General features: G+C 61.4%; 49 protein-coding genes (1 of these 49 cut by a window edge). 32 read left to right on the top strand and 17 right to left on the bottom strand.

What is annotated here, in order from left to right:
* Nucleotides 1-61 precede the first annotated feature (61 nt).
* The 15 genes from JFT58_RS12785 to nuoN all read left to right on the top strand — a co-directional run bounded on the left by JFT58_RS12785 (nucleotide 62) and on the right by nuoN (nucleotide 18215).
* Complete coding sequence (locus JFT58_RS12785; RefSeq protein ID WP_014718909.1) at nucleotides 62-799, top strand: secretin N-terminal domain-containing protein; 738 nt, start codon at nucleotides 62-64, stop codon at nucleotides 797-799.
* A gap of 493 nt (nucleotides 800-1292) precedes the next feature.
* Nucleotides 1293-2618, top strand: coding sequence for an isocitrate lyase (gene aceA, locus JFT58_RS12780; RefSeq protein WP_003174717.1), 1326 nt, complete (start codon nucleotides 1293-1295; stop codon nucleotides 2616-2618).
* 642 nt (nucleotides 2619-3260) lie between these two features.
* A complete protein-coding gene (locus JFT58_RS12775) occupies nucleotides 3261-3674 on the top strand; it encodes an NADH-quinone oxidoreductase subunit A (RefSeq protein WP_003192109.1) in 414 nt (137 codons plus the stop codon).
* Between the two features lie 10 nt (nucleotides 3675-3684).
* The gene (locus JFT58_RS12770; protein ID WP_003174719.1) at nucleotides 3685-4359 is read left to right on the top strand and encodes a NuoB/complex I 20 kDa subunit family protein; all 675 of its coding nucleotides are present in this window, start codon (nucleotides 3685-3687) and stop codon (nucleotides 4357-4359) included.
* Nucleotides 4360-4431: 72 nt separating this feature from the next.
* Nucleotides 4432-6216 carry an NADH-quinone oxidoreductase subunit C/D gene (gene nuoC, locus JFT58_RS12765; RefSeq protein ID WP_003192111.1) on the top strand — a complete coding sequence of 595 codons (1785 nt, stop codon included), beginning with the start codon at nucleotides 4432-4434 and terminating at the stop codon, nucleotides 6214-6216.
* 2 nt (nucleotides 6217-6218) lie between these two features.
* Entirely contained in the window at nucleotides 6219-6716 is a 498-nt protein-coding gene (nuoE, locus tag JFT58_RS12760; RefSeq protein WP_003232080.1) for an NADH-quinone oxidoreductase subunit NuoE, read from the top strand.
* Complete coding sequence (nuoF, locus tag JFT58_RS12755; RefSeq protein WP_032896666.1) at nucleotides 6713-8068, top strand: NADH-quinone oxidoreductase subunit NuoF; 1356 nt, start codon at nucleotides 6713-6715, stop codon at nucleotides 8066-8068. Before nuoE ends, nuoF begins: the two co-directional genes overlap by 4 nt.
* A gap of 135 nt (nucleotides 8069-8203) precedes the next feature.
* Nucleotides 8204-10918, top strand: coding sequence for an NADH-quinone oxidoreductase subunit NuoG (gene nuoG / locus JFT58_RS12750; RefSeq protein WP_103299425.1), 2715 nt, complete (start codon nucleotides 8204-8206; stop codon nucleotides 10916-10918).
* Nucleotides 10915-11922, top strand: a complete 1008-nt coding sequence (nuoH, locus tag JFT58_RS12745) for an NADH-quinone oxidoreductase subunit NuoH (protein ID WP_003174724.1) — start codon at nucleotides 10915-10917, stop codon at nucleotides 11920-11922. Before nuoG ends, nuoH begins: the two co-directional genes overlap by 4 nt.
* Before the next feature lie 11 nt (nucleotides 11923-11933).
* Entirely contained in the window at nucleotides 11934-12482 is a 549-nt protein-coding gene (gene nuoI / locus JFT58_RS12740) for an NADH-quinone oxidoreductase subunit NuoI (RefSeq protein ID WP_003174725.1), read from the top strand.
* A gap of 9 nt (nucleotides 12483-12491) precedes the next feature.
* Nucleotides 12492-12995: an NADH-quinone oxidoreductase subunit J gene (gene nuoJ / locus JFT58_RS12735; RefSeq protein ID WP_003174726.1), complete on the top strand. Its 504-nt coding sequence runs from the start codon at nucleotides 12492-12494 to the stop codon at nucleotides 12993-12995.
* A 2-nt stretch (nucleotides 12996-12997) separates the two neighbouring features.
* The gene (gene nuoK, locus JFT58_RS12730; RefSeq protein WP_003174727.1) at nucleotides 12998-13306 is read left to right on the top strand and encodes an NADH-quinone oxidoreductase subunit NuoK; all 309 of its coding nucleotides are present in this window, start codon (nucleotides 12998-13000) and stop codon (nucleotides 13304-13306) included.
* Nucleotides 13303-15156, top strand: a complete 1854-nt coding sequence (gene nuoL / locus JFT58_RS12725; RefSeq protein WP_014718912.1) for an NADH-quinone oxidoreductase subunit L — start codon at nucleotides 13303-13305, stop codon at nucleotides 15154-15156. Before nuoK ends, nuoL begins: the two co-directional genes overlap by 4 nt.
* Nucleotides 15157-15211: 55 nt before the next feature.
* Complete coding sequence (gene nuoM / locus JFT58_RS12720; RefSeq protein ID WP_014718913.1) at nucleotides 15212-16744, top strand: NADH-quinone oxidoreductase subunit M; 1533 nt, start codon at nucleotides 15212-15214, stop codon at nucleotides 16742-16744.
* 7 nt (nucleotides 16745-16751) lie between these two features.
* Complete coding sequence (nuoN, locus tag JFT58_RS12715) at nucleotides 16752-18215, top strand: NADH-quinone oxidoreductase subunit NuoN (protein WP_054898721.1); 1464 nt, start codon at nucleotides 16752-16754, stop codon at nucleotides 18213-18215.
* A gap of 349 nt (nucleotides 18216-18564) precedes the next feature.
* Here nuoN and JFT58_RS12710 read toward each other — a convergent pair whose 3' ends face one another.
* Nucleotides 18565-19317: an outer membrane beta-barrel protein gene (locus JFT58_RS12710; RefSeq protein ID WP_054898720.1), complete on the bottom strand. Its 753-nt coding sequence runs from the start codon at nucleotides 19315-19317 to the stop codon at nucleotides 18565-18567.
* Between the two features lie 125 nt (nucleotides 19318-19442).
* Complete coding sequence (locus JFT58_RS12705) at nucleotides 19443-20276, bottom strand: arylamine N-acetyltransferase family protein (protein ID WP_054898719.1); 834 nt, start codon at nucleotides 20274-20276, stop codon at nucleotides 19443-19445.
* A 120-nt stretch (nucleotides 20277-20396) separates the two neighbouring features.
* Here JFT58_RS12705 and JFT58_RS12700 point away from each other — a divergent pair, with 120 nt between their 5' ends.
* Complete coding sequence (locus tag JFT58_RS12700) at nucleotides 20397-20633, top strand: DUF6555 family protein (RefSeq protein ID WP_003192128.1); 237 nt, start codon at nucleotides 20397-20399, stop codon at nucleotides 20631-20633.
* A 30-nt stretch (nucleotides 20634-20663) separates the two neighbouring features.
* Here the strand turns inward: JFT58_RS12700 and JFT58_RS12695 are convergent, their stop codons facing one another.
* Nucleotides 20664-20864 (bottom strand): DUF6021 family protein, encoded by a 201-nt coding sequence (locus JFT58_RS12695; RefSeq protein WP_032902837.1) that lies wholly within the window; start codon nucleotides 20862-20864, stop codon nucleotides 20664-20666.
* Between the two features lie 12 nt (nucleotides 20865-20876).
* Entirely contained in the window at nucleotides 20877-21056 is a 180-nt protein-coding gene (locus tag JFT58_RS12690) for a hypothetical protein (protein WP_032902836.1), read from the bottom strand.
* A 114-nt stretch (nucleotides 21057-21170) separates the two neighbouring features.
* On the opposite strand from JFT58_RS12690, the gene JFT58_RS12685 reads away from it, so the two are divergent.
* Entirely contained in the window at nucleotides 21171-21692 is a 522-nt protein-coding gene (locus JFT58_RS12685) for a DUF3087 family protein (protein ID WP_034127891.1), read from the top strand.
* 31 nt (nucleotides 21693-21723) lie between these two features.
* On the opposite strand, the gene JFT58_RS12680 is transcribed toward JFT58_RS12685, so the two are convergent.
* Nucleotides 21724-22584: a Dyp-type peroxidase gene (locus tag JFT58_RS12680; RefSeq protein WP_054898718.1), complete on the bottom strand. Its 861-nt coding sequence runs from the start codon at nucleotides 22582-22584 to the stop codon at nucleotides 21724-21726.
* 138 nt (nucleotides 22585-22722) lie between these two features.
* On the opposite strand from JFT58_RS12680, the gene JFT58_RS12675 reads away from it, so the two are divergent.
* Entirely contained in the window at nucleotides 22723-24339 is a 1617-nt protein-coding gene (locus JFT58_RS12675; RefSeq protein ID WP_034127893.1) for an NADP-dependent glyceraldehyde-3-phosphate dehydrogenase, read from the top strand.
* 163 nt (nucleotides 24340-24502) lie between these two features.
* Nucleotides 24503-25564: an FUSC family protein gene (locus JFT58_RS12670; protein WP_034127894.1), complete on the top strand. Its 1062-nt coding sequence runs from the start codon at nucleotides 24503-24505 to the stop codon at nucleotides 25562-25564.
* 282 nt (nucleotides 25565-25846) lie between these two features.
* Here JFT58_RS12670 and JFT58_RS12665 read toward each other — a convergent pair whose 3' ends face one another.
* Complete coding sequence (locus JFT58_RS12665) at nucleotides 25847-26578, bottom strand: TetR/AcrR family transcriptional regulator (RefSeq protein WP_034127895.1); 732 nt, start codon at nucleotides 26576-26578, stop codon at nucleotides 25847-25849.
* A gap of 358 nt (nucleotides 26579-26936) precedes the next feature.
* Here JFT58_RS12665 and JFT58_RS12660 point away from each other — a divergent pair, with 358 nt between their 5' ends.
* Genes JFT58_RS12660 through JFT58_RS12645 form a run of 4 tightly spaced genes read left to right on the top strand, consistent with a single transcriptional unit; the run spans nucleotide 26937 to nucleotide 31560 of the window.
* Nucleotides 26937-27641, top strand: coding sequence for an ABC transporter ATP-binding protein (locus JFT58_RS12660; RefSeq protein WP_054898717.1), 705 nt, complete (start codon nucleotides 26937-26939; stop codon nucleotides 27639-27641).
* A complete protein-coding gene (locus JFT58_RS12655) occupies nucleotides 27638-28837 on the top strand; it encodes an ABC transporter permease (RefSeq protein ID WP_054898716.1) in 1200 nt (399 codons plus the stop codon). The genes JFT58_RS12660 and JFT58_RS12655 overlap by 4 nt, the downstream gene beginning before the upstream one ends.
* Nucleotides 28830-30308 (top strand): TolC family protein, encoded by a 1479-nt coding sequence (locus JFT58_RS12650; protein ID WP_054898715.1) that lies wholly within the window; start codon nucleotides 28830-28832, stop codon nucleotides 30306-30308. The genes JFT58_RS12655 and JFT58_RS12650 overlap by 8 nt, the downstream gene beginning before the upstream one ends.
* On the top strand, nucleotides 30298-31560 hold the full coding sequence (locus tag JFT58_RS12645) for an efflux RND transporter periplasmic adaptor subunit (RefSeq protein ID WP_054898714.1): 1263 nt from the start codon (nucleotides 30298-30300) through the stop codon (nucleotides 31558-31560). The genes JFT58_RS12650 and JFT58_RS12645 overlap by 11 nt, the downstream gene beginning before the upstream one ends.
* Nucleotides 31561-31730: 170 nt before the next feature.
* Here the strand turns inward: JFT58_RS12645 and JFT58_RS12640 are convergent, their stop codons facing one another.
* Both JFT58_RS12640 and JFT58_RS12635 read right to left on the bottom strand, forming a co-directional pair.
* Nucleotides 31731-33125 (bottom strand): FAD/NAD(P)-binding protein, encoded by a 1395-nt coding sequence (locus JFT58_RS12640; RefSeq protein ID WP_054897288.1) that lies wholly within the window; start codon nucleotides 33123-33125, stop codon nucleotides 31731-31733.
* 22 nt (nucleotides 33126-33147) lie between these two features.
* Complete coding sequence (locus tag JFT58_RS12635) at nucleotides 33148-33711, bottom strand: helix-turn-helix domain-containing protein (RefSeq protein ID WP_054897287.1); 564 nt, start codon at nucleotides 33709-33711, stop codon at nucleotides 33148-33150.
* Nucleotides 33712-33803: 92 nt separating this feature from the next.
* On the opposite strand from JFT58_RS12635, the gene JFT58_RS12630 reads away from it, so the two are divergent.
* The 7 genes from JFT58_RS12630 to JFT58_RS12600 all read left to right on the top strand — a co-directional run bounded on the left by JFT58_RS12630 (nucleotide 33804) and on the right by JFT58_RS12600 (nucleotide 41470).
* Nucleotides 33804-34733, top strand: coding sequence for a DMT family transporter (locus JFT58_RS12630; protein WP_054897286.1), 930 nt, complete (start codon nucleotides 33804-33806; stop codon nucleotides 34731-34733).
* 697 nt (nucleotides 34734-35430) lie between these two features.
* On the top strand, nucleotides 35431-38352 hold the full coding sequence (locus JFT58_RS12625) for a monovalent cation/H+ antiporter subunit A (protein WP_014718932.1): 2922 nt from the start codon (nucleotides 35431-35433) through the stop codon (nucleotides 38350-38352).
* Nucleotides 38352-38696, top strand: a complete 345-nt coding sequence (locus JFT58_RS12620) for a Na+/H+ antiporter subunit C (RefSeq protein WP_003192163.1) — start codon at nucleotides 38352-38354, stop codon at nucleotides 38694-38696. The genes JFT58_RS12625 and JFT58_RS12620 overlap by 1 nt, the downstream gene beginning before the upstream one ends.
* A complete protein-coding gene (locus JFT58_RS12615; RefSeq protein WP_034127904.1) occupies nucleotides 38693-40375 on the top strand; it encodes a monovalent cation/H+ antiporter subunit D in 1683 nt (560 codons plus the stop codon). The genes JFT58_RS12620 and JFT58_RS12615 overlap by 4 nt, the downstream gene beginning before the upstream one ends.
* Nucleotides 40372-40860, top strand: coding sequence for a Na+/H+ antiporter subunit E (locus tag JFT58_RS12610; protein WP_054897285.1), 489 nt, complete (start codon nucleotides 40372-40374; stop codon nucleotides 40858-40860). The genes JFT58_RS12615 and JFT58_RS12610 overlap by 4 nt, the downstream gene beginning before the upstream one ends.
* Nucleotides 40857-41135 (top strand): K+/H+ antiporter subunit F, encoded by a 279-nt coding sequence (locus JFT58_RS12605; RefSeq protein ID WP_003192168.1) that lies wholly within the window; start codon nucleotides 40857-40859, stop codon nucleotides 41133-41135. Before JFT58_RS12610 ends, JFT58_RS12605 begins: the two co-directional genes overlap by 4 nt.
* Complete coding sequence (locus JFT58_RS12600; RefSeq protein ID WP_034127905.1) at nucleotides 41132-41470, top strand: Na+/H+ antiporter subunit G; 339 nt, start codon at nucleotides 41132-41134, stop codon at nucleotides 41468-41470. Before JFT58_RS12605 ends, JFT58_RS12600 begins: the two co-directional genes overlap by 4 nt.
* 200 nt (nucleotides 41471-41670) lie before the next feature.
* Here JFT58_RS12600 and cysS read toward each other — a convergent pair whose 3' ends face one another.
* Entirely contained in the window at nucleotides 41671-43053 is a 1383-nt protein-coding gene (gene cysS / locus JFT58_RS12595; protein ID WP_034127906.1) for a cysteine--tRNA ligase, read from the bottom strand.
* 15 nt (nucleotides 43054-43068) lie between these two features.
* Nucleotides 43069-44769 carry a glutamine--tRNA ligase/YqeY domain fusion protein gene (locus JFT58_RS12590; RefSeq protein ID WP_003192174.1) on the bottom strand — a complete coding sequence of 567 codons (1701 nt, stop codon included), beginning with the start codon at nucleotides 44767-44769 and terminating at the stop codon, nucleotides 43069-43071.
* A gap of 237 nt (nucleotides 44770-45006) precedes the next feature.
* Here JFT58_RS12590 and JFT58_RS12585 point away from each other — a divergent pair, with 237 nt between their 5' ends.
* Complete coding sequence (locus JFT58_RS12585) at nucleotides 45007-45510, top strand: peptidylprolyl isomerase (RefSeq protein ID WP_003174772.1); 504 nt, start codon at nucleotides 45007-45009, stop codon at nucleotides 45508-45510.
* Nucleotides 45507-46256: a UDP-2,3-diacylglucosamine diphosphatase gene (gene lpxH / locus JFT58_RS12580; protein ID WP_014718941.1), complete on the top strand. Its 750-nt coding sequence runs from the start codon at nucleotides 45507-45509 to the stop codon at nucleotides 46254-46256. Before JFT58_RS12585 ends, lpxH begins: the two co-directional genes overlap by 4 nt.
* 149 nt (nucleotides 46257-46405) lie before the next feature.
* Here lpxH and JFT58_RS12575 read toward each other — a convergent pair whose 3' ends face one another.
* The 7 genes from JFT58_RS12575 to JFT58_RS12545 form a co-directional block, all read right to left on the bottom strand.
* Nucleotides 46406-47935, bottom strand: a complete 1530-nt coding sequence (locus JFT58_RS12575; protein WP_003192178.1) for a DHA2 family efflux MFS transporter permease subunit — start codon at nucleotides 47933-47935, stop codon at nucleotides 46406-46408.
* Complete coding sequence (locus JFT58_RS12570) at nucleotides 47935-49134, bottom strand: HlyD family secretion protein (protein WP_034127907.1); 1200 nt, start codon at nucleotides 49132-49134, stop codon at nucleotides 47935-47937. The genes JFT58_RS12575 and JFT58_RS12570 overlap by 1 nt, the downstream gene beginning before the upstream one ends.
* A 15-nt stretch (nucleotides 49135-49149) precedes the next feature.
* Nucleotides 49150-50601: an efflux transporter outer membrane subunit gene (locus tag JFT58_RS12565; protein WP_054897284.1), complete on the bottom strand. Its 1452-nt coding sequence runs from the start codon at nucleotides 50599-50601 to the stop codon at nucleotides 49150-49152.
* The gene (locus tag JFT58_RS12560) at nucleotides 50598-51071 is read right to left on the bottom strand and encodes a MarR family winged helix-turn-helix transcriptional regulator (RefSeq protein WP_014718945.1); all 474 of its coding nucleotides are present in this window, start codon (nucleotides 51069-51071) and stop codon (nucleotides 50598-50600) included. Before JFT58_RS12560 ends, JFT58_RS12565 begins: the two co-directional genes overlap by 4 nt.
* A gap of 276 nt (nucleotides 51072-51347) precedes the next feature.
* Nucleotides 51348-55034, bottom strand: coding sequence for a translocation/assembly module TamB domain-containing protein (locus JFT58_RS12555; RefSeq protein WP_082423401.1), 3687 nt, complete (start codon nucleotides 55032-55034; stop codon nucleotides 51348-51350).
* Nucleotides 55034-56761 carry an autotransporter assembly complex protein TamA gene (locus tag JFT58_RS12550; protein ID WP_054897282.1) on the bottom strand — a complete coding sequence of 576 codons (1728 nt, stop codon included), beginning with the start codon at nucleotides 56759-56761 and terminating at the stop codon, nucleotides 55034-55036. Before JFT58_RS12550 ends, JFT58_RS12555 begins: the two co-directional genes overlap by 1 nt.
* 64 nt (nucleotides 56762-56825) lie before the next feature.
* Nucleotides 56826-56939: the 3' portion of a GNAT family N-acetyltransferase gene (locus tag JFT58_RS12545; protein ID WP_034127911.1), read on the bottom strand. 537 nt of this gene lie beyond the right edge of the window; 114 of the gene's 651 nt are visible here — the last part of the coding sequence; its start codon lies off the right edge, out of view — the gene reads right to left on this strand; it ends in the stop codon at nucleotides 56826-56828.

The raw sequence follows: 56939 nt of genomic DNA, 5'->3' as shown, positions 1-56939 counted from the left end.
TGCGACCCACCAGGCCGACAAACTGGCACTATCAAGCAAATGACTCGCAGAGATAACGGACATGTCCCTACGCACCCTGCTCACCGCCCTCGTGATGACCGTCAGCGCTTGCGCCATGGCCGCCACTGAAGTCGTCAACCTGAACAACCGCACCAGCGCCGACCTGCTGCCCGTGGCGCAGAACTTCATTGGCAAGGACGGCACCGTCAGCGCCTACGGCAACCAGCTTATCGTTAACGCTGAGCCCGCCAGGATCGAGGGCTTGCGCGCACTGCTCGGCCAATTGGATACACCGGCCAAACGCCTGCTGATCACCGTCGATACCAACGAGAACAACCAACAGAACAGCGGTGACAGCCAGACCCGCATCATCAGCTACGGCACTGCCAGCCGCGACGGTGGCGTGCAGCAGATCCAGGCCAGCGAAGGCGTGCCCGCGCTGATCCAGGTCGGCCAGAGTGTACCGCTGACCACCACGCAACAGGATAGCTATGGCCGCCTGCAAAACCAGACCCAGTATCGCAACGTCACCCAGGGTTTTTACGTGACCGCCAGCGTCACCGGCGAGACCGTCCACTTGGCCATCAGTACCAACCGTGACCGCATGAGCCAGGAACGTCCCGATGTAGTGAACGTGCAAAGCACCGACACAACCGTCAGCGGCCGCCTGGGCGAATGGATCCCCCTGGCCGGCATCAATCGTGAAACCCAGGCGGACAAATCCTCTACAACCCGCAGCTATTCTACTCAGGGCCGCGATGACCTGACTTTGCGGGTCAAGGTCGACACCCTGAACTGAGGCACCAAAAACTGACTGGTAAGTCGCATTAGACTAAAGATGTAGTGCCTGAAAAAAAGCACTACAAAACATTTGACGAGCCAAAAAAGCATGGGCATGATGGCCTCGCTCCCGCTAATCAGGGGCCCTGGCAAGGGCCTTCGGATCGCCGCTCTAAGCTACCCACCTGAGCCGATTCGTGTCTGTACCGCCCACAAGGTGTGTTTGACGTTGGTTGCGACTGGAACGAAGTTGTCCCGAGGGACGGAAGCCAACCAGGTAACCCGGCTACACACTGATGGATCGTACAAAGGCCCACGACGCCCGAAGACCGTTCGCAGTTTGCCCTTACCTGCTCAACTCCCCCTTGAGCCCCATCGTTCATACCGTCGCCTACCTCCGTCAGATTTGACTTGAACCCCTGAGCTTCTGGTCAGCGAGCAATCCTACCCAGGCAACGAATGCCGGGCTGGCAAACGGATACTTCAAACAAGACGCGACGAGGTTTTTCCCCATGGCACTGACACGCGAACAGCAAATTGCAGCCCTTGAAAAAGACTGGGCTGAAAACCCACGCTGGAAAGGCGTGACCCGCGCTTATTCCGCTGCTGACGTCGTCCGCCTGCGTGGCTCGGTCCAACCTGAGCACACCTTTGCAAAACTCGGCGCCGAGAAGCTGTGGAACCTGGTCACTCAGGGTGCCAAGCCTTCTTTCCGTCCCGACAAAGATTTCGTCAACTGCATGGGCGCCCTCACTGGCGGCCAGGCAGTCCAGCAGGTAAAAGCCGGTATCCAGGCGATCTACCTGTCCGGTTGGCAAGTGGCAGCGGACAACAACTCCGCTGAATCCATGTACCCCGACCAATCGCTGTATCCGGTGGACTCGGTGCCAACCGTGGTCAAGCGCATCAACAACTCGTTCCGTCGTGCCGACCAGATCCAGTGGAAAGCCGGCAAGAACCCAGGCGATGAAGGCTACATCGACTACTTCGCGCCAATCGTGGCAGACGCCGAAGCCGGTTTCGGTGGCGTACTCAACGCCTACGAGCTGATGAAGAGCATGATCGAGGCAGGCGCTGCCGGCGTGCACTTCGAAGACCAGCTTGCGTCAGTGAAGAAATGCGGGCACATGGGTGGCAAGGTACTGGTACCGACCCAGGAAGCTGTACAGAAGCTGACCGCCGCTCGCCTGGCCGCTGACGTTGCCGGTACACCGACCATCATCCTGGCCCGTACCGACGCCAACGCGGCAGACTTGCTGACCTCGGACTGCGACCCGTACGACCAGCCGTTCGTGACTGGCGAACGCACCCAGGAAGGCTTCTATAAAGTGCGCGCCGGTCTGGACCAGGCGATCGCCCGTGGCCTGGCCTACGCGCCGTACGCCGATCTGATCTGGTGCGAAACCGCCAAGCCAGACCTGGACGAAGCACGCCGCTTTGCCGAAGCGATCAAGAAGGAATACCCGGACCAACTGCTGTCCTACAACTGCTCGCCTTCCTTCAACTGGAAGAAGAACCTGGACGACGCGACCATCGCCAAGTTCCAGCGCGAACTGTCGGCAATGGGCTACAAGCACCAGTTCATCACCCTGGCCGGCATTCACAACATGTGGCACAGCATGTTCAACCTGGCGCACGACTACGCCCGCAACGACATGACAGCCTACGTGAAGCTGCAGGAGCAGGAATTCGCTGACGCCGCCAAAGGCTACACCTTCGTGGCGCACCAGCAGGAAGTGGGCACCGGTTACTTCGACGACATGACCACCGTGATCCAGGGCGGCACCTCGTCCGTGACCGCGCTGACCGGTTCGACCGAAGAAGAGCAGTTCCACTAAGTACCGCGTACACGGCCACTGCGGCCCCACGGAAGACCTAACCGCAGTGCCGCGCAACAATCACGCCCCGACTGGTTCGGGGCGTTTTTTTGCCTGGGAATCACCGAAAATCAATGGTGGGAGCTGGCTTGCCTGCGATGGCGGTGGGTCAGAGGCAGGTGTTTCAGCTGATCCGCCGCCATCGCAGGCAAGCCAGCTCCCACATTGACCGCGCCCTATCCATAGTTTTTTGCTAAAAACATTGATCCAGAGCGGTATCCGCGCACATCCGATCGGTTAAAAGAACCGTTGCGACAACTAAGCGACACTCAAGCAAGTAACGGTAACTTCCCGCGCCACATGAGAAACACTCGCTTACACCCCTCGCAAACAATATTCATTATCATTTGGCATCCGAAAACTTCGTTACCGCTTAAACAAAACATAATTGATGAAAAGCCCGCTAATGCCCACACCACAAGGGCTACAGCCCCAAGAAGGTGCACTATGTGCTTATTCCACCGAATAATTTCGCCCTGGGAATTTTACTTGCCCGGTGTTTAGCCATAAAATCACCGCGATTGATTGCAGTGCGACATATCGTCACTGCATCGTTACTTTTTCGAGCTCAGAGACCTTTGCTCTCTGTTAAGGATTTCCAGCATGACCGACGCGACAGGACTCATGGCCCACAACTGGGGCTTTGCCATTTTCCTTCTCGGTGTTGTAGGCCTCTGCGCCTTCATGCTCGGCGTGTCCAGCCTCCTCGGGTCAAAAGCCTGGGGCCGCAGCAAAAACGAACCGTTCGAATCCGGCATGCTGCCTACAGGTGGCGCCCGCTTGCGGCTCTCAGCCAAATTCTATCTGGTCGCGATGTTGTTCGTGATCTTCGATATCGAAGCCCTCTTTCTCTTTGCATGGTCTGTGTCCGTCCGCGAAAGCGGCTGGACCGGATTCGTCGAAGCTCTCGTTTTCATAGCAATTCTGTTGGCAGGTCTTGTCTACCTGTTCCGAGTGGGCGCCCTTGACTGGGCTCCGGAAGCTCGTCGCAAGCGGCAAGCGAAGCTGAAACAATGAGGCTTTGGCAATGCAATACAATCTCACCAGGATCGACCCGGATGCTCCTAACGAGCAGTACCCCATCGGCGAACGAGAAACCGTTTCCGACCCGTTAGAAGACCAAGTCCACAAAAACATCTACATGGGCAAGCTGGAAGACGTGCTGAGTGGCGCGGTCAACTGGGGGCGTAAAAACTCCCTGTGGCCGTACAACTTCGGCCTTTCGTGCTGCTACGTGGAAATGACCACCGCCTTCACGGCGCCCCACGACATCGCGCGCTTTGGCGCCGAAGTTATCCGGGCCTCGCCGCGCCAGGCGGATTTCATGGTTATCGCCGGTACCTGCTTTATCAAGATGGCGCCGATCATCCAGCGTCTCTATGAGCAAATGCTCGAGCCGAAATGGGTTATCTCCATGGGTTCGTGCGCCAACTCCGGTGGCATGTACGACATCTACTCGGTCGTTCAAGGGGTGGACAAGTTCCTGCCCGTGGACGTCTACGTGCCTGGCTGCCCGCCCCGTCCCGAAGCGTTCCTGCAAGGCTTGATGTTGTTGCAGGAATCGATTGGCAAGGAGCGTCGCCCACTGTCCTGGGTGGTCGGTGATCAAGGCGTTTATCGCGCCGAGATGCCGTCTCAAAAGGAACAGCGCCGCGAACAGCGAATCGCAGTCACCAACCTGCGCAGCCCCGACGAAGTCTGATCCAGCACCGCTTCTTTTATAGAACGAAAACCTGGCTTCATTCTTTACGTTGACCGAAAGCGATAAAAAACCATGACTACAGGCAGTGCTCTGTACATCCCGCCTTACAAGGCAGACGACCAGGATGTGGTTGTCGAACTCAATAACCGTTTTGGCCCTGACGCCTTCACCGCCCAGGCCACACGCACCGGTATGCCGGTGCTGTGGGTGGCGCGTGCCAGGCTCGTCGAAGTCCTGACCTTCCTGCGCAACCTGCCCAAGCCGTACGTCATGCTCTATGACCTGCATGGCGTGGACGAGCGTCTGCGCACCAAGCGCCAGGGCCTGCCGAGCGGCGCCGATTTCACCGTGTTCTACCACCTGATGTCGCTGGAACGTAACAGCGACGTGATGATCAAGGTCGCGCTGAGCGAGAGCGACCTGAGCATCCCGACCGTCACCGGTATCTGGCCGAACGCCAGCTGGTACGAGCGTGAAGTCTGGGACATGTTCGGTATCGACTTCCCGGGCCACCCGCACCTGACGCGCATCATGATGCCGCCGACCTGGGAAGGTCACCCGCTGCGCAAGGACTTCCCTGCCCGCGCCACCGAATTCGACCCGTTCAGCCTCAACCTGGCCAAGCAGCAGCTAGAAGAAGAGGCGGCGCGCTTCCGCCCCGAAGACTGGGGCATGAAGCGTTCCGGCACCAACGAGGACTACATGTTCCTCAACCTGGGCCCGAACCACCCTTCGGCTCACGGTGCCTTCCGTATCATCCTGCAACTGGACGGCGAAGAGATCGTCGACTGCGTCCCGGACATCGGTTACCACCACCGTGGCGCCGAGAAGATGGCCGAGCGCCAGTCCTGGCACAGCTTCATCCCGTACACCGACCGTATCGACTACCTCGGCGGCGTGATGAACAACCTGCCGTACGTGCTCTCGGTCGAGAAGCTGGCCGGCATCAAGGTGCCGGACCGCGTCGACACCATCCGCATCATGATGGCCGAGTTCTTCCGCATCACCAGCCACCTGCTGTTCCTGGGTACCTATATCCAGGACGTCGGCGCCATGACCCCGGTGTTCTTCACCTTCACCGACCGTCAGCGCGCCTACAAGGTCATCGAAGCCATCACCGGTTTCCGCCTGCACCCGGCCTGGTACCGCATCGGCGGCGTGGCCCACGACCTGCCGAACGGCTGGGAACGCCTGGTCAAGGAATTCATCGACTGGATGCCCAAGCGCCTGGACGAGTACCAGAAAGCCGCCCTGGACAACAGCATCCTCAAAGGCCGCACCATCGGCGTCGCGCAGTACAACACCAAAGAGGCCCTGGAATGGGGCGTCACCGGTGCTGGCCTGCGTTCCACCGGTTGCGACTTCGACCTGCGTAAAGCGCGCCCGTACTCCGGCTACGAGAACTTCGAGTTCGAAGTACCGCTGGCGGCCAATGGCGATGCCTACGACCGTTGCATCGTGCGCGTCGAAGAAATGCGCCAGAGCCTGAAGATCATCGAGCAGTGCATGCGCAACATGCCGGCCGGCCCGTACAAGGCGGATCACCCGCTGACCACGCCGCCGCCCAAAGAGCGCACGCTGCAACACATCGAAACCCTCATCACGCACTTCCTGCAGGTTTCGTGGGGCCCGGTGATGCCGGCCAACGAATCCTTCCAGATGATCGAAGCGACCAAGGGTATCAACAGTTATTACCTGACGAGCGATGGCGGCACCATGAGCTACCGCACCCGGATTCGTACCCCAAGTTTTGCCCACTTGCAGCAGATCCCTTCGGTGATCAAAGGCGAGATGGTCGCGGACTTGATTGCGTACCTGGGTAGTATCGATTTCGTTATGGCCGACGTGGACCGCTAAGCATGAACAGCACGCTTATCCAGACAGACCGTTTCACCTTGAGTGAAACCGAGCGCTCGGCCATCGAGCACGAGCTGCATCACTACGAAGACCCGCGCGCGGCGTCTATCGAAGCCCTGAAGATCGTCCAGAAGGAACGTGGCTGGGTGCCCGACGGCGCCCTCTACGCCATCGGCGAGATCCTCGGCATCCCCGCCAGCGACGTTGAAGGCGTGGCGACGTTCTACAGCCAGATCTTCCGCCAACCGGTGGGCCGCCACATCATTCGCGTGTGCGACAGCATGGTCTGCTACATCGGTGGCCATGAGTCCGTGGTCAGCGAAATCCAGGCCAAGCTGGGCATCGGCCTCGGCCAGACCACCGCCGATGGCCGCTTCACCCTGCTGCCGGTGTGCTGCCTGGGCAACTGCGACAAGGCGCCGGCGTTGATGATCGACGACGACACATTCGGTGACGTGCAGCCTGCTGGCGTGACCCAATTGCTCGAGGGCTACCCATGACCCTGACTTCCTTCGGCCCGGCCAACCTGATCAAGCGTTCGGCCGAGACTCACCCGCTGACTTGGCGCCTGCGTGACGACGGCGAGCCGGTATGGCTTGACGAATACCAGGCCAAGAACGGTTACGCCGCAGCGCGCAAAGCCTTCGCCGACATGGCCCAGGACGATATCGTCCAGACCGTGAAGGACGCCGGCCTCAAAGGTCGCGGCGGTGCGGGTTTCCCCACCGGCGTGAAATGGGGCCTGATGCCCAAAGACGAATCCATCAACATCCGCTACCTGCTGTGCAACGCGGATGAGATGGAGCCCAACACCTGGAAAGACCGCATGTTGATGGAGCAACTGCCCCATCTGCTGATCGAAGGCATGTTGATCAGCGCCCGTGCGCTCAAGACCTACCGGGGCTATATCTTCCTGCGTGGCGAGTACACCACCGCCGCCAAGCACCTCAACCGTGCCGTGGAAGAAGCCAAGGCAGCCGGCCTGCTGGGCAAGAACATCCTCGGCTCCGGTTTCGACTTCGAACTGTTCGTGCACACCGGCGCCGGGCGTTATATCTGCGGTGAAGAAACCGCACTGATCAACTCCCTCGAAGGCCGCCGCGCCAACCCGCGTTCCAAGCCGCCCTTCCCTGCCGCCGTGGGCGTGTGGGGCAAGCCGACTTGCGTGAACAACGTCGAGACCCTGTGCAACGTGCCGGCCATCATCGCCGACGGCGTGGACTGGTACAAATCCCTGGCCCGCGAGGGCAGCGAAGACATGGGCACCAAGCTCATGGGTTTCTCCGGCAAGGTCAAGAACCCTGGCCTGTGGGAGCTGCCGTTCGGCGTGACCGCTCGCGAGCTGTTCGAGGACTACGCCGGCGGCATGCGCGACGGCTACACCTTGAAAGCCTGGCAGCCAGGTGGCGCCGGCACCGGTTTCCTGCTGCCCGAGCACCTCGACGCACAGATGTATGCCGGCGGCATCGGCAAGGTGGGCACCCGGATGGGTACTGGCCTGGCGATGGCGGTGGACAACACGGTGAACATGGTCTCGTTGCTGCGCAACATGGAGCAGTTCTTTGCCCGCGAGTCCTGCGGTTTCTGCACCCCATGCCGCGACGGTTTGCCGTGGAGCGTCAAGCTGCTGATGGCCCTGGAAAATGGCGAAGGCCGCGAGGGTGATATCGAAACCCTGCTGGGCCTGGTCGGTTTCCTCGGCCCAGGCAAGACTTTCTGTGCTCACGCACCGGGCGCCGTGGAGCCATTGGGCAGCGCAATCAAATACTTCCGCTCGGAGTTCGAAGCCGGCATCGCGCCCACCAGCGCCGCCGTCCCGCCTCTGGCAAAGCCGATCGTAGTCGGCGCGTAACGCTTAAACAGGCGAAGGGTCCGTGCCCTTCGCCTGCTCATGTGCTGACGCCTTCAAGGCTGTGTAGATGCACATGAATAACAAGATTCCATTAGCCACGCCCGCTGACAACGGGCCAACGAAGAACTTTGAACCATGGCCACTATCCACGTAGACGGCAAAGCGCTCGAAGTCGATGGGGCGGACAACCTGTTACAGGCATGTCTGTCACTCGGCCTCGACATCCCGTATTTCTGCTGGCACCCCGCTCTCGGTAGCGTCGGTGCCTGTCGCCAGTGTGCGGTCAAGCAATACACCGACGAAAACGACACCCGTGGTCGTATCGTCATGTCCTGCATGACCCCAGCCACCGACAACACCTGGATCTCCATCGACGATGAAGAGTCCAAGGCGTTCCGCGCCAGCGTTGTCGAATGGCTGATGACCAACCACCCCCACGACTGCCCGGTCTGTGAGGAAGGCGGTCACTGCCACCTGCAAGACATGACGGTGATGACCGGCCACAACGAGCGCCGCTATCGCTTCACCAAGCGTACCCACCAGAACCAGGACCTCGGCCCGTTCATTTCCCACGAAATGAACCGCTGCATCGCCTGCTACCGCTGCGTGCGCTTCTACAAGGACTACGCCGGCGGCACCGACCTCGGCGTATTCGGCGCCCACGACAACGTGTACTTCGGTCGCGTTGAAGACGGCGTGCTCGAAAGCGAATTCTCCGGCAACCTCACCGAGGTCTGCCCCACCGGTGTGTTCACCGACAAGACCCACTCCGAGCGCTACAACCGCAAGTGGGACATGCAGTTCGCACCGAGCATCTGCCATGGCTGCTCCAGCGGTTGCAACATCTCGCCGGGCGAGCGCTACGGTGAATTGCGCCGTATCGAAAACCGCTTCAACGGTTCGGTCAACCAGTACTTCCTGTGCGACCGTGGCCGCTTCGGCTATGGCTACGTAAACCGCGAAGACCGTCCGCGCCAGCCGCTGCTGGCCGATGGCGCCAAGCTGAGCCTGGACGCCGCGCTGGATAAGGCTGCCGACCTGCTGCGTGGCCGCACTATCGTCGGTATTGGTTCGCCACGCGCCAGCCTCGAAAGCAACTTCGCGTTGCGCGAGCTGGTAGGTGCCGAGCACTTCTACTGCGGTATCGAAGCGGGCGAGCTGGAGCGCATCCGCCTGGTCCTGCAAGTGCTGAACGACAGCCCGCTGCCAGTGCCGAACATGCGCGACATCGAAGACCACGATGCGATCTTCGTACTTGGTGAAGACCTGACCCAGACCGCTGCACGCATCGCGCTGTCGCTGCGTCAGTCGGTCAAAGGCAAGGCCGAAGAGATGGCCGACGCCATGCGCGTACAGCCGTGGCTCGACGCTGCCGTGAAGAACATCGGTCAGCACGCGCTGAACCCGCTGTTTATCGCTTCCCTGGCTGAAACCAAGCTCGACGACATCGCTGAAGAATGCGTACACGCCGCGCCGGACGACCTGGCGCGCCTCGGTTTCGCCGTGGCCCACGCCCTCGACGCCAGCGCACCCGCCGTTGAAGGCCTGGACGCTGAAGCTGCCGAGTTGGCTCAGCGCATTGCCGACGCCCTGCTGGCGGCCAAGCGCCCGCTGATCATTGCCGGTACCTCGTTGGGTTCCAAGGCGCTGATCGAAGCCGCCGCCAACATCGCCAAGGCCCTTAAGCTGCGCGACAAAAATGGCTCCATCAGCCTGGTGGTGCCGGAAGCCAACAGCCTGGGCCTGGCAATGCTCGGTGGCGAGTCCGTGGACGCGGCGCTGCAAGCGGTGATCGACGGCAACGCCGACGCCATCGTGGTGCTGGAAAACGACCTGTACACCCGCACCGCTGCCGCCAAGGTTGACGCGGCACTGGATGCTGCCAAGGTGCTGATCGTCGCCGACCACCAGAAGACCGCCACCAGCGACCGCGCCGACCTGGTACTGCCAGCCGCCACCTTCGCCGAAGGCGACGGCACATTGGTCAGCCAGGAAGGCCGCGCCCAGCGCTTCTTCCAGGTGTTCGATCCGAAGTACATGGACGCCAGCATCCTGGTGCACGAAGGCTGGCGCTGGCTGCATGCCCTGCGCGCCACCCTGCTGAACCAGCCGATCGACTGGACCCAACTCGACCACGTGACCGCTGCCACCGCCGCCAGCGCGCCGCAGCTTGCTCGTATCGTGGATGCCGCGCCTTCTGCCGCGTTCCGCATCAAGGGCCTGAAACTGGCACGTGAGCCGCTGCGTTACTCCGGTCGTACCGCCATGCGTGCTGACATCAGCGTGCACGAGCCACGTACCCCGCAAGACAACGACACCGCGTTTGCCTTCTCCATGGAAGGTTATTCGGGTTCGGCCGAACCGCGTCAGCAGGTGCCATTTGCCTGGTCGCCGGGCTGGAACTCGCCGCAGGCCTGGAACAAGTTCCAGGACGAAGTCGGTGGTCACATCCGCGCTGGCGACCCGGGCACTCGCCTGATCGAAACCAGCGGTGACTCGCTGAACTGGTTCGCTGCGGTACCGCGTCCGTTCAACCCGGCGCCGGGCACTTGGCAAGTCGTGCCGTTCTTCCACCTGTTCGGCAGCGAAGAAACTTCTTCCAAGGCCGCGCCGGTTCAAGAGCGCATTCCTGCCGCCTATGTGTCCGTGGCCAAGTCCGAAGCCGACCGCCTGGGCGTCAACGACGGTGCCCTGCTCAGCCTCAACGTGGCCGGCCAGACCTTGCGTCTGCCGCTGCGTATCAACGATGAGTTGGGTGCCGGCCTGGTTGCACTGCCTAAAGGCATCGCCGGTATTCCGCCTGCCATTTTCGGCAAAACCGTTGACGGTCTGCAGGAGGCAGCGCAATGACTTGGTTCACGCCGGAAGTAATTGACGTGATCATCTCGGTGGTCAAGGCCATCGTGATCCTGTTGGCCGTGGTCGTCGCGGGCGCCCTGCTCAGCTTCGTCGAACGTCGCCTGCTGGGCTGGTGGCAGGACCGTTACGGTCCGAACCGCGTTGGCCCGTTCGGCATGTTCCAGATCGCTGCCGACATGCTGAAAATGTTCTTCAAGGAAGACTGGACCCCGCCGTTTGCCGACAAGGTGATCTTCACCCTGGCACCGGTGGTAGCCATGAGCGCATTGCTGATTGCGTTTGCAATCATCCCGATCACCCCGACCTGGGGCGTGGCGGACCTGAACATCGGCTTGCTGTTCTTCTTCGCCATGGCCGGTTTGTCGGTATACGCGGTGCTGTTCGCCGGTTGGTCGAGCAACAACAAGTTCGCCCTGCTGGGCAGCTTGCGTGCCTCGGCCCAAACCGTATCCTATGAAGTGTTCATGGGGTTGGCACTGATGGGCATCGTGGTGCAGGTTGGCTCGTTCAACATGCGCGACATCGTCGAGTACCAGGCGCAGAACCTGTGGTTCATCATTCCGCAGTTCTTCGGCTTCTGCACCTTCTTCATCGCTGGCGTGGCCGTGACTCACCGTCACCCCTTCGACCAGCCGGAAGCGGAACAGGAACTGGCCGACGGTTACCACATTGAATATGCCGGCATGAAGTGGGGCATGTTCTTCGTCGGTGAGTACATCGGCATCATCTTGATCTCGGCCCTGCTGGTCACGCTGTTCTTCGGCGGCTGGCACGGTCCGTTCGGCATCCTGCCGCAGTTGGCCTTCTTCTGGTTCTTCCTGAAGACCGCGTTCTTCATCATGCTGTTCATCCTGCTGCGCGCCTCGATTCCGCGCCCGCGCTATGACCAGGTGATGGATTTCAGCTGGAGATTCTGCCTGCCGCTGACCCTGATCAATTTGCTGGTGACGGCTGCCGTCGTGTTGTTGAACACGCCAGCTGCCGCGGTTCAGTGAGGATTTGACCCATGTTCAAATATATTGGCGACATCGTTAAGGGTACCGGTACCCAGTTGCGAAGCCTGGTGATGGTGTTCGGTCACGGCTTTCGCAAACGCGACACCCTGCAATACCCCGAAGAAGCGGTGTACCTGCCGCCGCGCTATCGCGGCCGCATCGTACTGACCCGCGACCCCGACGGCGAAGAGCGTTGCGTAGCCTGCAACCTGTGCGCCGTGGCGTGCCCGGTGGGTTGCATTTCCCTGCAGAAAGCTGAAACCGAAGACGGTCGCTGGTACCCGGACTTCTTCCGCATCAACTTCTCGCGCTGCATTTTCTGCGGCCTCTGCGAGGAAGCTTGCCCGACCACCGCGATCCAGCTCACACCGGATTTCGAGATGGCCGAGTTCAAACGTCAGGACCTGGTGTACGAGAAAGAAGATCTTTTGATCTCTGGTCCCGGTAAAAACCCTGATTACAACTTCTATCGTGTTGCAGGTATGGCCGTTGCCGGTAAGCCAAAAGGCGCCGCACAAAACGAAGCCGAGCCGATCAACGTGAAGAGCTTGCTGCCTTAAGGAAGAAAGATGGAATTCGCTTTCTATTTCGCATCGGGTATTGCAGTGGTGTCCACGCTTCGCGTGATCACCAACACTAACCCCGTGCACGCCCTGCTCTACCTGATCATTTCGCTGATCGCCGTGGCCATGACCTTCTTCAGCCTCGGCGCACCGTTCGCCGGTGTGCTGGAAGTGATCGCCTATGCCGGCGCCATCATGGTGCTGTTCGTGTTTGTGGTGATGATGCTCAACCTGGGGCCGGCTTCGGTCGCCCAGGAGCGCGTCTGGCTCAAGCCCGGCATCTGGCTCGGCCCGGTTGTCCTCGCAGCCCTGCTGCTGGGTGAACTGCTGTATGTGCTGTTCGCTCACCAGAGCGGCCAGGCCATCGGCCACACCACCGTAGACGCGAAAGCCGTGGGCATCAGCCTGTTCGGCCCGTACCTGCTGGTGGTCGAACTGGCTTCGATGCTGCTGCTCGCCGCAGCCATCACTGCCTTCCACTTGGGCCGCAACGAAGCCAAGGAGCAATGACGATGCCTGCTATCCCTTTGGAGCATGGTCTGGCGGTCGCCGGCATCCTGTTCTGCCTTGGCCTGGTCGGCCTGATGGTTCGCCGTAACATTCTGTTCGTGTTGATGAGCCTGGAAATCATGATGAACGCCGCGGCACTGGCGTTCATTGTGGCAGGCGCACGTTGGGGCCAGCCGGATGGGCAAGTGATGTTCATCCTGGTGATCAGCCTGGCAGCCGCCGAAGCCAGTATTGGCCTGGCGATCCTGCTGCAGCTGTATCGTCGCTTCCACACGCTTGATATCGACGCTGCCAGTGAGATGCGCGGATGAACATGATCTTTCTGACTTTCGTATTCCCCCTGATCGGTTTCCTGCTGCTGTCGTTCTCTCGCGGGCGCTGGTCGGAGAACCTCTCGGCCCTGATCGGCGTGGGTTCCATCGGCCTGTCGGCCATCGTGGCCGCCTACGTCATCTGGCAATTCAACGTGGCGCCGCCCGAAGGTGGTCACTACACCCTGGTGCTGTGGCAGTGGATGGCGGTCGAGGGCTTCAAGCCCAACTTCGCCCTCTACATCGACGGCCTGTCGATCACCATGCTCGGCGTGGTGGTGGGTGTGGGCTTCCTGATCCACCTGTTCGCGTCCTGGTACATGCGCGGTGAAGCGGGCTACTCGCGCTTCTTCTCGTACACCAACCTGTTTATCGCCAGCATGCTGTTCCTGGTGCTGGGCGATAACCTGTTGTTCCTGTACTTCGGCTGGGAAGGCGTGGGCCTGTGCTCGTACCTGTTGATCGGTTTCTACTACAGCAACCGCAACAACGGTAACGCAGCACTCAAGGCGTTTATCGTCACCCGCATCGGCGACGTGTTCATGGCCATCGGCCTGTTCATCCTGTTCCAACAGGTGGGCACGCTGAACATCCAGGAACTGCTGGTGCTGGCACCGCAGAAATTCCAGGTCGGCGACTTCTGGATCACCCTGGCTACCCTGATGCTGCTGGGTGGCGCCGTGGGTAAATCTGCGCAACTGCCGCTGCAAACCTGGCTGGCGGATGCAATGGCCGGTCCTACCCCGGTATCGGCACTGATCCACGCCGCCACCATGGTAACCGCCGGTGTCTACCTGATCGCCCGTACCCACGGCCTGTTCACCCTGGCGCCGGACATCCTGCACCTGGTGGGTATCGTCGGCGGCGTGACCCTGGTACTGGCCGGCTTCGCCGCGCTGGTGCAGACCGACATCAAGCGTATCCTCGCCTACTCGACCATGAGCCAGATCGGCTACATGTTCCTGGCCCTGGGCGTCGGCGCCTGGGACGCGGCGATCTTCCACCTGATGACCCACGCGTTCTTCAAGGCCCTGCTGTTCCTCGCCTCCGGCGCCGTGATCGTGGCCTGCCACCACGAGCAGAACATCTTCAAGATGGGCGGCCTGTGGAAGAAACTGCCACTGGCGTACGCCAGCTTCATCGTCGGTGGTGCCGCTCTGGCCGCCCTGCCGCTGGTAACCGCAGGCTTCTACTCCAAGGACGAAATCCTCTGGGAAGCTTTCGCCAGCGGTAACCAGAACCTGCTGTACGCAGGCCTGGTAGGTGCGTTCATGACCTCGCTGTACACCTTCCGCCTGATCTTCATCACCTTCCATGGTGAAGCCAAGACCGAAGCGCACGCAGGCCACGGCATCTCCCATTGGTTGCCACTGTCGGTGCTGATCATCCTGTCGACCTTCGTCGGTGCGATGATCACCCCGCCACTGCACGGTGTATTGCCACAAAGCGTCGGCCATGCCGGCGGCGAAGCCCAGCACAGCCTGGAAATCGCCTCGGGCGCCATCGCCATCGCCGGTATCCTGCTGGCGGCCCTGCTGTTCCTCGGCAAGCGTCGCTTCGTGACTGCCGTGGCCAACAGTGGCATTGGTCGCTTCCTGTCGGCCTGGTGGTTCGCTGCCTGGGGCTTCGACTGGATCTACGACAAACTGTTCGTCAAACCTTACCTTGCGATCAGCCACGTGCTGCGCAAAGACCCGCTCGACCAGACCATCGGTTTGATCCCGCGTGCCGCCAAGGCCGGTCACACCGCCCTGAGCCGCAGCGAGACCGGCCAATTGCGTTGGTATGCAGCGTCCATGGCGGCGGGTGCCGTTCTGGTGATCGGCGCCATCGTCGTGGTAGCGGTCTGACTATGTTTAAGTGCACTGCGTACTTTGCGAACTTGCGAAAGGAAACGAGCCCGTCATGATTCTGCCCTGGCTAATCCTGATCCCCTTTATCGGCGGCCTGCTCTGCTGGATGGGTGAACGCTTCGGCGCCACCCTCCCCCGCTGGATTGCGTTGCTGACCATGTCCCTGGAACTCGCGCTCGGCCTCTGGCTGTGGGCCCACGGTGACTATTCATTCGCTCCGGCACCGGGTGTCGATCCCACCTTCGCGCTTGAATTCAAGCACGTGTGGATCCAGCGCTTCGGCATCAATGTGCACCTGGCCCTCGACGGCCTGTCGCTGTTGATGATCCTGCTGACCGGCCTGCTGGGTATCCTCTCGGTACTCTGCTCCTGGAAAGAGATCCAGCGTCACGTGGGCTTCTTCCACCTGAACCTGATGTGGATCCTGGGCGGCGTTGTCGGCGTGTTCCTCGCCCTCGACCTGTTCATGTTCTTCTTCTTCTGGGAAATGATGCTGGTGCCGATGTACTTCCTCATCGCGCTCTGGGGTCACAGCTCTTCGGACGGCAAGAAAACCCGGATCTACGCAGCGACCAAGTTCTTCATCTTCACCCAGGCTTCCGGCCTGATCATGTTGGTGGCGATCCTGGGTCTGGTCCTGGTCAACTTCAACAACACCGGCGTGATTACCTTCAACTACGCCGACCTGTTGAAAACCAAGATGTCGCTGACCACCGAGTACGTGCTGATGCTGGGCTTCTTCATCGCCTTCGCGGTGAAGCTGCCGGTGGTGCCGTTCCACTCCTGGTTGCCTGACGCTCACGCCCAGGCGCCGACTGCCGGTTCCGTGGACCTGGCCGGTATCCTGTTGAAGACCGCTGCCTACGGCCTGCTGCGTTTCGCCCTGCCGCTGTTCCCGAATGCTTCGGCCGAATTCGCGCCGATTGCCATGACCTTGGGTCTGATCGGGATCTTCTACGGTGCGTTCCTGGCTTTCGCGCAAACCGACATCAAGCGTCTGATTGCCTTCTCGTCCGTTTCCCACATGGGTTTCGTACTGATCGGTATCTACTCCGGCAGCCAACTGGCGCTGCAGGGTGCGGTGATCCAGATGTTGGCCCACGGTGTTTCGGCCGCTGCCCTCTTTATCCTCAGTGGTCAGCTGTACGAGCGCCTGCACACCCGTGACATGCGTGAAATGGGTGGCGTGTGGTCGCGCATCGCTTACCTGCCGGCGATCAGCCTGTTCTTTGCCGCCGCGTCGCTGGGCTTGCCGGGTACCGGTAACTTCATCGGCGAGTTCCTGATCCTGATGGGTGCCTTTGTGCAGACGCCGTGGATCAGCGCCATCGCCACCTCCGGCCTGGTGTTCGGTTCGGTCTACTCGCTGATCATGATCCACCGCGCCTATTTCGGCCCGGCCAAGTCCGACACCGTCCTGCAAGGGATGGATGCGCGCGAACTGATCATGGTGCTCGGCCTTGCGGTGTTGCTGATCTTCATCGGCGTGTACCCGCAACCGTTCCTGGACACTTCTGCCGCAACGATGCATGGCGTGCAGCAGTGGTTCGGCACCGCCTTCTCTCAACTCGCTTCGGCCCGGTAAGAGCGCTATGGAATTCACGATCCAACACTTTATCGCGCTTGCGCCGCTGCTGATTACCAGCCTCACCATCGTAGTGGTGATGCTGGCAATCGCCTGGCGCCGCAATCACTCGCAAACGTTCCTGCTGTCCTGCGCCGGGTTGAACCTGGCCCTGCTGTCGATCATCCTGGCCCTCAAGGTCGCGCCACTGGCAGTCACGCCATTGATGATGGTCGATGACTTCGCGCTGCTGTACATCGCCCTGATCCTGGTGGCGACCCTGGCCTGCGTCACCCTCGCCCACGCCTACCTCGGCGAAGGCGGCACCGGCTACCCGGGCAACCGCGAAGAGCTGTACCTGCTGATCCTGCTGGCTGCGGCCGGCGGTATCGTGCTGGTCAGCGCGCAGCACCTGGCGGGCCTGTTCATCGGCCTGGAACTGCTGTCGATCCCGACCTACGGCCTGGTGGCCTACGCCTTCTTCAACAAGCGCTCCCTGGAAGCCGGCATCAAGTACATGGTGCTGTCGGCCGCCGGTTCCGCGTTCCTGTTGTTCGGTATGGCCCTGCTCTACGCCGAAGCCGGCAGCCTGAGCTTCACCGGTATCGGCCACGCGCTGGCCGCCACCAACAGCCCGGCGCCGATTGCCCAGTTGGGCCTGGCGATGATGCTGATCGGCCTGGCGTTCAAGCTGTCGTTGGTGCCGTTCCACCTGTGGACCCCGGACGTGTACGAAGGCGCCCCGGCGCCGGTGGCCGCGTTCCTGGCGACCGCGTCGAAAGTGGCCGTGTTTGCAGTGATGGTGCGTCTGTTCCAGATCTCCCCTGCCGCCAACACCGGCGTGCTGAGCAACGTGCTGACGGTGATCGCCATTGCGTCGATCCTGTTCGGTAACCTGCTGGCCCTGACCCAGAACAACCTCAAGCGTCTGCTGGGTTACTCGTCTATCGCCCACTTCGGCTACCTGCTGATCGCCCTGGTGGCGAGTAAAGGCCTGGCCGTGGAAGCCATCGGCGTGTACCTGGTCACCTACGTGATCACCAGCCTTGGTGCGTTCGGCGTCATCACCTTGATGTCGTCGCCGTACAAAGGCCGTGACGCCGACGCCCTGTACGAATACCGCGGCCTGTTCTGGCGCCGTCCGTACCTGACCGCCGTGCTCACCGTGATGATGCTGTCGTTGGCCGGTATTCCGCTGACGGCGGGCTTTATCGGCAAGTTCTACATCGTCGCGACCGGTGTCGAAGCCCACGAATGGTGGCTGGTTGCCTCGCTGGTACTGGGCAGCGCCATCGGCGTGTTCTACTACCTGCGCGTGATGGTCACCCTGTACCTGATCGAGCCAAACCTGCGCCGTGTGGATGCCGAGCTGCATTGGGAACAGAAGGCAGGCGGCGTCATGCTGCTGGCTATCGCCCTGCTCGCGTTCTTCCTGGGCGTGTACCCACAACCGTTGCTCACCCTGGTGCAGCACGCGGTGCTGGGCGTTTGATCGCTTAGGTTGATGCAGTAAACAGAACGGCGCCTTTGGGCGCCGTTTTGCGTTTCAGGGGCGAGGTATTAGAGAGGCGGTGCATTCATCATCGCCTTCGCGGGCAAGCCCGCTCCCACATTTGGAATGCGTTCCCCTGTAGGAGCGAGCTTGCTCGCGAAAAACGTCGACGATAATGCGTGCTTCCTGAATAAACGCGGCGCCTGTGAGTTTTTCGCGAGCAAGCTCGCTCCTACATGCCCTCAATATACTGGCCCTCTTTGCCCATATTGTGGCTACAGATATAAAAACGCCTCGATTCACATCGAGGCGTTTGTGTTCAAACTTGCGGTTTGCCCGGGCGATAACCTTAGAACGCGATACCCACCTTGAAACCATACTCATCACGCTTGAGCTTGGTGTTGTCGGCCACATAGGAGTCGTTATCGAGCTTGTACTCGGTGCGGGTGTAGTAAAGGCCCGCCATCACTGGCAGGTCACCCTTCTGGTTCATCAGCAGGCTGACTTCGGCGTAAGGGTTGGTGCGGTCCTTGAGGTCCACGCTGTCGCTGCCAACGCCGTCAACCTTGAGTTTGGCGCGGCCGTCGATGGTGTGACGGGCGCCGGCTTCAACGCGCAGGGTCATGTCATCGAACTGGTGGTTGTAGCCCAGGGCTGCCTTGGCAAACGGCGACTTGTTGGTGAGCTTCATGTCGTAGCCATTGGTGTCCGGCTCGTAGCGGGTCCAGGTGTAGCCACCGCCCACGATCACATCGACGAAGTTGCGCGCGTCCAGCGCGGCGCGCCAGCCGAGGTCGAGGTCGGCCTGGCCTTCCTTGAGTTTGTTATCGCTTTTTTCGCCGTACTTGGCTTCGATACCGGCCTGGTAGATAAAGCCCGACTCGGCGGTGAGCTTGTTGCCGAAGTTGTAGAACAGGCCGGCTTCGGGCATGTGGTCCTTGTCGCTTTCGCTACCGCCTTCAAGTTTGAAGTCGTTGTAGCTGCCCATGATCCCGAACGTGGAAATCGGGTCGGTGGAAGGTGCTGCGAACACCACGCCAGGCGCAGCCACCAGGGCCAGCAACGAGGTGTTCTTGATGAATTTTCCGAATAGTTTGGACATCGTTTTACATCTCCATTTTAAGGTGGGCAAAGTATTCAGGAATCGGTTCGAACCTTGGCGTTTGCAAAAAGTTCGAACTGATTTGCACCAAAACGGAGAAAAAACGGTTCAGCGAAGGCTCTATCTCAATACTCTTCGAGATCGGCCCTGATCAGGTGCTCAACCGCTTCGCGAAGTTGCGGCTGAGCCGGCAAACAAATGCCGAAGGTGTCGCGCAATAACGTCAGCAACTCATCAGCACTCTCCAGCTTGCGCTTCTCGCTGGGCCGATCCAGGTAATGAACCGCATAGCGGGCGTTTGCCAACGTATGGCGCCTGCCAGGCGCAAGCAACGCGGCTTTCAACTGCCCTACAAACGGGGAGCCTGGGTGCGTGGAGACATACCAGTTGCCGATTTCATAGTCGATGTCGGCCTGGGTTTGCAGATCGAACACGTACAGGCCACGCCACTCCTCGCCCACCTGCGCCCACAGCGTGTAGCTGCCGTGTTTGAGCGTCAGGCGATAAGGCTCATGAGCGGTGGGCTGGGGTGCGTCGTTGTCCAGTTGCAACGGGCTGCTGGGCACCATGCCGCCAAAACCGACATCGGTGATATAGCGCACGCCGTCGAGGGTCACCAGGCTCAAGCGATGGGTTCGCCCAGTGTGGGCGTCTGGTGGGCCGCCGATCACCACACGCCCGGTGATGCCACGGGCCTCGAAGCCCAGTTCCTGCAAGAGTGCCAGGAACAGCTGGTTCAACTCGTAGCAATAGCCGCCGCGCCCCTCGTGCAGCACCTTGCGCTCAACGCTGGGCAGGTCGATGGGTACCGGTGCATGCATCAAGGTCGACAGGCTTTCAAAGGCAAAGCTGCACACATGGCGCAGTTGCAAGTCTCGCAGGGTTTGCAGGGTGGGCGGCGGTGGCGATGCATAGCCCAGGCGTTGCAGGTACAGGCGGCTATCGGTGAGTGTGTGCATGGCGCGATCCTTGGGCGCAGGGCAAGAGCGTCACTATGCCGCGCCTCTGCCTGCGTTGTCATTTTGAATGAACCTTTTGGAGCGCCGGCCTATCCATCTATAACAAGATTGGGAGGCAGCATGAGTACCGCAAAAATCTACACCGTCCACTATCAGCTACACGGTAAACCCAAGTCTTTCGTGGTGCGCGCCGAAGTGATGAACAACGCCGAGGCCTGGCATTGGGCGGCCGTCGATGCCGACATTGCCCATGTCAGCCGCATCGGCCGCGTAGGTCACGAACAGGTGAAAAAAACCACCCGGCCCTGGGCGGAAAAATACGGTATCAGCGACGTCAGCTGGTCGCCGCCCAGGTAAACAAAGCCCCGCACAACGGCGGGGCTCGGTTCATTGCTTCAAGTCGCCCAACGGATCGTAGGGCGGCTTTTTTTTCGCTGTCTCGTCGTCCTTTTTGTCCAACGGCGCAATAGCCGGGCCGATGGGATCGACCTGTGGGTCGGCTACATCCGGCGAGTCCGGGTCGAAGCCCAGTTCATCCTTGCCACTGGCGTGTTCGTTGGAAGAGGGACCATCGGTAGGTTTGTTCATCATATTCTCCTGCTAAAGCGGGCGGGCTCTGTCGTGGAGGTTTTCCAGGTCTTCTTCTACGCGCTCGACATCGTTGTCCGGACCGCGCTCTTTGGGATCGTTGGGGCGCAACGCATCGTTATCACGCTCCTCCTCGCCCGGCGTACGGTTCGGATCCGGTGTACCTGGCGGTGGCTGCTTGTGTTCAGACATGATGACTGACCTCATGAGGGGTTCATCATTTTAGAGAAACCGCCCCGCGCCATCGTTCAACTTCATTGCGCCAGGCGTGAGAAGATGACCGCCCTTTTTGGAGAACTGCCCCGGATGTTCGAACTCAAACCCTGCGACCCCACTGCCTATCGCCAACAGACCCGCCGTAGCACGTTGATCGTCGCGGTGCTGTTCCTGGCCTTGGCCATGCTGCTGTCGAGCCTGGCGGTGATGCTGTTCGGTGAGCCTGGCGGTGACAATTTTCGCTTCAATGTCGGCGGCGTCTTCGCCGGCGTGTTGATCACGGTCGCGCTGGTGCGTGGCCCGTTCTGGAGCCAGGCCTGGTTGGCGCCAGCGGTGTATGGCTGGCAGCTCAAGCGCAGCCTGATGAGCGTGACCAACGTGATGCACAAGGTCACCGAGCGGGTGCAAGCCAACGACCCGGCAGCCATCAAACTGTTGCGCTTCTATCACTTGGGGCTGACGCAGATGCACGAGCTGGACGCCAACTCCAGCGCCCAGGCGCAACTGGTCGGCGAAATCGAAGCACACAAGGCGAGGATGCACGCAGCGGGGATCGACACCGAACAAACCCGGCTCGATCCCGCGTGGCTGGAAGCGCTCAAAAGCGCTTGAAGCGTACCTCAGGAAGCAGGCATTAAGGCGGTTAAAAAACCAGACTCAGGTCCAGGCGCCCTTCCCTCACCGGCGGGCACCAGTAATAGCCTCCGGTCAGCGGCTTGCTGATGCGATACAGGCCATCGACAATCCCATCTTCCAACCCACTCATGCGTCGTAACTGCGCTTCAAACGCATCGAATGAATGACCAAACGCGAGGAACATCAACCCCGCCTGACCATTCTCGGCCCAGGGCATCGAACGACGTACCACGAAGGCTTCCGGGGTAAAGCTTTCCTGGGCAGTGCGCTTGGTATGGGCCGATTCCGGGGCGTCGTCGAGTTCTTCGTTGTCGCCATGGCGGCGGCCAATGATGTGGTCACGCTCCTGGGCAGGCAATGCGGCGAAACCGTCGAGGTCGTGCTGCCATTGCTGGATCGCGGCGAAGCTGGCGCCGGTGTCGGTCAGCGCGGCTTGCACGGCGGCATCGTCGTGGGGGTTTTCGGTGCCGTCTTCGTAGTCGGTCAGGTCAAAGCCGGTCTTGTAGCGGAAACCTTCAGTCGATTGCACCAGGCGAAACGCCGGAGCCAGCGCTTTTTCCACGGCACGGCTGCGCAGCAACAACTCACCGCGATCCACCCCATGCAACCATACCCACAGCGCCTGCTGAGTCGACGGGTTGTGCGCGCCAGGGCCGCTAACGGCCGGGAATGAGCGCAGCCCTGGGATCGGGGCACCCAGCGCTTTTACCAGCGGCTCACCGAACCCCACCACGGCCGCCGCATCCGTCAACTGCACCAGCGCGTCCAGCGCAGCGGGCACGGCTTGCAACGAATCCAGGGCAAAAAACAGATGGCGGGCCTGCAAAGGCACCGGTGCGGCAAGAATGCCCGGCTGGTACTGACTCATGTGAACTCCTTCTGAAAAGCCGCGCAGTTTACCCGGCGTACACCACCCTGCGAACAAGAATGCGCGCAAGCCTTGCGTTAGAGCCGCTTGTTGGGTGACTCTCTAGTCATGTTTTGCAACTATTCCAGGGGTAGCGACATGACCACCAGCAACCTGCTCGCCCAGCTGTTTCCCACCTCCACCGCGCAGATTCCCGAGCAATTTCGCCTGGCGGCGCCCATTGAACAACGTGAATACCTGGTCGATGGCCAGTTGCAGGTGTGGAACGGCCCGCTCGCCCGCGTGCAAAGCCCCGTGCAACTGGGTGATGAGCGTGTACACATCGGCAGCACGCCGTTGCTGGATGCCGACACCGCCCTCACCGCCCTGGATGCTGCCGTGCGCGCCTACGACCGTGGCCAGGGTGCATGGCCGACGATGCGCGTGGTCGAGCGTATCCAGCACGTCGAAGCGTTTTTGCGGCGCATGCGCGAACAGCGCGATGCGGTGGTCAAGCTGCTAATGTGGGAGATCGGCAAGAATCTCAAGGACTCGCAGAAAGAATTCGACCGTACCTGCGACTACATCACCGACACCATCAATGCCCTCAAGGAACTCGACCGCCGCAGCAGTCGTTTTGAACTGGAGCAGGACACCCTCGGCCAGATCCGCCGCGTGCCCCTGGGCGTGGCGTTGTGCATGGGGCCTTACAACTACCCGTTGAACGAGACCTTCACCACGCTGATCCCGGCCTTGATCATGGGCAATACCGTGGTGTTCAAGCCGGCCAAGCTGGGTGTGCTGTTGATCCGCCCTTTGCTGGAAGCCTTCCGCGACAGCTTCCCGGCCGGGGTGATCAACGTGATCTACGGCAGCGGCCGCGAGACCGTGAGCGCGCTGATGGCCAGCGGCAAGATCGATATCTTTGCATTTATCGGCACCAACAAGGCCGCCAGTGATTTGAAAAAACTGCACCCCAAGCCACACCGTTTGCGTGCTGCGCTGGGCCTGGATGCCAAAAACCCGGGGATCGTGCTGCCCGAAGTGGACCTGGACAATGCGGTGAACGAAGCGGTCACCGGCTCGCTGTCGTTCAACGGCCAGCGTTGCACCGCGTTGAAGATCCTGTTCGTGCATGAAGACGTGGTCGAGCGCTTTATCGAGAAATTCAACGCCAAGCTGGCGACGCTCAAGCCCGGCATGCCGTGGGAGGATGGCGTGGCGCTGACGCCACTGCCGGAAGTGGGCAAGGTCGATTACCTCAGCGAACTGGTGGCCGATGCGGCGCGCCATGGCGCCAAGGTCATGAACCCCGAGGGCGGCAGCAGCCGTGGTTCGTTCTTCTACCCGGCGGTGCTGTACCCGGTAAACCCGCAGATGCGCGTCTACCACGAAGAGCAATTCGGCCCGGTGGTGCCGATCGTGCCCTATCGTGACCTGGAGACCGTGATCGACTACGTGCTGGACTCGGATTTCGGCCAGCAGTTGAGCCTCTTCGGCACCGACCCCGTGGCAGTCGGACGCCTGGTGGACACCTTCGCCAACCAGGTGGGCCGTATCAATATCAATGCCCAATGCCAGCGCGGTCCGGACACATTCCCCTTCAACGGGCGCAAGAACTCGGCCGAGGGCACGTTGTCGGTGCATGACGCCTTGCGCGTGTTCTCGATCCGCACCTTGGTGGCGACCAAGTTCCAGGAGAGTAACAAGGCGTTGGTCAGCGATATTTTGCGCAACCGCGATTCGAGCTTCCTGACCACCGACTACATCTTCTGAAGCCAACTCCGTTCCAATGTGCAGACAGGTCAGTGTGGGAGCTGGCTTGCCTGCGATGCCAGCTCCTCGGTCTTTCAGTCAGGTCGCGGTGATGCTATCGCAGGCAAGCCAGCTCCCACATTTGATCAAGCACATTCATACATTTGAGGCCATTTTAAGACTGATGAACCTGCCCTTCTTTGCCCGGCGCCTGCTGCGCCCCTTGCTCGACCCCTACCGCCGCTTTCGCCATGCCAAGCTGATCCACGCCGCGCGCGTATCGGTGGGTTTGCTGGCAACCATCCTGCTGACCACCGGCCTCAACCTGCCTCACGGGGAATGGGCGTCGGTGACCATGCTGATCGTCATCGGCGGGTTGCAGCACCACGGCAATATCGGCAAGAAAGCCGTCGAACGCGCCTACGGCACCTTGATCGGCGCCAGCGTCGGTTTGCTGCTGGTGGTACAACAGGCTTACTTCGGCCTGCCGTTGCTCACCTATCTGTTGATGTCCGTGGTGTGCGGATTCTTTTCCTATCACGCCATCGGCAAGGGCGGTTATATCGCGCTGCTGTCTGCGATCACGGTGTTTATCGTCGCCGGCCATGGCGACAACCCGATCTCCGATGGCCTGTGGCGCACCGTCGATATCCTCATCGGCATTGTGCTGGCCCTGGCGTTTTCCTTTGCCTTGCCGTTGTACGCCGTGTATTCGTGGCGCTACAACCTGGCCAGCGCCCTGCGTGACTGCGCGCAGATTTATAGCCGGATCATCAATGGCCAGTCCGTGACTGACGATGAACACCTCAAGCTGCTCAACCGTTTGAATGGGGCGATGGTGCAACTGCGTTCGTTGATGCCGTCGGTGTCCAAGGAAGTGCGGATTTCCATGACTGAACTGGACGCGATCCAGCGTCACCTGCGCCTGTGCATCAGCACCCTGGAGATTCTGGGCAACACCCGGCCAGACCCGCGTGATGAGCAGGCCACGGCGCGGATGCAAGTCATGTTGAAAGCCGAGCATCGGCAAATTCGGGTGCAGTTGGTGGGGATGGCACGCGCGTTGAAATCGGGGGTGACGGAGCGGTTGGAGCGTACCGGTCACGCCCATGCCAGTGAGCCTGCGCTGGATGCACCGGTGTACAGCGCGCTGGATGGGTATCGCCTGTTGACCCTGCAACTGGCGGCGAACGTGGATCAGATGCGTCAACGGCTTGGCAAAAGTGCCGCACGCTGGAAGATTTAGCGACAGCTGGAGAGCAGCTTCACGTACATCGACACATTCACACTTTCTCTTACATATTTTTCACGTTTTATTCACAAGCCGAGACGTAGTGTGAAGCCTCATCCGTTACAAACGTTGCATATCAAGCCCGCCGCCCCAGCGGGCTTTTTTTTGCCTGTTTTTTGGCTCCGAAAAAAGGGCCAACCTCTGTAGCAGCGAGCTTGCTCGCGAAGAACGCAATGACGCCGCGGTTAGCCAGAGTGCTCGCGCTATCGTTGACGTTTTTCGCGAGCAAGCTCGCTCCTACAGGGCGTGGTGTTCGCGTAGGGCGCGCTGGGTTTCCAGCACCTTGGCCAGTGCCGTTTCGGCTTCCTGGCTTTGCTGCGGCACCCGAATCGCCGCCGACACCAGCGTGATCAGCTTGGCCATCACCTCGGCATCCGTGGCCGGGCGGCCCAGGCTCATGGAGTTCATCAGCAGGCGCAGTTCGGTGCCTGCCATGACCCCGGAAATGGCCTTGAGGGCAAATTGCAGGCGCACCCCCAGTTCATTACGTGGCAAATCCGGCAGGGCCAGGGCGAAGGCTTCGAAGAAGCGCTGGAACACCGGCTGGTAATGGACCTTGAGGTATTCCTGGATAAACGGCGAGGTGTCGCTGTAGACCCGGCCCAGGAAGCGGATGAACGAACGCCCTTCCCCGCTGGCCGGGTCGCTGCGCTCCAGGCCCATGGCCGGTGCAAACAGCACGCCCAGGAGCGTGTCGCAATCAAGCGGGCCATCGGATTCGGCTTCACAGCGCGCCAGCAGTTCCAGGCGTTGCTCGTTGAGGGGCTCCAGGCGCTGCATCAGCAAGGTTTTCATCAGGGAGTCCTTGTCCCCGAAGTGGTAGTTCACCGCCGCCAGGTTGACCTGGGCACGCTCGGTTATCTGCCGTAGCAACACGGCGTCATAGCCGTACTTGATGAAAAGAGCCTCTGTCGCATCCAGCAATCGAGTCTTGGTAACGTTTGGAGCGCTGAGTTTCTTCGCGACCATATGGGTTCCACGGCGGAAATATTGTTTTAAAAAATAATTTGATTTTTTATACCGGGGCGGCCCGTCGAAAGCAAGTAGTGACACTCCGCCATATCTTGCAAAGCCCTTATATCCGGGCTTTTAAGGCAAATCGTGGGGTTTTTACCCGCCTCTGACACCCGATGAGAAAATCGTTTCAACCGGTAAAACCGCTCTACCTCGAAGGCTGGCGAAGCGTCAGGAAGGCAGTTACTATTCAAACAATATTTTAAAAACAAGAAATAAAACCAGTCCGTGACGGCTACAGGCAGCTTCTGAACTTGTTACAAGGAGTTTCGGAGAGCAAGACGGTACCGTCGAGACTGCAGGCGTAGTCATAATGACACAGACCCCCGCGCAACCCGGCTTGATTTCCCTGCAAGGCATCGGCAAGCGCTATCAGCTCGCCGGGCAAGAATTGAGCATTCTCAATGACGTGTGCCTGTCCATCGCCAGCGGTGACAGCTGCGGCATTCTCGGTGCCTCTGGCTCCGGCAAAAGCACCCTGCTCAATATCCTCGGCCTGCTGGACCTGCCCAACTGCGGCCAGTACCACTTTGCCGGCCACGATATTTTCAACGCCACCCCCGATGAGCTGGCGGCGATCCGCAACCAGCAGATCGGTTTCGTGTTCCAGAGCTTCAACCTGCTGCCACGCCTCAGTGCCCTGGACAACGTCGCGCTGCCCTTGAGTTATCGCGGCGTGTCGCGGCATGAATCGGTGGAACACGCCCAGCGCATGCTCGCACAAGTCGGCCTCGCCGAACGCGCCCACCATCGCCCCGCAGACCTCTCCGGTGGGCAGCGTCAACGTGTGGCCATTGCCCGCGCCTTGGTCGGCAAGCCCTCGGTGATCCTGGCCGACGAACCCACCGGCAACCTCGACAGCACTACCGCCCAAGAGATCATGGACCTGCTGTTGAACCTCAACCGTGACCAACAGGTGACGCTGATCATCGTCACCCACGACCCCCACATTGCCGAGCGCCTGGAGCGCAAGATCCTGGTGTGCAACGGCGTGGTGCATGAGGCCGGGCGCCCATGAGCCTGCGGGTCGAGCAGAGCCTCAGCCAGTTGCTGCACGAAGCCTTTATCAGCCTGCGTACCCTGGGCAAGCGTTCGATCCTGGCGCTCTTGGGGATCGTCATCGGCAGTTCCTCGGTGGTGGCGCTGATCAATATCGGCCACAACGCGGCGGTGGATGCGGCGATGATTTTCAAGGACATGGGTACCGACACCCTCATCGCCCAGTTCCCGCCCAAGGGCAGCATCAACGTACCGATGCGCACCCAGCTCGACCTGGATGCGGTACGCCGGGCAGTGCCGGGCATTGCCCATATCGGCGCGCTCAGCCTGTTCAGCGGGCCCATTGTGTTTCATGGGCGGACCGCCAATGCCAACTTTGTCGGCAGTACTGCGGGTATCCAGGACGCCATGCGCCTGGCGCTGCGTGAGGGGCGCTTCCTGTCACCCTTCGACGCCAACCAAACCTACGGAGTGATCGGCGACCAACTCGCCCAGGCCCTTGGCGCGCCAGGTGACCCGCTGCAACTGGGCGACCGTGTGCGTATCAACGATTACCTGTTTCTGGTGGTGGGTATCCTGCACAACCAGCCCAGGGCCATGCTGATGCCGGTGCAAGCCAACGAATCGTTGTTTATTCCCGCCGAGGGCATGCGCCGCATCTACGCCAACCCGCAGATCAACAACCTGATCATTCGCGCAGCGCCGGGACAGGACATGGAACGTATCGCCAGGGATGCCGCCGCCGCGCTGCAACCCCAGCTCAGCGACCATAGCGTCGACATCACGGTGCCCCAGCAAATGATCGATGGCATGACCCGCCAAAGCCGCACCTTTGCCTATCTACTCCTGGCCCTCGGCGCGATCTCCCTGGTGGGCGGCGGTGTCGGGGTGATGAACGTGATGCTGATGAACGTCTCGGAACGTCGCCGTGAGATCGGCATCCGCATGGCCCTGGGCGCGCGCCAGCGGGATATCCGCAACCTGTTTTTGCTCGAAGCGGTCACTCTCACCGCCGTGGGTGCGCTGTGCGGCGCAGTCCTGGGCATGACCGCTGCCTGGCTGTATGCGTGGCTGTCGGGCTGGGCCTTTGCGTTGGCAGTGGCTGCCCTGCCCCTGGGCGTGGGCAGCACGTTGCTGGTGGGTTTGTTCTTTGGCATTTACCCGGCGGTGTCGGCCTCACGCTTGCAGCCGGTCGAGGCCCTGCGCGATGAATAAGTACATGGCACTGCTCATGCTGACCAGCCTGCCGGGCATGGCCGCCGACGTAGTGATCAACCCTCAGGCACCCAGCACTACCCGCAGCGGCTACGAGCGTAGCGTCTCGCTGAATGCCCAGGCCAGCACCATGACCCTGGGGGACGCGGTGTACCTGGGCCTGCGTAATAACCCGGCGATCCGCAGCGCCTACCTGCAACGGGTGGCGCAGAAGTTCGACCTGCGCGTGGCCGAAGACGTGTTCAACCCCAAACTCACCCTCAACAGCTATTACCGCAGCACCCGCGGCTCCCAAGACAATGCGCGCAACGCCAACGTCGCGCCCACCAGCAGCCTGCTCGGCGAATACGGCACGCGCTTGAGCATGGCCTGGACCCAGCAGTTGAACAACGCCAACCGCGCCGGCCGCTACCGCAGCGACGGCCTGGACCTTGCGATCATCCAACCGCTTATGCGCGGGGCCGGCTGGGATGCCACCACCGCACCGCTGCGCCTGTCGCGCCTGGCCGAGCAGGCCAACCGCCTGAACCTCAAGGCCACCGTGGCGCAGACCATCAGCCAGATCATCGCCACCTACCGCGAATTGTTGCGCGCCCAGGAACAGTTGGTGATCGTCCAGGAAGCGCTCAAACGCTCCACTACTTTACTGGAGGTGAACAAAGCGCTGATCAGCGCCGGGCGCATGGCCGAATTCGAGATCGTGCAGACCGAAGCCGATATCGCCACCCAGCAATTAGGCGTGGAAGAAGCGCGCAACCAACTCGACACCAGCCGCCTGGCGTTGCTGCGCCTGCTGGCCCTGGACCTGTCGACACCGGTGCGTGCCACCGAGGCCCTGGAAGCCACCCCCATGGAGATCGACAAACGCCAGGCCTTCAACCTCGCGCAAAACCAGCAACCGGAATACCTCGCTGCCCTGCTCGGCAGCCAACAGGCCGACCTCGACCTGGTGATCGCCAAAGATTCCGGGCGCTGGCAGGTGGACCTGGTCGCCGGCGCCAACCAGATCCGCGCCGCCACCGATAACGACAACGGCCATAACAATAACCGCACCTGGGACAGTTACGCCGGGGTGCAAGTGCAAATCCCTATTGGCGATATCAGCACGCGCCAGGCCGAAGTGCGTGCACGGGTAAATGTAGAAGACCAGGAAATCCGCATTACCGACGCCCGCCAGGAGCTGGAGCGCAACGTCAACAATGTGGTGCGTGACCTTGGCACCCGCTGGCGCCAATATGAAATATCCAAGCGCGCCGTGGAGTTGTCGCGGCGCAAGATCGAGATCGAGCGGGAAAAGCTCAGCGCCGGGCGCTCCACCAACTTTCAGGTGCTGAGCTTCGAGACCGACCTGCGCAACGCCGAAAACGCCCAGCTCAATGCGCTGATCGCTTATTTGAACGCCCAGACTCAGCTTGATCTGACCCTGGGCATGACGCTGGAAAGTTGGGAAATTGCCCTTAATGACTACTAATAAAAAATCCCTGCTGGCCGTTGCCTTGTTCCTGCTGTTGGCCGGCGCGGCCGGCGCCCTGCTCAGTCAACGCAGCGGGGCTGAGCAGGCGGGTACAGGCGAACAGTGGCTGGCCGTAAAGCCCGACCCGTTGGTGCACCAGATCGGGCTGGTGGGCAAGATCGAGCCTGACACCACCGTCGTCCTGACGGCGCCGTTCGACGGCAATGTGCTGGCCAACCTGGTCGAACAAGGCCAGCGCGTTGAGGCCGGCCAAGTCCTGTTACGCATGGACCCGGCGACGCTTGAAGTACAGCTGCGCGACGCCCTCTCCGCGCAACTCAAGGCCCGACGCACCGTGCAGGAAATGCAGGACTGGGGCAGCAGCCCCACCGTCAGCCGCGCCCGTCGCAGTTTACGCACCGCTGAAATGACCGCGGGCAACACCCAACGCAAACTTACCGAGAGCGAAAACCTGTTCAAACGCGGCATCATCCCTCGTAACGAACTTGACGACCTCAAGCAGCAAACCCAGCAACAGCAATTGGACTTGGCGGCGGCGCGCAGTGAGCTGCAACAAGCCCTGGACCAAGGCCAGGGCGAATATCGGCAGATCGCCGAAATGGAGCTGACCAATGCCACGGTGAAGTACGAAGCCTTGCAAACACTGCTCGAAGGCAAGGAGGTCAAGGCGCCCTTCTCCGGCATCGTGGTACCGGCGCCCGGCAGCACCAGTACCGCTCAAGGTGGCGGCAATAACAACGCGCCGGTGCAGGCCGGCAGCAAGGTCAGCCAGGGCCAGGTGCTGTTCGGGCTGGCCAATATCGAACGCTTGAAAATCGTGGCCAAGGTCTCAGAGCTGGATATCAACCAGCTGCGTCAGGGCCAGACCGTTGAAGTCATGGGCGATGGCTTTGATGGCGAGCGGCTGACAGGTTCAGTCAGCGTGGTCAGCGGCCTGGCCATCGCCAGCGACAGCCAGGGCAGTGCGCAGTTTCCGGTGACCTTGTCGATCCCCACCCTGACGCCCCAGCAGTTGCAGCGGGTGCGCCTGGGCATGAGTGCGCGGTTGACGATTGTCACTTATAACAATGACCAGGCGATCGTGATTCCCAGCCAGGCGATCCAGGCGGACATGACGGTGGAGTATCGGGCGGCGATGGATAAACCGGTGCAGCGGGTAAAAGTCACCACCGGGCAATCGACGCCGCAGGGGGTTGAGGTGTTTGGGCTTGAAGCGGGGTTGGTGAGGATCGGGGGAATCAATCACTGACCCTCGATCCAGATGTGGGAACGCTGCACTGTGGCGAGGGAGCTTGCTCCCGCTGGGCTGCGCAGCGGCCCCAAGATCTTGGGAGCGCTTCGCACTCCAGCGGGAGCAAGCTCCCTCGCCACAAGATTACCGGTTACTTGCATTGGGGCAATCAATACCAGCTCCAACATTCAGCGCTGTGTCAGCCTGGCGGCCAGTGTCTTGGCCTGCAGCGCCACATCGGTCACCGCCGTACTCTCCCACCAAATGCCCCGCAACGGCGGCCCCATGGCGAACAGTCGCTGGCTGACCTCGCCGAGAGCATCCAGCACCGCCCCCGTTGAATCCGCCGCAATCCCCAGCGCCAGCGGCCCAGGTTGGATCAACCCGCGCTTGAGCAGTTGCTGCGGTAAAGGACGGGCCACCCGGCGCCAGTCGTATTCGATGCCGCTGGAATTGATCAGCGCAGCGCCCAACACCTGGGTGATCACATCCTCGCCACGGTAGCGCACCGCAATGGCAACCCCCTTCTGCGACGGCACCAAGCCCTTGAACGACGCCGCCTGAATCCGCAACCGCCTTTGCCCCTGCAACCGCGCTACCAACTGCGCACTCAAGGGCGGCGAACGGTGGTGATGGCTTTCCCACCAAGGCCGTACATGCCGAACGAACTGGCGCTTCTGGGCCTCACTGGCCTGGCTCCACAGCCGCGCGATATGCCCGCGCACCGTGTCCAGCGGCGCCTGCCAGTCTGTGCCTTGCGCCAGCGCGAGCTGGCATTGGCGTCGCACCTCACGCAGCAATTGTCGGGGGCTGCTCAGGCTGTGGTCGGCGGCGAGGAAGTCGTCCCAGTTCGGCGGTTGCCGGCGTACATGGGGCAACAGGCCGTGCCGCGAAAAAACCTCGATAGGTCCGCGATGCCCGGCCTGCTCCAGGGAGACCACGGCATCGACCATGGTCAGGCCCGAGCCGATGATCAGCACGGTCGATTGTGGGTCGAGCCGGGTCATCGCGGGTACATCCCAAGGGTCCAACGCGGCGGCATTCAATCCTGTGGACTCGGTCTGCGGAGTGCGCGCAGCAGGGAACATGCCGGTGGCCAATACCGCACAGGCGCCGCGCAGTTGCTCGCCAGTATCGAGGGTCAACAACACCGAGGTGGCATCGACTTGCAGGTCTACCCCTTCGGCGCGGATGTGCTCGACGCTCGATGTAGAAAGCGCCTTGGCTTGTGCCAGACGCTGCTGCGCGTACAAGCCGAAAAGCCCCCGTGGCGGGAACAGCTCGCTGATAGGCACATGCTGTTGGTTCGACTCGGGCCATCCGCCGGCGCTGATGTAGTCGGTGAGCCATTGGGTCAGGTCGTCGGCATTGTCCGGGTCAACGCTCATACGCGCCGCATTGCCGTTCAGCGTATGGCCCAGTTCGACCGCGCTGTAGGCTTCGCCGCGCCCCAACTCAGCACGGGGTTCGACTATCAGGATACGCCGCGTGCCCGGCAGGCGAAGCAGTTGCACGGCCAGCATCGTGCCGCTCAGGCCACCGCCGATGATCAGTACATCTGCAACGCGGGTGGATTCACTCATGCCAGTTCGCCCTTATTGTTGCTCAAATCACCACATTTCGAACAAACCGTACCGCCGCATTTCCATCATTGCGATAAGCATGGGGCTGGTGGCTGGCGAACATAAAGAACTCTCCTGCCTCGATGAGATTTTCCTGATCACCTATCACCAGCGTCAGGCTGCCCTCGAACACAAACAGTTGTTCGCTCCACCCTTCCAAGTCAGGGTCCGGGCAATAACGGTCACCGGGCTCCAGCCGCCACTCCCATAATTCGACCTCACGCCGTGCCGTAGCCTTGGCCAGCAACACCGCCTTACTGCCGACAATCTCGCCCGCCCAGGCCAGCTCATTGATACGGCTGTGGTCGCGCACATCCGGCGCCTGGATCAGATCACTGAACGCCACGTCCAACGCTTCGGCGACACGGTCCAGGGTCGACAGGCTGACGTTCTTCTCTCCCGCTTCTATCGCCACCAGCATGCGCCGGCTGACACCGGATTTTTCCGAGAGCGCGGTCTGGCTCAAGTCGGCGGCATGGCGCAGGCGACGAACGTTCTGGCTGACGTGCTGCAGGACCGAAGCCCGTTGCGGATTTTCTTTGTGCACTATATTGCTCAATAGGTGGGTGTGCGCAGTATACTGCCCAGCGTGCGGCGCATTGTGCGGTCCGTGCTTTCCCCTTGCAAGACCGAGCCGCCATGACCGCCCCAAACTCCCCTTCGCGTTTCAATCGTTTCAGTAAAGCCGAATGCATCCTGGTGGTGATCACCATGATCTGGGGCGGCACCTTTTTGCTGGTGCAGCACGCCATGGCGGTCAGCGGGCCGATGTTTTTTGTGGGGCTGCGCTTCGCGGCAGCGACGATTGTGGTGGGGTTCTTTTCCTTGCGCACCCTGCGCGACCTGACGCTGTTCGAATTGAAGGCCGGGGTGTTTATCGGGGTGGCGATCATGTTCGGCTACGGTTTGCAGACCATTGGCCTGCAAACCATCTTGAGCAGCCAATCGGCGTTTATCACCGCCTTGTATGTGCCGTTCGTACCGCTGTTGCAGTGGCTGGTGCTTGGCCGTCGCCCCGGCTTGATGCCCAGCATCGGCATCATGTTGGCGTTTGCGGGGTTGATGCTGTTGACCGGCCCGGCGGGGGCCTCGCTGAATTTCAGCGCGGGTGAAATCGCCACCTTGATCGGTGCAGTGGCCATAGCGGCCGAGATCATCTTGATCAGCGCATTTGCCGGCCAGGTGGATATTCGTCGGGTGACCGTGGTGCAACTGGCCACCGCTTCGGTGCTGTCCTTCATGATGGTGGTGCCCATGGGCGAGGCGTTGCCGGGCTTTTCTTGGCTGTTGCTGTTCAGTGCCGTGGGCCTGGGCTTGACCAGTGCGGTGATCCAGGTGGCGATGAACTGGGCACAGCAGAGTGTCTCGCCAACGCGGGCGACGTTGATTTATGCCGGTGAGCCGGTGTGGGCAGGCGTTGTGGGGCGAATCGCCGGGGAGCGGTTCCCACCGATCGCGATGCTGGGCGCGGTGCTGATTGTGGTGGCGGTGATTGTGAGTGAATTGAAGACGAAGGGGCAGAAGGCCGTTGAGTTGGCAGAGGCGTTGGAGGAGGAGCGGCAGGGGTAGTTTGCGATCAACGGTAACCACGATGCGAAGCGAGCCGCTCTTGATCTTGCTCTTGATCTGCTTGTGATCTTGATCTCAGGCGCTCCGTTAAACCACGCTGGCCGAGCGCAGGCTTGAATCCGTGGGTAACCCGGCAGGACGGCGGCCCACGGATTCAAGACTGTGTTCGGGCACACCGAGCCTAAGCGAGGTGCCGAGTGGTGGGGCAAGAGCCCTTTGGTTACTTTGGGCTGGGCCGGCATTCCGGCTCTTTTCCAAAGTGACCCGCCGTCAGGCGGAACCCTAAGTAGCCGTTACCGCAGCAATGGATATGTACACAATCCAACCTTCTAGACTGCCAGACCGCCTTCACGAGCAAGCCCTCTCCCACAGTTTGATCGCGGGGTGTCAGGGAGATAGGTGTCGGCTGTCAGGCCGTCTTCGCAGGCAAGCCAGCTCCCACAATTGGATCGTGGGGTGTCAGGGAGATAAGCGTCGACTGTCAGCCCGTCACGGGAGCAAGCTCCCTCGCCACAGGTACGGCGTCGCTGCAGATAACGGCTCCCACAGAGGTCTGCATTTTAATTCAAGGGCAGGTTGAAACAGTGCCAAATGGGAGGTTTCAGCCTACCTTGTAGGATCCTGCCACATCTTGCCGTTTGGTGATCGTGAAAGCGGCACGTATGATGCATCCCAAACTCCCGCAGATTAGAAGCCTATGTCCCTGATAGTTCTACTGCTTCTGCCTTTTATCGGCAGCTGTCTGGCGGCCTTGCTGCCGCATAACGCACGTAACACCGAATCCCTGTTGGCCGGCCTTGTGGCACTGGTCGGTACTATTCAAGTCGCCCTGCTCTACCCTCAGATCGCCCACGGTGGCGTGATCCGCGAAGAATTCATGTGGTTGCCCAGCCTGGGGCTGAACTTCGTGTTGCGCATGGATGGGTTTGCCTGGCTGTTCTCGATGCTGGTGCTGGGCATCGGCACGCTGGTGTCGCTGTATGCGCGCTACTACATGTCGCCGGACGACCCGGTGCCGCGTTTCTTTGCGTTTTTCCTGGCGTTCATGGGCGCCATGCTGGGTTTGGTGATCTCCGGCAACCTGATCCAGATCGTATTCTTCTGGGAACTGACCAGCCTGTTCTCGTTCCTGCTGATCGGCTATTGGCACCACCGTGCCGATGCGCGACGCGGGGCGTATATGGCGCTGATGGTCACCGGCGCCGGCGGGCTGTGCCTGTTGGCGGGGGTGATGCTGCTGGGGCATATCGTCGGCAGCTATGACCTGGACCAGGTGCTGGCGGCGGGCGATCAGATTCGCGCGCATTCGCTGTACCCGGTCATGCTCGCCCTGGTGCTGATCGGCGCCTTGAGCAAAAGCGCGCAGTTCCCCTTCCATTTCTGGCTGCCCCATGCCATGGCGGCGCCCACCCCGGTTTCGGCTTACCTGCACTCGGCGACGATGGTGAAGGCCGGCGTGTTCCTGCTGGCCCGCCTGTGGCCGTCGCTGTCCGGCAGCGAAGAATGGTTCTGGATCGTCGGCGGTGCCGGCGCCCTCACTCTCCTCCTCGGCGCTTACTGCGCCATGTTTCAAAACGATCTCAAGGGCCTGCTGGCCTATTCCACCATCAGCCACCTCGGGCTGATCACCCTGCTGCTGGGCCTCAACAGCCCACTGGCCGCAGTTGCCGCGGTATTCCACATTCTCAACCACGCCACCTTCAAGGCTTCGCTGTTCATGGCGGCGGGCATCATCGACCACGAAAGCGGCACGCGGGATATCCGCAAGCTCAGTGGGCTGGTGCGCCTGATCCCGTTTACCGCGACCCTGGCGATGGTCGCCAGCGCGTCCATGGCCGGGGTGCCGTTGCTCAATGGCTTCCTGTCCAAAGAGATGTTCTTTGCCGAAACCGTGTTTATCTCGTCGACCCAATGGGTGGAAATCGCCCTGCCGGTGATCGCGACCATTGCCGGTACATTCAGCGTGGCCTATGCCCTGCGTTTTACCGTGGACGTGTTCTTCGGCCCGCCCGCCACCGACTTGCCGCACACGCCCCACGAGCCGCCGCGCTGGATGCGCGCACCCGTCGAGCTGTTGGTGTTCACCTGTCTGCTGGTGGGGATTTTCCCGGCCCAGGTGGTCGGCTCGATCCTCGCCGCTGCCGCCCTGCCAGTGGTGGGCGGTACGCTACCGGAATATAGCCTGGCGATCTGGCACGGCTGGAACGCGCCGATGATCATGAGCTTGGTGGCAATGACCGGCGGCGTGGTGCTGTACCTGATGCTGCGCAAGCAACTCAAGCGTGGCCGCTTCGAATACCCACCGCTGATCGGCTACTTCAACGGCAAGCGCGGTTTCGAGCGCTGCCTGGTGGTGATGATGCGCGGCGTGCGCCGCATCGAGAAACGCATCAGCACCAAGCGCCTGCAAACCCAGTTGTTCCTGTTGGTGCTGCTGGCAGTGATCGGCGCGATGATCCCGATGATCAACAGTGGCCTCAGCTGGGGCGACCGCCCGAAAATCCCGGGTTCCATCGTCTTCGTCACCCTGTGGTTGCTGGCGATTGCCTGCGCCCTCGGCGCCGCCTGGCAAGCCAAGTACCACCGGCTGGCGGCCCTGACCATGGTCAGCGTGTGCGGCCTGATGACCTGCGTCACCTTCGTGTGGTTCTCGGCGCCGGACCTGGCCCTCACCCAATTGGTGGTGGAAGTGGTCACCACCGTGCTGATCCTGCTCGGCCTGCGCTGGCTGCCAAGGCGGATCGAAGAGGTCTCACCCCTGCCCAGCTCGCTGCGCAAGGCGCGTATCCGCCGCCTGCGTGACTTGCTGCTCTCCACTGTGGTGGGCGGCGGCATGGCGCTGTTGTCCTACGCGATGCTGACCCGCCAGACGCCCAACGATATCTCCTCGTTCTACTTAAGCCGTGCCCTGCCCGAAGGCGGCGGCAGCAATGTGGTGAACGTGATGCTGGTGGACTTCCGTGGCTTCGACACCCTGGGCGAAATCACCGTACTGGGCGCTGTGGCCTTGACCGTGTACGCCTTGCTCCGTCGCTTCCGCCCGTCCAAGGAAAGCATGGAGTTGCCACCCCAACAGCGCCAACTGGCGCCGGACGTGGCCACCGACCTGGTCAACCCGCGCCAGGCCAGCGACACCGCCCTGGGCTTTATGATGGTGCCGGCGGTGCTGGTGCGCCTGCTGCTGCCGATTGCGCTGGTGGTGTCGTTTTATCTGTTCATGCGTGGCCACAACCAACCTGGGGGTGGTTTCGTCGCCGGGCTGGTGATGTCGGTGGCGTTTATCCTGCAATACATGGTCGCCGGCACCCAGTGGGTCGAGGCGCAGATGAGCCTGCGGCCCATGCGCTGGATGGGCTTCGGCCTGCTGTCAGCCACCTTGACCGGGCTGGGTGCGCTGTTCGCCGGGTACCCGTTCCTCACTACGCATACCTGGCATTTCAGCCTGCCGCTACTGGGCGATATTCATATCGCCAGTGCGCTGTTCTTTGACGTCGGCGTGTACGCCATGGTCGTGGGCTCGACTCTGTTGATGCTCACCGCCCTCGGCCACCAGTCGGTGCGCGCGCATAAACCGAGCAACCAGCCCAAAGTGGTTGCTGCAACCGAAGGAGCCGCCTGATGGAAGAAGTCATCGCAATAGCCATTGGGGTCCTGGCGGCCTCCGGCGTCTGGTTGATCCTGCGGCCACGGACGTTCCAGGTGGTCATGGGTTTGTGCCTGCTGTCCTACGGCGTCAACCTGTTCATCTTCAGCATGGGCAGCCTGTTTATCGGCAAGGAGCCGATCATCAAGGACGGCGTGCCCCAAGACCTGCTCAACTACACCGATCCACTGCCTCAGGCCCTGGTGCTCACGGCCATCGTGATCAGCTTCGCCATGACAGCGTTGTTCCTGGTGGTGCTGCTGGCATCCCGGGGCCTCACCGGCACTGACCATGTAGACGGCCGGGAGCCCAAGGAATGACGTGGATGAATCAACTGATCGTCGCGCCGATCCTGCTGCCGCTGCTCACCGCCGGGCTGATGCTGATGCTGGGCGAGAAACGCCGCCCACTCAAAGCCCAGATCAATCTGTGCTCCAGCATCGCCGGACTGGGCGTTGCCGTGCTGCTGTTGTACTGGACGCAACAAGGCGGCCCCGGCTCGATTGGTGTGTATCTGCCGGGCAACTGGCAGGTGCCGTTCGGCATCGTCCTGGTGGTGGACCAACTGTCGGCGATGATGCTGGTGCTTACCGGGGTTATCGGCGTCAGCGCGCTGCTGTTCGCCATGGCCCGCTGGGACCGTGCGGGCACCAGCTTCCATGCCCTGTTCCAGATCCAACTGATGGGGCTGTATGGCGCCTTCCTCACCGCCGACCTGTTCAACCTGTTCGTGTTCTTCGAAGTGCTGCTGGCCGCCTCCTACGGCCTGATGCTGCACGGTTCCGGCCGTGCGCGGGTGTCGTCGGGGCTGCATTACATTGCGATCAACCTGCTGGCGTCGTCGCTGTTCCTGATTGGCGCGGCGATGATCTACGGCGTCACCGGCACGCTGAACTTTGCCGACCTGGCGTTGAAGATCCCGCTGGTGCCGGAGGCTGATCGCGGCCTGTTGCATGCTGGTGCAGCGATCCTGGCTACGGCGTTCCTGGCCAAGGCCGGCATGTGGCCGCTGAACTTCTGGCTGGCACCCGCCTATTCCTCCGCCAGCGCGCCGGTGGCGGCAATGTTCGCGATCATGACCAAGGTCGGCGTGTACACCGTGCTGCGCCTGTGGACCCTGCTGTTCTCCGGCCAGGCCGGGGCTTCGGCACTGTTTGGCGGCGATTGGCTGGTGTATGGCGGCATGGCGACCATCATTTGCGCGGCACTGGCGATGGTGGCGGCGCAGCGCCTGGAGCGCATGGCCAGCCTGAGTATCCTGGTGTCGGCGGGTATCCTGCTGTCAGCGGTAGGGTTTGCCCAGCCGAGCCTGACCGCGGGGGCGCTGTTCTATCTGGTCAGTTCTACCCTGGCACTGAGTGCGCTGTTTTTGCTGGCGGAGTTGATCGAGCGTTCGCGTTCGGCCAACGACCTGCCGCTGGATGAAGAAATTGATGCGCTGCCCAAAGCCATGGAATCGCTGCATCCGCGCCCGGGTGTGAACCTGGACGATGAGCAAAAAGCGGTGATCGGCCAGGTCATCCCTTGGACCATGGCCTTCCTGGGCCTGAGCTTTATCGCCTGCGCGCTGCTGATTATCGGCATGCCGCCGCTGTCCGGGTTTATCGGCAAGCTCAGCCTGTTGAGCGCGCTGATCAACCCACTGGGCTTGGGCAACGCCGTGGACGAGTCCATCCGCCCGGCGGCCTGGGGCCTGGTGGCGCTGCTGATTCTCTCTGGCCTGGCCTCGCTCATCGCTTTCGCCCGCCTCGGCATCCAGCGCTTCTGGACCCCGGAAGAACGCCCATCACCGCTGCTGCGCCGCTACGAGTGTGTGCCGATCTTCCTGCTGCTGGGGTTGAGCATCGCGCTGACCTTCAAGGCCGAGGCGCTGATGCGCTACACCCAGGCCACTGCCGAAAGCCTGAACAACCCGGAACACTACGTGATGGCAGTGCTCGCGACCCGGCCAGTGCCGAGCCCTGAAGCCAAGGCCGCCGCCCTGGAGGTGCAGCCATGAAGCGTCTGTTCCCGGCTCCCTGGCTGTCGTTGGCGTTGTGGGTATTGTGGCTGGTGCTGAACTTGTCGATCAGCCCCGGCAACCTGCTGCTGGGCGCACTGTTGGGCTTTCTTGCGCCGCTGATGATGGCGCCGCTGCGCCCGCTGCCGATCCGCATCCGCCGCCCTGGGGTGATCATCCGCCTGTTTTTCCGGGTCGGCCTCGATGTGATCATCTCCAACCTGCACGTGGCATGGGGCGTACTCACCTGCGGCTCCCGCCCACCGCGCTCGCGCTTTATCAAGATCCCCCTGGACCTGCGCGACGCCAACGGCCTGGCTGTGCTGGCGATGATCACCAGCGTGACCCCCGGCACCGTCTGGTCGGAGCTGGCCCTGGACCGCAGCATCCTGCTGCTGCACGTTTTCGACCTGGATGACGAAGCCTCGTTTATCCAGCAATTCAAGCAAGCCTACGAACGGCCCCTGATGGAGATCTTCGAATGAGCGCCCTGCTCGCCAATGCGATCCTGTTCAGCCTGTTCCTGTTCTCCCTGGCCATGGTGCTGACCCTGGTGCGCCTGTTCAAAGGCCCCTCGGCCCAGGACCGGGTACTGGCGCTGGACTACCTGTACATCCTGGCGATGCTGATGATGCTGACCCTGGGTATTCGCTATGCCAGCGACACTTACTTTGAAGCGGCGCTATTGATCGCGCTGTTCGGCTTCGTCGGCTCGTTCGCCCTGGCCAAATTCCTGCTGCGTGGCGAGGTGATTGAATGATGCCGTTATGGGTTGAAATTATCGTGGCGGCGTTGCTGTTGCTCAGCGGCCTGTTTGCCTTGATTGGCGCGATTGGCTTGCTGCGAATGAAAGAATTTTTCCAACGCATGCACCCGCCAGCACTAGCCTCGACGTTGGGGGCGTGGAGCGTGGCGTTGGCGTCAATCATCTACTTTTCGGTGCTCAAGTCCGGGCCGGTATTGCATGGCTGGTTGATTCCGATTTTGCTCGCGATCACCGTGCCGGTCACCACACTGCTGCTGGCGCGAACCGCGCTGTTCCGCAAACGCATGGCCGGTGATGACGTCCCCGCCGAAGTCAGCAGCCGCCGCTGATGTTTTTGTAGGAGCGCAGATCGTTCCCACGCTCTGCGTGGTAACGCCGCCCAGGACGCTCCGCGTCCGCACCACTCGGGCGAGCGGACGAGGCGGAGCGTCTCGGTATGCATTCCCACGCAGAGCGTGGGAACGAGAGTGCAAAAAAATGCACCGAACCAGTCGGGGCGTTTTTTTATTCAGCGTGCAGCTATCAACGGTCAGTCAGCCAACCGCCACGTCGTCCCACCCTTGCCGTCTTCCAACACCACACCCATCGCGGTCAGTTGGTCGCGGATACGGTCGGATTCCGCCCAGTCTTTATTGGTGCGAGCCGCCAGACGCGCCTGGATCAGTGCATCTACCTCAGCGGCATCCACACGCCCTTCAGCGCCGGCTTGCAGGAAGTCATCGGCCTCCATCTGCAACACGCCCAGCACGCTGGCCAGTTCTTTCAGACGCGCCGCCAGGCCCGCCGCTGCGTCGATATCGGTCTCGCGCAAGCGGTTGATCTCGCGCACCATCTCGAACAGCACGGCGCAGGCTTCCGGGGTACCGAAGTCGTCGTTCATCACTTCGGTGAAGCGTGCCACGAAGGCTTCGCCGCCTGCCGGCGCCACCGCAGGCAAACCTTTCAACGCGTGGTAGAAACGCTCCAGGGCGCCCTTGGCGTCCTTGAGGTTGTCTTCCGAGTAGTTGATGGCGCTGCGGTAGTGGCTCGACACCAACAGGTAACGCACCACTTCCGGGTGGTACTTTTCCAGCACGTCGCGGATGGTGAAGAAGTTGTTCAAGGACTTGGACATCTTCTCGCCATTGATGCGGATCATGCCGCAGTGCATCCAGGCGTTGGCGTAGGTCTTGCCTGTGGCGGCTTCGCTCTGGGCGATTTCGTTTTCGTGGTGCGGGAACTCAAGGTCGCTGCCGCCGCCATGAATGTCGAAGGTCTCGCCCAGGCAGCAGGTGGACATCACCGAGCATTCGATGTGCCAGCCCGGACGCCCGGCGCCCCACGGCGACTCCCAGCTTGGCTCGCCGGGCTTGGTGGCTTTCCACAGTACGAAATCGAGCGGGTCTTGCTTGGCTTCGTCGACTTCGATACGCGCCCCGATGCGCAGGTCTTCGATCTTTTTGCGCGACAGCTTGCCGTAGCCCATGAACTTGGCGACGCGGTAGTACACGTCGCCGTTGCCTGGGGCGTAGGCGTAGCCCTTGTCGATCAAGGTCTGGATCATCGCGTGCATGCCCGGGATGTGGTCCGTGGCACGCGGCTCCATGTCCGGCTTGAGAATGTTGAGGCGTGCCTCGTCCTCGTGCATGGCGGCGATCATGCGCTCGGTCAGCGCGTCGAACGACTCGCCGTTTTCGTTGGCACGGTTGATGATCTTGTCGTCGATGTCGGTGATGTTGCGCACGTACGTCAAGTCATAGCCGCTGAAACGCAACCAGCGGGTCACCAGGTCGAAGGCAACCATGCTGCGGCCGTGGCCGATGTGGCAGTAGTCGTACACGGTCATGCCGCACACGTACATGCGCACCTTGTTGCCGTCCAGCGGCTTGAAGACTTCTTTGGTCTTGCTGAGCGTGTTGTAGATCGTTAGCACGATGTTTCCCTTAAATCACTGGCCCCACGAATCTCGCAAGGTCACGGTACGGTTGAATACCGGAGCGCCTGGTTTCGAGTCCTTGATATCCGCGCAGAAGTAGCCTTCGCGCTCGAACTGGAAACGGTCTTCCGGCTGTGCGTCGCCAAGCGATGGCTCGGCACGACAACCTGTGAGCACTTGCAGGGAATCAGGGTTGATGTTGTCGAGGAAACTCGCGCTGTCTTCAGCCTTCTCAGGGTTTGGCGAGCGGAACAGACGATCGTACAGGCGCACTTCGCATTCGATGCTGGCAGCGGCCGGCACCCAGTGGACCACACCCTTGACCTTGCGGCCTTCAGGGTTCTTGCCCAGGGTGTCCGGATCGTACGAGCAGCGCAGCTCGACGATGTTGCCGTCGGCGTCCTTGATCGCTTCGTCCGCACGGATCACGTAACTGCCGCGCAGGCGCACTTCGCCGTTCGGCTCCAGGCGCTTGTAGCCTTTTGGCGGCTCTTCCATGAAGTCGTCACGGTCGATGTAGATCTCGCGGGCGAATGGCAACTTGCGCACGCCCAGCTCTTCTTTCTGCGGATGACGCGGCAGTTCGAGGTTCTCGACCTGGCCTTCCGGGTAGTTGGTAATCACGACTTTCAACGGGCGCAGCACGCACATGGCGCGCGGGGCGTTGGCGTCGAGGTCCTGACGGATGCTGAATTCGAGCATGCCGAAATCGACCACGCCGTCGGAGCGGTTGGTGCCGACCATATCGCAGAAGTTGCGGATCGACGCCGGGGTGTAGCCACGGCGGCGGAAGCCCGACAGCGTGGACATGCGCGGGTCGTCCCAGCCATGCACGTGTTTTTCATCGACCAGTTGCTTGAGCTTGCGCTTGCTGGTGATGGTGTAGTTCAGGTTCAGGCGGCTGAACTCGTACTGACGTGGGTGCGCCGGGACCGGCAGGCTGTCCAGGAACCACTCGTACAGCGGGCGATGGCTCTCGAACTCCAGGGTGCAGATGGAATGGGTGATGCCTTCGATGGCGTCCGACTGACCGTGGGTGAAGTCGTAGTTGGGGTAGATGCACCACTTGTCACCGGTCTGGTGGTGATGGGCATGGCGGATGCGGTACATGATCGGGTCGCGCAGGTTCATGTTCGGCGAGGCCATGTCGATCTTGGCGCGCAGCACGCGGGCGCCGTCCGGGAATTCGCCGGCGCGCATACGGTTGAACCAGTCCAGGTTCTCTTCCACCGAACGGTCGCGGAACGGGCTGTTCTTGCCCGGCTCGGTCAGCGTGCCACGGTACTCCTTGGCCTGCTCCGGGGTCAGGTCGTCCACATAGGCCTTGCCGGCCTTGATCAGCTCGACGGCCCAGTCGAACAACTGGTCGAAATACTTGGAGGCATAGCGCACTTCACCGGACCATTCGAAGCCCAGCCACTTGATGTCGCTTTCGATGGCGTCGATGTATTCCTGGTCTTCCTTGGCCGGGTTGGTGTCGTCGAAACGCAGGTGCGTGACGCCACCGAACTCCTGGGCCAGGCCGAAGTTCACACAGATGGACTTGGCGTGGCCGATGTGCAGGTAGCCGTTGGGCTCAGGTGGGAAACGAGTGACGATCTGCGTGTGCTTGCCCGAATCCAGGTCCGCCTGGATGATCGGGCGAAGGAAATTGACCGGGACGGCAGGTCCGGCCTTGGTATTCGAGGTAGGGTCGACAGTGGGCTTGCTCATAGGATCCTTGAACAGACAGGTGCATGGCCAGGTGGGGCCAGATAAAACAAAGGGCTCATAATAGCCGAAGCAGTCAAGACACATACAGAGCGCGGCCAATTAATTGCCCGGGCGGTAAAAAACCACCTCGAAATTCCCGCAGGGCACGCTAAACTGCGCGCCTTGGCCGTCGTTTAGCCAGACAGGTAAGGTGCCCAGGCGCCCACACCCACGAATTCCCTGAAAAGAGTAGCGAACATGACTCAAGTCAAACTGACCACCAACCACGGTGACATCGTTATCGAGCTGAACGCCGAGAAAGCGCCGATCACCGTCGCCAACTTCATCGAATACGTCAAAGCCGGCCACTACGAAAACACTGTTTTCCACCGTGTCATCGGTAACTTCATGATCCAGGGCGGCGGTTTCGAGCCGGGCATGAAAGAGAAGAAAGACAAGCGTCCAAGCATCCAGAACGAAGCGGACAACGGCCTTTCCAACGACAAGTACACCGTCGCCATGGCCCGTACCATGGAGCCGCATTCGGCCTCCGCGCAGTTCTTCATCAACGTCGCCGACAACGCCTTCCTGAACCACAGCGGCAAGAACGTGCAGGGTTGGGGCTACGCGGTGTTCGGTAAAGTCACCGAAGGCACCGATGTTGTCGACAAGATCAAAGGCGTCTCGACCACCTCCAAGGCCGGTCACCAGGACGTTCCAGCCGAAGACGTGATCGTCGAGAAAGCCGAGATCGTTGGGTGATATTGCTGATTTCAGATTTGCATCTGGAAGAGGAGCGCCCGGACATCACCCGGGCGTTTCTGGATCTGCTCCACGGCCGCGCCCGTGGCGCCCAGGCGTTGTACATTCTGGGGGACTTCTTCGAAGCCTGGATTGGCGACGATGGCATGACCCCCTTCCAGCGTTCCATCTGCGCGGCTCTGCGTGAGCTGAGCGACAGCGGCACCCCGATTTTCATCATGCACGGCAACCGTGATTTCCTGATCGGCAAGGCGTTCTGCAAAGCGGCAGGCGCTACCTTGCTCAAGGACCCGACGGTCGTGCAGTTGTATGGCGAGCCAGTGCTGTTGATGCACGGCGACAGCCTCTGCACCCGCGACCTCGGCTATATGAAGCTGCGGCGCATCCTGCGTAACCCGGTTGTACTGTTTATCCTGCGCCACCTGCCCTTGGGCACCCGCCACAAACTGGCGCGCAAGTTGCGCAGTGAGAGCAGCGCTCAAGTGCGCATGAAGGCCAACGACATTGTCGATGTCACCCCTGAAGAAGTGCCACGGGTGATGCAGCAGTTCGGCGTGCGCACCCTGGTCCACGGCCATACCCACCGCCCCGCCATCCATAAGTTGCAGATCGGCGACCAGGCGGCCAAGCGCATTGTGCTGGGGGACTGGGACAAGCAAGGGTGGGCGCTGCAGGTGGATGAGCAAGGATTTCAGCTGGCGGCGTTTGACTTCGTCAACCCGCAGTTGGCGTTGCCTGGCGCCTGAACCTCTGACACAACACCGTTCAACCTGTGGGAGCTGGCTTGCCTGCGATGCAGACACCTCGGTGTATCAGATGCACCGAGGTGATGCTATCGCAGGCAAGCCAGCTCCCAGGCAAGCCAGCTCCCACAGGGACCGCGCTGACCTTACAATCAGTGCCCCGAAGCCGCAGGCCCGGCCTTCGCCGTGAACGGTGGCTTGGCCAGCCACACCAGCAACATCAAGCCCATGAACATCCACCCCAGCAACGTGAAGTAATCCACGGTGGACATCATGTACGCCTGGCTGGTGAGAATCTGGTCCAGTTGGGTATAGGCCTTCTGCCCTGCCCCGCCCAGCGCCTGCAACGCATCGCGGGTGGTCGAGTCGTAGACGGTCATGTTCTCGCTCATGTAGGCATGGTGCTGGTCGGCCCGGCGAATCCAGATCCAGGTTGTCAGCGAGGCCGCGAAGCTGCCGCCCAAGGTGCGCAGGAAGGTCGCAAGCCCCGCGCCGTCGGCAATCTGGTGCGGCGGCAGGTCGGACATGAGGATGCTCAAGGTCGGCATGAAGAACAGCGCCACGCCGATACCCATGAACAGCTGCACCATGGCGATGTGGGTGAAGTCCACTTCGTTGGTGAAGCCGGCGCGCATAAAGCAGCTCAAGCCAATCGCCAGGAACGCCAGGCCCGCCAGCAGGCGCAGGTCGAACTTGTGCGCGTACTTGCCCACGAACGGCGACATCAGCACCGGCAAAATGCCGATGGGCGCCACTGCCAGCCCGGCCCAGGTGGCGGTGTAGCCCATCTGGGTTTGCAGCCACTGCGGCAGGATCAGGTTGATGCCGAAAAAGCCCGCATAACCCAGGATCAACACGATGGTGCCGATCCGGAAGTTACGGTGCGCGAACAGCCGCAGGTTGACCACCGGGTGCTTGTCGGTCATCTCCCAGATCACGAACACCGCCAGGGCAATCACCGAAATGGCCGCACCAATGATGATGAAGTTGGACTCGAACCAGTCCAGGTCATTGCCCTTGTCGAGGATGATCTGCAAGGCGCCCACACCGACGATCAGGCTCAGCAGCCCAACGTAGTCCATCGGCTGGTAACTGGTGACCACCGGGCGCTTTTTCAGCTGCGCACGCACCACCATCACCGCAAAAATCCCGATGGGCACGTTGATGAAAAAGATCCACGGCCAACTGTAGCTGTCGGTGATCCAGCCGCCGAGGATGGGCCCGGCAATCGGCGCGACCACCGTGACCATCGCCAATAACGCCAGGGCCATGCCGCGCTTGGCCGGCGGGTAGACTGCAATCAACAAGGTCTGGGTCATCGGATATAACGGCCCGGCGACCAAGCCTTGCAGCACCCGAAAGCCGATCAGCTCAGGCATCGAGGTAGAGATACCGCACAGGAACGACGCCAGCACGAACAGCAGGGTCGCCCACAAGAACAGCTTCACCTCGCCAAAGCGCCGGCTCAACCAACCGGTGAGCGGCAAGGCGATGGCGTTGCTCACCGCAAACGAAGTGATCACCCAGGTGCCCTGCTCCGAACTCACCCCCAGGTTGCCGGAGATAGTCGGCAACGCCACGTTGGCGATGGTGGTGTCGAGCACCTGCATGAAGGTCGCCAGCGACAGGCCAATAGTGGCCATCAACAGGCTGGGTGGCGTGAACGAGGCGTTATTGCTCATCAGCGTTGCGCAGCCTTGGGAGCGGCGACGCTGTTGTCATGGATCAACTGGTTGATCATGGCATCGGCCTCGGCCAATTGGCGGTCATACACGTTGGTGGTGAACGAGGCTTTTTGCGGCGCCTGTTGCGCCAGCACCGGGCCGCTCTGGTCGTGCAGGTCTACGTTGACCACGGTGCTCAAGCCCACTCGCAGCGGGTGTTTGGCCAGCTCTTCGGCGTTGATATGGATGCGCACCGGTACCCGCTGCACGATCTTGATCCAGTTGCCGGTGGCGTTCTGCGCGGGCAGCAAGGCGAACGCGCTGCCCGTGCCGGCGCCAAGGCTGTCGACGGTGCCGCTGTACTTGACGTCGCTGCCGTAGATGTCCGACTCGATATCCACCGGCTGGCCGATGCGCATATCCCGCAGTTGGGTTTCCTTGAAGTTGGCGTCGATCCACAGCTGGTCCAGCGGGATCACCGCCATCAGCGCGGTGCCCGGTTGGACGCGCTGGCCCAGTTGCACGGTGCGCTTGGCCACATAGCCGGTGACCGGCGCGATCAAGGTGCTGCGCGCATTGGTCAGGTACGCCTGGCGCAGTTGCGCGGCGGCCGCTTGCACATCGGGGTGGGACGAAATCACCGTGTCATCCACCAGGGCATTGGTGGTTTTCAGTTGTTGCTCAAGGTTGGTCAAGGCGTTCTTGGCGGCGGTCAGGCTGTCGCGAGCGTGAGACAGTTCTTCCTGGGAAATCGCGCCGCCCTGGGCCAGGGTCTTGCGGCGGTTGTAGTTGTCCTGGGCGGTTTGCACATCGGCTTTCTGCGCATTGACCTGGGCTTTCATGCCATCGACGTTGCTGTACAGGCCGCGTACTTGGCGCACGGTGCGGGCCAGGTTGGCCTGGGCACTCTGCAGGCCGACGGCGGCGTCGTTGGGGTCGAAGTTGATCAGCACCTGGCCTTCATGGACCAGGTCGCCATCGTCGGCGCCAATGCTGACCACGGTGCCGGTGACCAGCGGGGTGATTTCCACCACGTTGCCGTTCACATAGGCGTCGTCGGTGCTTTCATTGAAGCGCCCGTAGAACTCATACCAGGCCCACACGCCCACCACACTCAGGATGACGATCAGCGCCAGGCCGATCAGCATCACTTTGCGTTTGCGGGGGTTGGTGTCTTTGGGTTGTTCGGTTGCGTTGTTGCTGTCGGCAGTGGCCATGACAAATACCTCAAATTATTCCGTGCGTGTAGCTGGGGTGGTCGCGGCCACGCTGTTGACGTGGTACCCGCCACCCAGGGCCTGCATCAATTGAATCGACAGGTCGATCTGCGCCGCATTCAGGGTGGCCAGCTGACGCTGGGCCTGCAGCAATTGCTGCTCGATGCTGAGCACATCCAGGTAGTTACCGATGCCTGAGCTGTAGCGTTGCACCCCGGTGTCGTAGGACTGCTGCGCGATGTCGGCGGCATGTTGCTGGGCCTGGATCTGCCGCCCGGTGTCGCGCAGTTGGGACAGGCTGTTGCCGATATCGCCCAAGGCTTGCACCAGGGTTTTGTTGTACTGGGCCACGGCCAGGTCGTAGTCGGCGTCGCGGGCATCGAGATCAGCACGCAGACGGCCGCCGTCAAAGATCGGCAGCGAAATCGTCGGCGCAATGTTGAAGAAGCGGCTGGCCGAACCGAACATCGCATCGCCCAGCAACGACTCGGCACCTGCGCTCGCGCTCAGGTTGAGGTTGGGGTAGAAGCGGGTCTTGCTGGCAGCGATGTTCTTGCTCGCGGCCTCTACGCGCCAACGTGCGGCGACCAGGTCCGGGCGACGGCCAAGCAACTCGGCAGGCAACACCGCCGGCACGGCCACGGCGCTGGGTTTGAGCACCGCTGGGCGCGCCAACTCGTCACCGCGGTCCGGGCCTTTGCCGAGCAACACAGCCAACGCGATCTTGGCGCTTTGCAGTTGTTTTTCCGCGTCAATCAGTTGCGACTGAGAGCTGGCTTCCAGGCTCTCGGTCTGCTGGAACTGGTACTCGCTGTCGATACCGGAACTCAGGCGGCGCTTGCTCAGGTCGAGCATCTGGCGGGTACGCTTGAGGTCATCCACGGCCAGGTCACGCACGATATGGGCCTGGCCCAGGTCGCTGTAGGCCTTGGCCACGTTCGCGGCCAGTGTCAGGCGCGCGGCCTGCTGGTCGACTTCGGCAGCACGGGCCTCGCCCAACGCCGCTTCCCAGGCGGCGCGCTGGCCGCCCCACAGGTCGAAGTTGTAATTGAAGCTGGCGCCGATGTTGCGCACCGTCGAATAGGCATCGCCCTGCCCGCGTGGGTCCTGGTCCTTGGCCAGGCGCGAACGGCTCACGCCGGCGCTGGCATCCAGGGTCGGCATACGGGCGGCGTTGGCGGCATAGGCCGCCGCTTCGGCCTGGTGGGCGCGGGCGTCGGCGACTTGCATGTCGGGGCTGTTCTGCAGGGCTTCCTGGATCAGGCCGTCAAGCTGTGGGTCGCCCAAGCTTTTCCACCAGTCAGCGGCCGGCCAGGCGGCGCTCGACAGCGTCACGCCGCTCAGGGATTTGCCGGTGTGCAGGGTATTGGCGTCGAGGCGCTGGCCCTGGGTGTCGAGGCCGCTGTAGTTGGCACAACCGGCCAACGTCATCGCCGCCAGCACCAGGCTGAATGCGCGTGTGTTCATGATCTACCTACCCGCTGGATCGTGATGGGGTCACCCGCAGCGATCAGCATTTTCTTCAGGATCCGCTCCAGGGTTTCCAGCTCGCCCGGCTCAAGCACGCCGGCCAACTGGTTAAGGGCCTTGGCGCCAATGTGCGGCAGCATGTCCGCCAGGCGCTGGCCCTCGGCGGTCAGCACCAACTGCACCTGGCGGCGATCCAGCTCGGAGCGCTTGCGGCTGAGCAAGTCTTTTTGCTCCAGACGGTCGAGCATGCGCGTCATAGAACCGCTATCCAGCGATAGGTTGCGGCACAGTTCCGCCGGGGTATCGACGCCGAACTGGGCCATGATGATCAACACCTTGAACTGCGCGGCGGTGATGCCGTGGGGTTCCATATGGGTGTCGATGATACGGTCCTTGAGGATCGCGGCGCGGCCCAGCAACAGCCCGAGGTGGCAGTTGTGGAAGTTGTCAGGGGTGAAGTGAGGCATCGAAAGTCACCTTATTACTGCCTAGGCAGTGAATGTGTGACGAGATGTTACTGCTTAGGCAGCGAATGTCAAATGGAATAATTAGGTTGCTTGGTAGTTGAGTAACTTAGAGCCTTGGACAGCAATCAAATCAACGAGAGTCCAGTTAAGGCTTTTTGTAGGAGCGAGCTTGCTCGCGAAAAAACTCACGGGCACCGCGTGCATTCAGGATGCACGCGTTATCGTTGACGTTTTTCGCGAGCAAGCTCGCTCCTACATTTTTTGATCGGGCAAGGTTTAGAAATCGCGCTTGTAGAAGATATCCAGGGAACTCGCTACGCCCGTGGCCACTTCCAAGTACACCTTCTTGCTCAGCAGGTAGCGTAAGGCAATGGTGTTAGCCGGTTCGAACACCCCTACCCCATAACGCAAGCTGAGCTTCTCGTTGATCTTGCCGCTGGCCACCACGGCGGTGCTGTTACCCGTACCCTGGGTGTCCAGATCAAAATCCTGAATCCCCAGCTTATTGGCAATATCCGAAGTCACGCCAGCGCTGCCCATCAAGCCCAGGCCCAGGGCGGCTTCGGCGAGCATGTTGTTGTCTTCGCCAGTGTTGGTGCGCGAACGGCCCAGCACCAGGTATGACAACGCATCTTCCTGGGCCATGGCCGGCTCGGAAAAGATCTGCGTGGTGGGTTGTTCGGCGCTGCCGCTCAGGCGGATACCTGCGGTGACCGTGCGGCTGGATTCGGTAACGATGCGCACCGCTTCGATATCCAGGAACGGCTGGTCCAAGGGCCCCGCGAACAACAGGCGTGCGCGGCGCACATTGAGGCGCTGGCCGTAGGCACGGTAGCGGCCGTCGTTGAGCCACAGCTCACCACGGGTGTCCATGTTGTCGCCGATATGCACATGGCCCTGAACCTTGGCGGTGAGGCCGAAGCCGGCGAAGTTGAGCTGGTCCTCACCCACTTCCACGTCGATATCCATGGCCATGGCCATCGGCGCTTTGCCCTCTTCGGTCTGGCTGCCGATGATCACCGTGTCGTCGGAAACCTTAACGGTCGACGGCGGCAACTCGCGCACGGTGATGTCGCCACGGGGGATATGGACCTTGCCGGCGATCGCCAGCTTGTCGTCCTTGAGGCTGATTTTCAGGTCGGGCGCCACTTCCAGCTTGGCGTAGGGCTCCACGGTGACCGGCAGTTGCGAGCCTTTGAGGCTGAGGTCGACCACCAGGGCGCGGCCCCAGTCGATCTGGCCCGTAAGGCTACCCTGGCCGGCCTTGCCGCTGCGCCAGCCGCCGTTGAGCTGCACGCTTTCGCCGGCGATTTGCGCCTGCAAGTTCAGGCCTTCGAGGCTGATGGGCAGTTCCGGCCCGGAGACTTCGCCGTCCACCAGGTTCAGGTTGCCGTTGACCAAGGGCGCGAGCAAACCGCCGGAGATGCGGCCATTGCCGTTGAGTTTGCCGCTGAGTTTTTCCACCATGGGTACAAAGGGCCGCGCTACGGCGAGGTCCAGACCCGTAAGGCTGAAATTGCCGGTGATCGGCTTGTTGCTCGGCAGCGGATTGATCTGCGCCTGCAACAACAATTGGCCAAGCTTGCCGCCACGGAAATTTAGCTGGGTGTCGATGCGCTTGGGATTGAGGGTGGTTTCCAGCTTCAGGGTGTCGTAGGGGAAATCCAGCCACTGGCCCTTGTCGCGCACGCGCAAGGTGCCGCCACTGGCGTCCACCGCGACCACACCTTTTGGGCCGCTCTGGGGCAAGTCGAGTTGCACATCGGCGTTGAGCCTGCCCTGCCAGGCGAAGTCTTTGGGCAAGAACCCCGCGAGGCTGTCGAGAGGGAATTGCTTGAGGTGGTAACGCAACTTCGGCTCGGGCATCAGGCGCTGGTCTTCCCCACACAGGCTGGCGCCACCGGAGACCCAGCAGTGCGCACCAAAGGTCAGCTTGCCATCGGCCAGGCGTTCGATCTTCGCCGGGGCTTGCAGCCGCCAGTCCTGGCCACCGGCTTGCACGTCGCCACTGGCCAGGCGCCCGCGCCAGTTGTCTTTGTCAAGGTTACCATCCAGGGCCAGGGCCAGTTTGACCAGCGGGCCAGTCAGCGCCAGCTGGACTTTCTGGTTCTTGATATCGCCCTGGGCGCTGGCGGTGAGGTTGCCGACTTGCGTCTCGCCGCTTTGAATGCCGTTGGCCTTGAGGTCGAGCTTGGCGCGCTGGGCGCTATCGAGGTTGGCGTCCAGGTTGAGGCTTTGCAGACGGTTGTCGGCAAAGGCCAGTTGCTGACCCTTGAGGTCGAGCTTGCCTTGAGGGGCTTTCAAGGTGCCGGCCACCTCGACACGCCCGTTGACTTGCCCACGCAGTTGCGGCCAGAGCTGGGCCAGGCGCGCCAGCTTGATGTCGATCTGCCCGGCCAGACGCTGTTGCAGGCTGCCGCTGCCGTTGATGCGGTTGTCGCCCAGGCGGATGTCCAGGTTGGCGAGGGTCCATTGCTCGCCGGCGCCTTCGGCCTTGGCCGCGAGCACGGCGGTTTGCCCGCGCAGGCGACCCTTGAGGTCGAGGTCGGCGTTGAGCTTGAGCTGTTCATTTTTGAACTCACCTTTGCTGCGCAGCGGCCCGGCCAGAGTGCCGGGCAACTCTGCGACCCAGTAGGCCGGGTTCAGCGCCGACAGATCCAGGGCGGTGTCCCAGGCAATGCCGTCGGCAAATTGCAGGTTCAGGTGGCCTTCGGCCTTGCCTTGGCCGGCACTCAGTTTCAGCTCAGGCAGGAAGACCTGCTTGAGGTCGCCACTGAAGGGGGTGACCACATTGAACTTGCCCGCCGGGCCGTCGAGGTCAGCCTTGAGATTGCCCAGGTAGTTGCCGTCTTTATAGGAGATTTCACCGTTGAAGGTGCGCAAGGCCACTTGCGGTTCGTCGATGACCGGATAGAGGCGATGCCAGGGGAAGTCCAGCCAGTCGATCTTGGCGTCCGCGCTGAAGCCTTGTTGCCAGTCCAGGTTGGCACTGAGCTTGAGGCTTTGCTTGTCGCCGGCCGTCAGGTCCAGGCCGGCAATCTGTGCACCCTTGGCGTCAACCTTGCCCTTGAGCAGTAAATCCACCGGGCCGTTTTCGGCCGGTAGCACGGCCTTGCCCAGCAACTGGTAGCCATTGCTCAGGTCGCCTTTAGCGTTCAAGTCCAGTTGGTTGAGTTGCAGGGTATCGGGCAGGTCTGCGCTGGGTTTGAACGACTCGGAGGTGATGTGCACCTGCGCCGGCAGGTTTTCCACCAGGGGTTGCAGCTCACCAGTGAGCTTGGCCGGCAGATAGCCGCTGCTGTCGGCGTCGAGCTTGAGGGTCTTGAGCAAGTCGCCGTCGAGCTTGAGAGCAACGCGCCAGGGCGCGCCGCCCGGCGCATAGGGCAAGCTCAGGTTACCGGTGGCATTCAACGGCCAATCGCCGCTGGGTTGCAGCAGACCGGCGAGGTCCAGTACCAGATCGTCGCGCTGCAGATGCACCGAGTCGATCTGCAGGCCGGCGGTAGTCCAGTGCGCCACCAGTTGCAGGCCCTTGAGTTCTTCATTGCCGTTGAACAGCAGGCTGCCAATGCGAACATCGCCCAACTGGAGCGAAACCGGCAGCTTCAGGTCGGGCAGTTGAATCGGCCCGCTGTCGCTCTCTTCGGCACTGGGGGCGAATTCCAGGCTGACCTGTTCCACATCCAGTCGGTTGATGCACAGGGTCATGCGCAGCAGGCAGCCGGGTGACCAGTCAAACGTCGGTGCATTCAGCTCGACGCGGCTGCCATCCTGCTGCCACAGCAAATGATCGGCACTCCACTGCCCGCCCAGGCGCCCCTGGAAATTTTCCACGCTCAAACCTGGTACCTGGCCCAAGGCCCAGCGACTGCCCGCCTGGGTGCCAAGCACTGACCACAGCGCCAACAACAGCAAGACGAGGATGGCAACCAACGCCAGCCCCGCTATTTTCAAACCACGCATCACAGCTCAGGCCCCATGGAAAAGTGCAAGCGAACGCCGCCCGGATCTTCGAGGGCATGGGCCAGGTCGAGGCGAATCGGCCCCACCGGCGACACCCAGCGCACGCCGACGCCCACGCCGGTTTTCAGGCTGGGCAAGTCCAGGTTGTTGAACGAGTTGCCCTGGTCGACAAAGGTCGCGATACGCCATTTATCGGTGATGGAATATTGATACTCAGCGCTCAAGGCCACCATGTAGCGGCCGCCGATGCGGTCGCCGCGATCGTTCTCGGGCGATAGCGTCTGGTACTCGTAGCCGCGCACGCTCTGGTCACCACCGGCGAAGAAGCGCAAGGAAGGAGGCACGGATTTGTAGCCATTGGTGGCACTGCCGCCAAATTGCGCACGGCCCAGGAAGCGGTGGTTGTCCCACAAGGTGGTCAAGCCCTTGACCGTCGCTGTGCCGTAAAGCAAGTTGGTGTCGGACCCAAGGCCCTCTTTGGCGACCTTGGTGTCGAACATCAGGCGGTAGCCATGGTGCGGGTCGATGCGGTTGTCACTGCGCAGGTAGGAATAACTCACGCCAGGCATCAGCAGGTTACTCAGGCCCGAGTCATTGCCCAGGCGATATTCTTCGCGCTGGTACTTGAGGGAGATCACCCGCGTCCAGCCACTGGGCAACTTGCTGTGCCATTCGGGGCCGATGGTGAGCAGCTTGCTCAGGGTGTCAGTGTTAGCGATCTCTTCATTCTGGTAGCCGCCAGCAAAGCGCAATTTGTCAGTGAGCGGCGGGTCGAGCGGGATGTCGTACCACAACCCGACGTTCTGCCGTGGCGCCGACAGTTCAGCTTCCCAGCCATAACTGTGGCCCTGTGGGTTGACCCAATGGCGCGTCCAGTTGGCTTTGCCCCGTGGGCCGACGTCAGTGGAATAACCCAGGCCCAGGCCCATGGTGCGCGGCTTGCGGGTGTCCAGTTGCACCGCCACCGGGATCACATCATCGGTGGCGGCGGTGGGGCTGGCGTCGACGCGCACGCCTTCGAAGAAGCCACTGGCTTGCAGGTTCTGGTTGAGTTCGGCGACCAGTTCGGAATCATAGGGTGTGCCGGGCTTGAACGGCACCATGCGCTGCAACAGCTCTTCATCAAAGGGCGTGTCGCCGGTGAAGCTGACCTTGCCCATGCTGTAGCGTGGGCCGCTGTCGTAAATGAGTTTGATGTCGGCCACGCCCGCTTGAGGGTCTACGGCAAGTTTCTGGCTGGTGAAGCGCCCGCTGAAAAACCCGTAGCGCGAGGCCTGGTTCTGGATCAGGCGCTTGGCGTCTTCGTAATGGCCGTGATTGAGCACGGCGCCGGGCTTGAGGTCGTCGCTGGCGGGCACGCGAAAGGTCTTGAGACTCGCGGCCTGGCCGTCGACCCTTATGGTGACGTCGCGCAAGTGCACCGGTTCGCCGGGGTCGATGGTGAGGGTCAGGCGCGGGTTCTTGCCGCCCTTCACCTCGCTGTTGATCTGCGGCTGATAGTAGCCCAGGGCCTGCGCGGCTTTGCGCGCCTGCTCCTCGGCGCCATGGCTGAACCGCAGCAAGGCTTCTTCATCACGATCGCCCACACCGCCGATGTAGCCTTCGATGTTGGCTTTCAGCGCGTCGTTCGAGGGTTTGATCCGCACGTCCAGTTCGCTTTGCGCCAATGCGCCGCAGCTCGTGAACAGCAGAATCAAGCCGCTGGTAAATCTTCCTGGAAACTTCATAGGCGCGGATGCTACACGAGCGAGAGAGGAACTATGAACCCGGATTCTTCTGAATAATTCTGTCTCAAGCCGTTGCAGGATGTAACGCCTGGGGATTGGGATGGAAAAACACATGCTCGCGCACCGGCCCTACGGCGACTTCGCCGATTTCCTCATAGCCCTGTCGCTTGTAGAAATC

Origin of the sequence: Pseudomonas sp. MF6767 (assembly GCF_016405475.1) — a bacterium.
Lineage (GTDB): Bacteria > Pseudomonadota > Gammaproteobacteria > Pseudomonadales > Pseudomonadaceae > Aquipseudomonas > Aquipseudomonas paracarnis.
Note: the sequence above shows the minus strand (reverse complement) of the source record. Positions and strands in the feature narration are given on the sequence as shown.

Excerpts from the sequence above, each read along its gene's own strand:
- JFT58_RS12695 (WP_032902837.1), bottom strand. The coding sequence starts at position 20,864 with ATGAACAAACCTACCGATGGTCCCTCTTCCAACGAACACGCCAGTGGC.
- nuoN (WP_054898721.1), top strand. The coding sequence starts at position 16,752 with ATGGAATTCACGATCCAACACTTTATCGCGCTTGCGCCGCTGCTGATT.
- aceA (WP_003174717.1), top strand. The coding sequence starts at position 1,293 with ATGGCACTGACACGCGAACAGCAAATTGCAGCCCTTGAAAAAGACTGG.
- JFT58_RS12600 (WP_034127905.1), top strand. The coding sequence starts at position 41,132 with ATGATGCCGTTATGGGTTGAAATTATCGTGGCGGCGTTGCTGTTGCTC.
- JFT58_RS12770 (WP_003174719.1), top strand. The coding sequence starts at position 3,685 with ATGCAATACAATCTCACCAGGATCGACCCGGATGCTCCTAACGAGCAG.
- JFT58_RS12670 (WP_034127894.1), top strand. The coding sequence starts at position 24,503 with ATGAACCTGCCCTTCTTTGCCCGGCGCCTGCTGCGCCCCTTGCTCGAC.
- nuoL (WP_014718912.1), top strand. The coding sequence starts at position 13,303 with ATGAACATGATCTTTCTGACTTTCGTATTCCCCCTGATCGGTTTCCTG.
- JFT58_RS12590 (WP_003192174.1), bottom strand. The coding sequence starts at position 44,769 with ATGAGCAAGCCCACTGTCGACCCTACCTCGAATACCAAGGCCGGACCT.
- JFT58_RS12655 (WP_054898716.1), top strand. The coding sequence starts at position 27,638 with ATGAGCCTGCGGGTCGAGCAGAGCCTCAGCCAGTTGCTGCACGAAGCC.
- nuoC (WP_003192111.1), top strand. The coding sequence starts at position 4,432 with ATGACTACAGGCAGTGCTCTGTACATCCCGCCTTACAAGGCAGACGAC.
- nuoH (WP_003174724.1), top strand. The coding sequence starts at position 10,915 with ATGACTTGGTTCACGCCGGAAGTAATTGACGTGATCATCTCGGTGGTC.
- JFT58_RS12690 (WP_032902836.1), bottom strand. The coding sequence starts at position 21,056 with ATGTCTGAACACAAGCAGCCACCGCCAGGTACACCGGATCCGAACCGT.
- JFT58_RS12665 (WP_034127895.1), bottom strand. The coding sequence starts at position 26,578 with ATGGTCGCGAAGAAACTCAGCGCTCCAAACGTTACCAAGACTCGATTG.
- JFT58_RS12710 (WP_054898720.1), bottom strand. The coding sequence starts at position 19,317 with ATGTCCAAACTATTCGGAAAATTCATCAAGAACACCTCGTTGCTGGCC.
- JFT58_RS12660 (WP_054898717.1), top strand. The coding sequence starts at position 26,937 with ATGACACAGACCCCCGCGCAACCCGGCTTGATTTCCCTGCAAGGCATC.
- JFT58_RS12555 (WP_082423401.1), bottom strand. The coding sequence starts at position 55,034 with ATGCGTGGTTTGAAAATAGCGGGGCTGGCGTTGGTTGCCATCCTCGTC.
- nuoJ (WP_003174726.1), top strand. The coding sequence starts at position 12,492 with ATGGAATTCGCTTTCTATTTCGCATCGGGTATTGCAGTGGTGTCCACG.
- JFT58_RS12650 (WP_054898715.1), top strand. The coding sequence starts at position 28,830 with ATGAATAAGTACATGGCACTGCTCATGCTGACCAGCCTGCCGGGCATG.
- JFT58_RS12645 (WP_054898714.1), top strand. The coding sequence starts at position 30,298 with ATGACTACTAATAAAAAATCCCTGCTGGCCGTTGCCTTGTTCCTGCTG.
- JFT58_RS12560 (WP_014718945.1), bottom strand. The coding sequence starts at position 51,071 with ATGCCTCACTTCACCCCTGACAACTTCCACAACTGCCACCTCGGGCTG.
- JFT58_RS12615 (WP_034127904.1), top strand. The coding sequence starts at position 38,693 with ATGACGTGGATGAATCAACTGATCGTCGCGCCGATCCTGCTGCCGCTG.
- nuoI (WP_003174725.1), top strand. The coding sequence starts at position 11,934 with ATGTTCAAATATATTGGCGACATCGTTAAGGGTACCGGTACCCAGTTG.
- nuoE (WP_003232080.1), top strand. The coding sequence starts at position 6,219 with ATGAACAGCACGCTTATCCAGACAGACCGTTTCACCTTGAGTGAAACC.
- JFT58_RS12550 (WP_054897282.1), bottom strand. The coding sequence starts at position 56,761 with ATGAAGTTTCCAGGAAGATTTACCAGCGGCTTGATTCTGCTGTTCACG.
- JFT58_RS12640 (WP_054897288.1), bottom strand. The coding sequence starts at position 33,125 with ATGAGTGAATCCACCCGCGTTGCAGATGTACTGATCATCGGCGGTGGC.
- JFT58_RS12685 (WP_034127891.1), top strand. The coding sequence starts at position 21,171 with ATGTTCGAACTCAAACCCTGCGACCCCACTGCCTATCGCCAACAGACC.
- nuoG (WP_103299425.1), top strand. The coding sequence starts at position 8,204 with ATGGCCACTATCCACGTAGACGGCAAAGCGCTCGAAGTCGATGGGGCG.
- JFT58_RS12705 (WP_054898719.1), bottom strand. The coding sequence starts at position 20,276 with ATGCACACACTCACCGATAGCCGCCTGTACCTGCAACGCCTGGGCTAT.
- JFT58_RS12610 (WP_054897285.1), top strand. The coding sequence starts at position 40,372 with ATGAAGCGTCTGTTCCCGGCTCCCTGGCTGTCGTTGGCGTTGTGGGTA.
- JFT58_RS12675 (WP_034127893.1), top strand. The coding sequence starts at position 22,723 with ATGACCACCAGCAACCTGCTCGCCCAGCTGTTTCCCACCTCCACCGCG.
- JFT58_RS12700 (WP_003192128.1), top strand. The coding sequence starts at position 20,397 with ATGAGTACCGCAAAAATCTACACCGTCCACTATCAGCTACACGGTAAA.
- JFT58_RS12565 (WP_054897284.1), bottom strand. The coding sequence starts at position 50,601 with ATGAACACACGCGCATTCAGCCTGGTGCTGGCGGCGATGACGTTGGCC.
- JFT58_RS12585 (WP_003174772.1), top strand. The coding sequence starts at position 45,007 with ATGACTCAAGTCAAACTGACCACCAACCACGGTGACATCGTTATCGAG.
- JFT58_RS12620 (WP_003192163.1), top strand. The coding sequence starts at position 38,352 with ATGGAAGAAGTCATCGCAATAGCCATTGGGGTCCTGGCGGCCTCCGGC.
- JFT58_RS12630 (WP_054897286.1), top strand. The coding sequence starts at position 33,804 with ATGACCGCCCCAAACTCCCCTTCGCGTTTCAATCGTTTCAGTAAAGCC.
- nuoK (WP_003174727.1), top strand. The coding sequence starts at position 12,998 with ATGCCTGCTATCCCTTTGGAGCATGGTCTGGCGGTCGCCGGCATCCTG.
- JFT58_RS12570 (WP_034127907.1), bottom strand. The coding sequence starts at position 49,134 with ATGGCCACTGCCGACAGCAACAACGCAACCGAACAACCCAAAGACACC.
- JFT58_RS12785 (WP_014718909.1), top strand. The coding sequence starts at position 62 with ATGTCCCTACGCACCCTGCTCACCGCCCTCGTGATGACCGTCAGCGCT.
- JFT58_RS12605 (WP_003192168.1), top strand. The coding sequence starts at position 40,857 with ATGAGCGCCCTGCTCGCCAATGCGATCCTGTTCAGCCTGTTCCTGTTC.
- JFT58_RS12680 (WP_054898718.1), bottom strand. The coding sequence starts at position 22,584 with ATGAGTCAGTACCAGCCGGGCATTCTTGCCGCACCGGTGCCTTTGCAG.
- nuoF (WP_032896666.1), top strand. The coding sequence starts at position 6,713 with ATGACCCTGACTTCCTTCGGCCCGGCCAACCTGATCAAGCGTTCGGCC.
- JFT58_RS12625 (WP_014718932.1), top strand. The coding sequence starts at position 35,431 with ATGTCCCTGATAGTTCTACTGCTTCTGCCTTTTATCGGCAGCTGTCTG.
- nuoM (WP_014718913.1), top strand. The coding sequence starts at position 15,212 with ATGATTCTGCCCTGGCTAATCCTGATCCCCTTTATCGGCGGCCTGCTC.
- JFT58_RS12575 (WP_003192178.1), bottom strand. The coding sequence starts at position 47,935 with ATGAGCAATAACGCCTCGTTCACGCCACCCAGCCTGTTGATGGCCACT.
- JFT58_RS12775 (WP_003192109.1), top strand. The coding sequence starts at position 3,261 with ATGACCGACGCGACAGGACTCATGGCCCACAACTGGGGCTTTGCCATT.